Below are 57,671 nucleotides of genomic sequence, written 5' to 3' on the forward strand. Positions count from 1 at the left end.
GCTTATGCCGCGGGTGTTAATGGCCAATCGTGAAGAAGTCTTTCATCCAGAAATCATGACAGAGTTAGGCGAGCTTGGCTTACTAGGCGCAACTATTCCTGAAAAGTATGGCTGTGCTGGCGTCAATTATGTCGTGTATGGCCTTGTCGCAAGAGAAGTAGAGCGTGTAGACAGTGGCTACCGCAGTGCTATGAGTGTGCAGTCATCGTTGGTTATGCATCCGATCCATGCCTATGGCAGTGAAGAGCAGCGCATCAAATACTTGCCTAAATTAGCTACTGGCGAATATATTGGCTGTTTTGGCCTAACTGAGCCAGGCTCGGGCTCAGATCCTGCCAGCATGATTACAAGAGCAGTACCGGTAGACGGTGGCTATAAGCTAACAGGCGCTAAAATGTGGATCACTAACTCACCTATCGCCGATATCTTCATTGTGTGGGCCAAACTCGACGGCGTCATTCGAGGTTTCATTCTTGAAAAAGGCATGCCGGGGCTCAGTGCTCCAAAAATTGAAGGTAAGTTTTCTCTTCGCGCTTCTATTACCGGCGAGATCGTTATGGATAACGTGTTTGTGCCAAGTGAAAACATGCTACCTAATGCCAAGGGACTGTCTGGTCCTTTTGGTTGCTTAAACAAAGCACGTTACGGAATTTCTTGGGGGGCGTTAGGTGCCGCAGAGTTTTGTTGGCATGCTGCACGTCAATATACCCTCGACCGGGAGCAATTTGGTAAGCCTTTAGCATCTACCCAACTCATACAAAAAAAGCTGGCGGACATGCAAACGGAAATCACCACCGGTCTATTCGCTTGCTTACAAGTTGGACGCTTGATGGATGCTGGCACTTTGGCTCCAGAAGCTATCTCTTTAGTGAAGCGTAATTCGTGTGGGAAAGCATTGGATATTGCTCGTGTTGCGCGCGACATGCATGGGGGTAACGGTATCAGCGACGAATATCATGTCATTCGCCATGTAATGAACCTAGAAGCGGTGAATACTTACGAAGGTACTCACGATGTTCATGCCTTAATTTTAGGCAGGGCACAAACGGGTATTCAAGCATTTTTCTAAACAGTTCTGTTCCAACGACCTTCGCCCAAAAATAGGTCTTAGGGAATTTACCAGCAAGGCTGAAATCAACACTAGGGCTTGTGAAAGTAGCAAGCCCAATCGCGTCACCTATATGTGGAGCCAACATGTCTAATCGTAATCAATTGGTAAGAGATAACTTTATCAATTTTGTTCGCAGCGCAAAATTACCCACTTCGAGCGTTACGTTATCCCCCAGTGATGTTGGCTTAAGTCACAGTGAAATTGTCGATATTTTTGAGTCTCAGGTAATGAGTCGTCATTTGGATTTGCAGTCACGAATTATGCAAAAAAATGGACAGAGCTTTTATACTATTGGTAGCTCTGGCCATGAGGGTAACGCTGCTTATGCAAAAGCATTCAAGCCCACTGATATGGCGTTTTTGCACTATCGCAGTGGTGCGTTTGTGATCCAGAGAAGCAAGCAGGTTCCGGGTCAAACACCGCTATACGACATGTTGTTATCATTCGCCGCTTCTAAAGATGACCCAATGTCAGGTGGCCGTCATAAAGTTCTTGGTAGCAAAGCTTTATCCATACCGCCGCAAACCAGCACCATTGCCTCTCATCTGCCAAAAGCAATGGGCGCCGCTTACAGCATTCCCCTGGCTAAACGCTTAGCATTAGAAGGAAACATTCCTGAAAACAGCGTCATTATTTGTAACTTTGGCGATGCATCTTCCAATCATTCTACTACCCAAGGCGCATTGAACAGCACCGCATGGGCAGCGTATCAATCCATAAAGATGCCAATTGTGTATATTTGTGAAGACAATGGCATTGGCATATCTACTTCAACTCCTGAGGGGTGGATTGCTGCCAACTATCAAAATAGAGCGGGTTTGACTTACCTTTATTGCGACGGTCTCAATGTTTTAGATACTTACCTTAAAGCGAGACACGCTGAACATTTGGCTCGCCAATACGGTAAGCCAGTGTTTTTGCATATGCGCACAGTCAGAATTTTAGGCCATGCAGGATCTGATGCAGAGTTTGTATATCGGAAAGAGTCGGCAATCGAAGCAACAGAATTTCAAGATCCCTTGTTACACACTGCACGAATATTGCTTGAAAATGACATTTTAGGCGCTGAGCAAATTATCCGTATTTACGAAGAGATTGAACAACGAATAGCGCGTATTGCACTACAAGCCATCACAAAGCCGAAATTAGACAGTGCCGAAGCGGTGAAAGGCAGTATTGCGCCGGCCATCTCCTATTCAGCCAAGCATGCTAAATACCACAAGCCCTTAAGCGATGAACAAAGAGCACCACTGTTTGCCCATGAAAAACATAATATCAGCAAAAAACAACACATGGCTAAGTTGCTAAACTGGGCATTAATGGACCTGATGGCTGAGAATGAAAATATCGTGATGTGTGGCGAAGATATTGGCACCAAAGGCGGCGTATATAATGTTACCAGCAAACTCTGTGAACGTTTCGGTAAAAATAGGGTGATTAATACCTTGTTAGATGAGCAGTCTATTCTGGGTTTAGCCATCGGTATGGCGCACAACGGTTTTTTACCTATTCCTGAGATTCAATTTTTAGCGTATGTACACAATGCAGAAGACCAAATACGCGGTGAAGCCGCCACCTTACCGTTCTTCTCGAACGGGCAATTTAGCAATCCAATGGTCATTAGAATCGCTGGCTTGGCTTATCAGAAGGGCTTTGGTGGACACTTTCATAACGACAATTCCTTTGCAGTATTTCGAGATATTCCGGGGCTAATTCTGGCCTGCCCATCGAACGGTGCTGATGCCGTCGAAATGATGAGAGCAAGCGTGCGATTGGCACGAGAACAGCAGCGTTTAGTGGTTTTTTTAGAACCTATCGCGCTGTATATGACAAAAGACTTGCACGCTGAAGGGGACGGACTGTGGACCTCAGAATACGTAACGCCACTATCGGAAGCTGAATCTGCTAAAAGCATTACTGAGAGCCAAGGGGTAAGTGTGTATGGTAAAGGCAAACGTCTGTGCATCCTTTCTTATGGAAACGGTTACTACTTATCAAGACAAGCTGAAAAACTCCTCACTGAGCAGGGAGTAGAGTGTCGCGTGGTTGACCTGCGCTGGCTTGCTCCGCTTGATGAAAAAGGCATCATTGAGCAGGCAAACGAATGCGAAAATGTGTTGATTGTGGATGAGTGTCGAAAAACCGGGTCTATCAGTGAGGCGCTATTTACCCTGCTAGCAGAGTCAGCCCATACTCAAAGCAACGTAAACATAAGCCGTATTGCCGCTCACGACAGTTTTATTCCCTTAGGTAATGCGGCCTATCACGTTTTACCTTCAACTCAGCAAATCGTAGAGGAAGCATTGATATTAGTGGGCAAGCAAGCGAGCCCTATGCTTGATGTAATAACAGCAAAAGTAGGGAGCGCCTAATGAACGCGATTCAGCAAAAAAAGCGAGTGGTCGTGATTTGTCCTGGTCGCGGAACTTACAACAAGGAAGATTTAGGCTACCTGCAACGTTTACATCCTGACAAAGTCGAATTTGTTGCCAACATTGACGCCTATCGTAAGCAGCAGGGGCAAGTGAGCATTCAATCTTTGGACCAGGCTGATCAGTTCAATATGCGCACGCATACCGCCGGAGAAAACGCGTCTGCTTTGATTTACGCATGTGCGATTGCAGACTTTCAAGCAATTAATCGTGACAAATACGAGGTCGTGGCCGTTACTGGTAATTCTATGGGCTGGTATATTGCCCTAGCTGCAGCGGGTGCACTTGATGCGATGGCGGCTATTGAGCTTATCAATACCATGGGCTCGATGATGGTAAAGGGCGTTATTGGTGGTCAAATGATTTATCCGATAAGCGATGAAAACTGGCGCGTAGATCAGAAAATGCTAGACACAACAGAACGCGTGCTAATAGATATAAATAGTAAGTCAGGTTGTGAGGTTTATGTATCGATTAAACTCGGCGGGTACGTCGTGTTTGGGGGCAATAAAAAGGGCTTAAAGGCCTTAGAGCAAGCACTTGAGAAAGTACAGGACCGTTATCCGATGAATTTGTTTAATCATGCGGCGTTTCATACACCGTTGTTAAATGAGATTTCGGTAAAAGCAAAGGCCCTTTTAGCACCGAGCCTATTCAAGGCGCCCCATGTTCCGCTAATAGACGGTTTGGGACAAATATGGCAACCCTATAGCTGCGATCCACAATCACTTTACGACTATACTTTGGGTACTCAGGTTGTCGACACGTATAATTTTACCAAGGCAATTGAAGTCTCTATAAAGGAGTTCTCCCCTGACAAACTGATTGTTTTAGGCCCCGGCGCGACGCTAGGGGGCGCGGTTGCGCAAAGCTTAATTCAGCAAAAGTGGTTAGATTTAAATAACAAACAAGATTTTATCGCCCTACAAAAGACAGACCCATTCATTCTTGCAATGGGTCTTGAGGGGCAACGCAAATTGGTGATGTAGGTTGACGACAATCCTTGCTCTTAGAGATCGAGATCTAAGCCTGGATTCAAGGTTGCGGGCAAAGCCACTTTTTCAAGTTCTACAGAAGCAACAGGGTATGCGCAATAGTCTGCCGCATAGTAGGCACTCGCTCTATGATTACCGCTTTCGCCTATACCACCAAAAGGTGCCGCGCTAGAAGCGCCGGTAATTGGACGATTCCAGTTCACAATACCTGCCCGAATGCGAGGCAAAAAGTAGTCATAATCGGCTTGGCTATCAGCTAGAAGGCCCGCTGACAAACCAAACTTTGTGTTGTTGGCTAGGGTGATAGCTTGATCAATATCGGTATAGCGTATCACTTTTAAAAGTGGCCCAAAATGCTCTTCGTCTGGCATATCAGCTGCAATAGCCGTAACATCGATAATCCCAGGGCTTACAAATCCTGTGTTGATATCTTGGTGTACTAACTGAACCAACGAGGTCGCGCCTATATTGAGTAAGTGCTGCTGTGCCGCGGCCATCAATGATGCAGCTCGTGAAGATATCATAGCGCCCATAAACGGTTGCTCAGCATCATCATAGTGGCCAACTCGTATTTTTTTGGTGGCTTTGACCAGCATGGCAATTAGCGCATCACCGGCTTCAGTCTGGGGGACAAACAGTTTACGTGCACAGGTGCAGCGTTGACCTGATGTAACAAAAGCAGATTGAATGATATCGTGAACCGCGGCTTTAGTATCCGCTACATCGGTAACTATCAGCGGATTATTACCGCCCATTTCTAGCGCGAGAATTTTGCCGGGATTACCCGCAAACTGTTCGTGTAATAATTTACCGGTGTTTGAACTACCAGTAAAAAACAAGCCATCAATATGTGCATGACCCGCTAGTGCCTTACCGGTATCTACTTGACCTTGTACTAGATTCAACACACCGTTGGGCAAACCCGCTTGTTGCCATAGTTTAACCGTATACTCTGCTACCAAAGGTGTTAAATCGCTGGGTTTGAAAACCACCGTGTTGCCCGCTAACAGTGCGGGAATAATATGCCCATTCGGCAGATGCCCCGGGAAATTATAGGGCCCAAAAACCGCCACTACACCATGTGGTCGATGCCTTAATACTGCGCGCCCTGCTGGCATAGGGTTTTCGACGGTACCGGTTCGCTCATGGTATGCGCGTTCTGAGATACTTGCTTTACCAATCATAGCGCCCACTTCTGTGGCCGTTTCCCATTCAGGTTTGCCGGTTTCTTGAGCGATGAGTTTAGCCAAAATAGGTTTATGCTCTTCGAGTAATACTGCAAACTGCTTAATAATCCCTAAGCGCTCACTAAACTCTGCCAAAGACCATTTGATAAATGCATTGCGCGCTGCTTTAACAGCTTCGTTTATTTGTTCTGCACTGGCTGCTTTGCCTTGCCATATGCTTACATTTTTAGCTGGATCGATTGACTTAAAAAGTTCGTCATGACCACTTTGCCACTGTCCGTTAATAAAATGCGTTGCTTCACTGTTGATATCGGTCACAAGGGGACTCCCTATTGATTATGCGTAATTTAGCTGGTTTTCGCTGCGCAGGCAGTGAGGCGGACTATATTGTCGGTGTTAGGGTCTAGCAACAGCGCATCGGCGGTTTCTTGGCTCATAACGGCTTCGCCCGCTTCCGATATTTGCACCGGCGCTAAGCAGGCTCTAAAGTTAGCAATCTCATTATTGATGACAATATATTGTCTTGCATTTTCACTACTAAAATTAGCCTTGATGAGCACCTTACGCGCCTTGCTGTTGCGAACGGTAGTAATGTTCGCGACATCAGCTTCAATCGTCGGTCCAGCGTCAAAAATGTCAACGTAGCCTCGGTTCTTAAAACCTTCCTGTTGAAGCAATCTTAAAGCTGGCTTGGTTTTCTCATGCACCTTGCCAATCGCGGCTTGGGCCTCTTTGGAGAGTAAATTAATATATATGGGATATTTGGGCATTAACTCAGCAATAAACACTTTATTGCCGATACCGGTCAAGTAGTCTGCGGTAGGAAAATCTACTGAGAAAAAGTGTTTCTCAAGCCATTCCCAAAACGGGCTTTTTCCATTTTCATCAGAAATTCCGCGCATTTCTGCAAAAACGGTGTCTGAAAATCGATGCGGGTGCTGAGCCATAAACAAGAAGCGAAACTTTGACAACAGGCGGCCATTGAGGCCTTTGCGTGCTTTTTCGCGTAAAAATAAAGTGCATATTTCGCTTACGCCGGTGTAGTCGTTACCTAAACTTAAAATATCTACGGTATTGTGAACGCCTAACTCTCTTGAAGCATGTACCACTTTACTAACATGATAGTGATAAAACGCATCTTGTAATCCTACCGTGGCTTCGATACCCGAGGTACCCACCACTTCACCGGTTTCGCTGTCTTCCATGACAAATAAATAACTTTGCGCGCCGGGCTCTGATGGGTTGCTGGCAAATGCTAGCTGGGCATCTGTAATTTTCTTTCTAAGTAGCTTTTCATTTACTGGTAACGATGTAAAACCAATGCCTGATTCTTTAGCAATGGCGTAAAGCGCATCGTAATCACTTTCCCTGATAGGGCGGATAATCAACATATAGATTGCCCGCCTTATTCAGCGTTAGCAATGAATTTAGCAATACCGCGCTCGAAGCGTTCTAAACCTTCAATGATGTCTTCGTCAGGAATGATTAAAGATGGCGCAAAACGAACTACATCCATACCCGCGATTAAGCACATTAAGCCCTGCTCAGTTGCAGCAGTCATAATATCTTTTGCGTGACCCTTGTACTTGTCATTCAGGGCGCAGCCCAAGAGCATGCCCTTACCGCGTATTTCTGAGAAGACATGATGCTTTTCATTTATCGCATGTAGCTTTTCACGGAACAGCGCTTCTTTGTGAAGTACCCCTTCGAGTACTTCTGATGTATTGACGATATCGAAAACTTTCTCGGCAATTGCACAGGCCAATGGGTTGCCACCGTATGTGCTGCCATGAGTGCCCGGTTTTAAGCTGGCCGATACTTTGTCAGTTGTAAGCATAGCACCTACCGGAAAGCCGCCACCGAGTGACTTTGCAGAGGTAAGAATGTCTGGCGTGACGCCGGTATTCATGTAGTCGAATAACTTACCGGTACGGCCCATGCCGGATTGTACTTCATCGAAAATAAGCAAGGCATTATGTTCATCACATAGGGCTCGAACGCCTTTTATAAATGCTACATCAGGCACGATAATGCCGCCTTCACCCTGCATTGGCTCCATCATGATGGCGCATGTACGCTCAGAGACAAGCGCTTTAAGCGCGTCTAAATTATTGTACTCGCAGTGCACAATCGCTCCGGGCTTTGGTCCAAAGCCATCAGAGTATGCCGGCTGGCCGCCAACTGTTACGGTAAAAAAGGTGCGACCATGAAAGCCCTTAGCAAAAGCAATGATTTGATCTTTTTCTTGGCCGAAGTGGTCGAGTGCATATCTGCGGGCTAATTTTAATGCCGCTTCATTGGCTTCTGCGCCTGAGTTTGCGAAATAGACTTTATCGGCAAACGTCGCGTCAGTGAGTTTTTGCGCGAGTTGAAGTGCAGGTTCATTCGTGAATACGTTGCTTAAGTGCCAAAGTTTGCTGCCTTGTTCGGCTAGTGCTTTGACAAGCTCTGGGTGACAATGACCCAAGACATTTACCGCAATGCCACCGGCAAAATCAATATATTCAATACCCTCTTGATCCCACACGCGAGAGCCTTCTCCGCGCACCGGCACCATAGCCGCAGGATTGTAGTTAGGTACCATTACTTGATTGAAGGTGTCTCTGGTGACTTGCATGTAAATACCTCTGCTTTCTTTAAAAACGAATCTGGCGGCTTCTAACCATTAGAAAACGCTACAGGATTTGCCGATATAACGACAAATTGGCCGTCTAGTATGCCAGAATAATTATCGTTAGTCGCTAATAGTAAAGGCCCCGAGAGCTTGTTTTTATTAAGGATGCAGATATTTGCAGATGAAGTGAATAATTATATTTTAAGGGCAATAAAAAACAGAATGTAAACCGCCTGACTGAGCGAGGAGATATTTGAATTACGACCGCTGAGGACGCTATTTCGGTGTGTTATCAGTCAGTAAAATGAGTTTGCAGGTGCGCTAGCGCATATTCATGCAAAAATATTTTGCACCTTAATTTAGGCAAGGTCAGATTTCTTCAGATACTTCAGTGATCTTAAGCTCGATACCAGTCAAGTTTATCTTTGTTACTACCGCAACATCGTCTGATTTTATCCCAAAGTTTCGCAAATAAAGCATCGAAGCTTCTTTGCTCATTAATTTATGGGTTTGCATCATCTTAAACTGCATGTAGCCTTGCGCATTAAATAGCAGTTTAGTAAGTGGGTGTAAGTTGTGCTCTTCGAGAAACTTAAAGCTAATTGAGCGGATGGAAGTGTAGTCTTCAAATCCCATTCCTATTAAAAGCCACTTACATTTTAATTGATTAAAGACAGCAGAGTTAATGTTCACTGCATGCTTATTCCATAGTGTCATAATGTATTTATGAGAAGGCTTTAAAGATGCCAGCGCTTTGGCTTGATTGGGATTGTTTTTTCTACGTGCATCAATAATGCGCTCACGCAACTTATCATCGAATGAGCGTAAATACAGGGTAGCAATAATGGCACGACCCAAGGTCGAAAATAAGCCGAGGTTAAACCCAAAGTGAGGTCTTATCCCGCGTTTGTCAGCCAAGGACTTACCTATATTTCCCGTTCCTATGGTGTACAGCCAAAGGTTCTTTTGTAGATCAGGGGTAAACTCCGAATGTGGAGGCATACAATGCTTTGCGATAAGAACCGGCACCAGTGAGCGCAAACTTTCTACGCCTATAAAGCTCAGTGCACTGTGTAATGTCTTTAAAATCACAGGGTGCCCTTGAGAGTCTACTCTGCGATACTTCGGCTGGCGTACAAACTTCAGTAAAGAAATTTTTAGCCATTCGACTTTTTCAATACATTCTACCAATCTCGAAATAGAGCACGATTCGGTGTATAAAATATCGAGCAGTTTGCCAATCGCCAAGTCAAACTCAAGCACGTTATAAAGTAAATCTTCAGTATCGAGAAAGCGTTTTTCGAGGTCAGGTATAAATGTGCGATGAAAATCGGCTTCAATTTGATGAAGGAAATTATTCTCTTGGGTAGCGGCAATTTCACGCTGTTTATTTGCGAGCTCCTCAACCATCAAAAGTTTGCGTCGCGACTCTGCTTGTTCAGAGTCCTCCATCATCCTCATGGTTTCAGTTTTTTGGCCCGCCAGTAAAATAGCCTCATCCAGCGACAGAAGGAGTTGTTCAAATCGATTGTTATATATGGCAGCTAACTGTGAAACGCTCTTTTTCATTCACTATCCAAGTGTTAAAAAGTTCTGCAGTATTTGGTGTCCACAATCGGTAAGCAAAGATTCAGGGTGAAACTGCACGCCGTATAATCTAAGCTTGCGATCTTCAATTGCCATGACTTCGGTCATATTACAATCATCACACCAAGCACTCACATGAAACTGAGTCGGTAAACTAGATTTTTCCACTATCAAAGAATGATAACGCGTGGCGATAAACCTAGGTTTACAATCTGCAAACAAAATAGACTGATTGTCACATTGAATATTTGACGTTTTGCCATGACGAATATGTTTCGCCTGTGTCACTTTCGCGCCCATATGTTGGGCAATCGCCTGATGACCTAGACACACTCCTAAAATGGGGCACTTACCTTTAAATGCTGAAATAGCAGCTAGAGAAATGCCTGACTCGTTAGGAGTACATGGACCAGGTGAGATCACTAAGTGGTCAAAATTCAAGTGACGCAGCTCATCTATTGTTGTTGCATCATTTTTTACAACGGTCACCGAGTGCTGGAGTTCTTCAAAGTAACGGGCTAGGTTAAATGTAAATGAATCGTAGTTATCGATTATTAACACCACCTGCAATTACCTCTGCACAAAACCCAGCGTTTGGTATACCTTGCTTAATGTATCGGACGCAATGGCCTGAGCTTTAGCACTGCCGTTATGCATTACATTTTGCAGATACTGACTATCGCTGCGAATGCGCTGATATTCACTTTGAATGGGCGTTAGCATAGCCACCACAGCTTCAGCAACATCGCCTTTTAAATGCCCATACATTTTGTCTTCATACTCGGGTACTAGCTCCTCTACAGTTCGCCCAGTGGCACACGAGAGTAAAGACAACAAGTTAGATACGCCGGGCTTTTCAGCTGTGTCGAAGTAAATGCGAGCTTGTTCGTCAGAGTCAGTTACCGCCCGTTTGATTTTTTTGGTGAGTTTTTTTGGGTCTTCTAAAAGACCTATGACATTGTTAGGATTTTCGTCTGATTTTGACATCTTTTTGGTTGGGTCTTGTAGACTCATTACTCGTGCGCCAGACTTAGGAATAAATGGCTCGGGCATCGTAAATATATCGCCATGAATATTATTAAATCGTGTGGCAATATCGCGCGTCAATTCTAAGTGTTGTTTTTGATCCTCGCCAATGGGCACTTCATTTGCCTGATATAACAAAATATCGGCAGCTTGAAGCACAGGATAAGCATATAAACCGACATTAATGTTGTTGGCATTTTTTGCAGATTTATCTTTGAATTGGGTCATGCGATTAAGCTCACCCATTTGTGTAAAGCAGTTTAATACCCAAGCTAGCTGGGCGTGCTCGGGTACATGCGACTGCATAAAAATGGTGCTTTTGTCAGGATCAATACCGCAGGCTAAATAAAGCGCTAGACCGTCTAAGCAGGCCTGTTTAAGCTGCTCTGGCTCTTGTCTTACAGTAATGGCATGTAAATCGACAATCATATACAAACAATCGTGAGTAGTCTGCATATCAACCCATTGGCGCAATGCACCCATATAGTTGCCCATGGTGAGCTGGCCAGAGGGTTGGCAGCCGCTTAATACTACTGGTCTTGCAGGTTTCGTCACAGTTATTTCCTAGCTAATAAGTTGTTTTAATTGCGTAATGGTTTGCTGGTAATCATCGGTATTAAAGATAGCAGAGCCTGCTACAAACATATCAGCACCCGCCGCTCGGGCGCGCGCAATGTTTTTGCTGTTGATGCCGCCATCGACTTCTATGCGAACGTTTAAATTGGCGTCATCGATACGCGATTTTAAAGCCTTTATCTTTTCAATGCTATGCTCAATAAACACCTGACCACCAAAGCCAGGATTAACCGACATGATTAATACATAGTCAAGTTTGTGTAATACGTGATCTAAAAGGCTCAAAGAACTAGCCGGATTTAGCGCTAAGCCCACCTTGCAGCCATGGCTTTTGACTAACTCGATGCTGCGGTCAAGGTGTTGAGTCGCTTCTGGGTGAAAGCTAATCATACTGGCACCGGCTTCGGCAAAGCGTTCGATAAGATCATCTACCGGACTTACCATTAAATGCACATCAATATCAGCGCTAATGCCATATTTTCTTAATGCGCTGCAAATCATTGGGCCAAAGCTTAAGTTCGGCACATAGTGATTGTCCATTACATCAAAGTGCACGACATCGGCACCTGCATTTAGCACCGCTTCAACGTCTTCCCCGAGACGCGCAAAATCCGCTGATAATATAGACGGGGCGATTAGGGCTGGAAACATGAAAACCTCATAAAAGAGTAAATATAACGAATAGACAAAAGTGTAACGAACTTATGTAGTTAGGCAAAGGACAAAGATTGCCCCTTCTTGGTGATAGTGTAACAAAATGGTGCGACAAGCTCAGTTATCGCTAGCTATTTTTATAAATATTATTTTTAGTGTTCTAAATGATTTACAAAATAATAATTAAATTACAAAGACTTAAAATAAATCATCACATTTTTTTCAGTTTGGTGTTGGTTTTGCATAAAGAAATCTCATCGGCGCTAATAAAACTAAAATAAAAGACGCTTCGCTATCAACACACTTTATGAGAAAACACGGAGAATACACATGGTAAACATGAAAAAAACACTTATTGCGGCGTCATTGTTAGTAAGCACCCTGGCTAGCTCGAACGCTGTGGCAGAAACCGAGTGGTCTGCCAATGTCGGTCTGCTAAGCGAATATCATTTTCGTGGCATAGTCCAAAATACTACGGCAACTGCTAATGGTGGTATTGATGTCACTTCCGGCGGATTTTATGCCGGTGTTTGGGCCGCAGATGTTGAAGATGGATTGGAAATCGATTTATACGGCGGTTATGGTTTTGAGTTTGAAAGCGGCTTATCTTTAGGTGCAGGCCTTACAACGTATCAATATACGGGTAACTTTGACACCGAATATAACGAAATAAATTTGTCAGCGGGATATGATTTTATAAGCGTGGAATATACCATAGGTGAGCGTGATGGAGAGGGCGATCCTGATGATTCTTATACCTTTACCGGTATAACTGGCGAATACGAAAGTTTTTATGGCACGGTGGGTATTTTTGGTGGTGATTACGAAGGAAATTACCTTGAAATAGGCTACGGTGGCAGCTTTGAAGGATTTGATGTAGGTGTCGCATTTATTAAGAGCGACAGCGATTTAGATAATGATGAATCGGTCTATTTTTCAATTGCAAAAGCATTTAGTTTGTAGCTTTTCATTCGCCAAGTCTTGGCAATAGCAATAAATCCACAAACGCTGACTTTATAAGTTGGCGTTTTTTTATGATTTCGACTAAACTCCTAGCATTATCGGAGCGCGCACAATGTCAAAGTCAAAGCAAAACCTAAAAAAGCTTATTGCTACCCTTGCGGTTTCGGGCTGTGCTGTGTTTGCGAGTGTCTTTCTAATGTTAAGCTCGGCGAATGCGCCTTGCCATAACGCTTCTTTCAGCTTCGCATCATCTAATGCAGTATCAACTCATCAATTACAAAAGGGCAACGCAGATGTCGATGCCTTATGTAATCGCAATAGTCAGCAAATTAATTGGGTAACATGGCTATTTAAGCAGCCTGAATCTGCGCAATTTCACTTTGTTGACTTATTAGAGCTACTTGAACGTAACCCATAGGCGCGCAATGAATCTTTCTTCACTCTCCCTTTGGCAAATTGTTAAAAGTGTATTGGCCAGTTTTTTGGGTGTGCAAACCCAGCGTAATTATGAACAAGACTTTACTCAAGCCAATAGTATCGTGCCCTTCGTTTTGGTTGGCGTGGTGATGGTGGTTGTGTTGGTGTTATCAATATTGGCTGTAGCGATGCTGGTAACGTAAGTTTACTTACTTTTGTTCTCCATCATTATTTGTCTCTGTTTTACTTTAGGTTGTGCCTGCAAAAACACGACCAGTTCCTCATGACCAATAGGCCTTGATATCAAATAACCCTGGATATAATCACATCCTAACAAACGCAGCTGTTCAAAGTGTGCCTCTGTTTCAGCACCTTCAGCAACAATTGGCACTGAGAGACCATGCAACATCTGGGTTAATGAGCCCACAATTCTCTGCTGACGCTTATCTTTATCAATGTTGTTCAACAAAGAGCGATCAAGTTTTACGGTATCGTATGGAAATGCGGTGAGATAAGACAAAGAGGAGTAGCCGGCGCCAAAGTCATCAATTGCAATTTTAAAGCCTATGTCGGTGGCCTGTTGGATCCAAATTTTGGCTTGCTCAAAGCTCGTAATAACTGATGTTTCTGTAAGTTCTAGTTCGATTCTCTGAGCCGCGATATCGCGGTCTGCAATCATATTGCTTAATATTGAAAGCGCGGTGTCGTTAACTAACTGAGAGGGGCTCAGATTAACTGATACCACAACATTACTCAGACCAATCCCATCTAGATACAATATTTCTTCGAGTACATTGCCCACAATCCACTCAAACAGCGTGTTCATGTTCTCACTTTCTTCCACTACATCGATAAACACCGGTGGTGGAATATGCCCCAGTTCTGGGTGATGCCACCGGCATAATGCCTCGAGTTTGATCACTTCGCGCGTATTTGCGCATACCACCGGCTGAAAGACTACCCTGAGTTGATCGCTTGCAAGCGATGAAATGAAGTCATTTTTAATAGTAAAACGACGTTGTGCGCTTTGACGCATTTGGTCGTTAAAAAAGGCATAGCAGTTTTTACCGTCTTCTTTTGCCTGATACATCGCAATATCTGCGTAGCGCAGCAAACGGTCAGGCTCGATGGCCTGAGCATCTTGAAAAGCAATGCCAATACTTGCGCTAATGCTAATACTGGTGTCATAGATATGGAATGGCGCTGAAAACAATTCGACCACCACATCGGCCATTGATTTTAAAGCTTCATCGGAAGTATAGTTCGTGTAACAAATCACAAACTCATCGCCGCCAATTCGATATACCCGAATAAATTTATTTACAACGCCTTTGAGCCGGTAGCCAATTTTCTTTAGCATGATGTCGCCAGCTTCGTGTCCTAAGTTATCATTTACCGGTTTGAATCCGTCTAGGTCAAGAAAGAAAATAGCAACATTATTAATATGCTCTTCTCGATTCATATTACCTAAATCTTCAATCAACACATTGCGGGTAAACAGGCCTGTGATACTGTCGATGGTTGCTTGACGAACCAGCCGTTTTTGAGAATTACTGAGTTCTTGTTCATAAGATTCTAAGACATCAATCGCATGACGGAACTCGTCTTCTAGATCGTCTAACTCGTCAGGCAGCAACGCTCTACCTCTTTTGCCAAGACGATACCTAGCGATATTATATTCTTTGGCCCCAATTAACTTAATGGCACGTTTGAGCTGGTTAATTTTAGAAATAGGGATGATGGAAAACAGGATAAGAAAAAGCAGAATGCCAAATGTTAAGGTTACAAAAATAACGATAACTTGTTCTTTTTGGTCTTGCTGTTGAGCTAATAAATTGCCAGAAATATCTCTGATGAACATTAGCTTAAGATCGGGTCCAATCCCATTGAAAAGCTGAAACCAAACAAAATAATTTTTGTTTTCAACGTTGATCAACAAACCCTCTGATTCAAGTGAAATAAAATCTTCGTCGTTTAACTCTTTATTTCGCAATCCTCTACTTTTTTCAATGCCGGTCATTACCTCTGATATGTATCGCGTGAGAGTATTGTTGTCAGCCACGGCCGGCTCAAAAGGTGATATCACGCCAATGTCACTGCCCATAACCTGATTGAGCAGAATAATCGTGGGATCTAAACTGGCTAATAAAGACAGCGACCATGTTTCACCCTGAAAATTTACCGGAACCGTTGTCGCAAGCTCGCACATTAAATGGCACAAAATGCCGGATTGGGTGCGCAAGTTAGTACGAGAAAGTGTTTGCATATTATCCATTTTACTTTCTGGGAATTGACCGAACGTAAAGCTCTTGGCGCCATTTGTGAACGACATTGAAGAAAGAGAAAGACTCAGTTGCAGGCGTGGCCAGACTTTTGTAAAAAACTGATTGGCTTGTTCGGGGGTTTTGTCTACTAAGTTACTCAGCATGATCACTTCTTCAGCAGACAGCACTTGTTCGGCCATTTGATTGTTAAATAACAGGCTGCTGGTGCTAAAGTGACTGAGTTGTAAGGCCTCTATATTAGCTTGCAGGTTTTTTTCCTGTTGAATAGACACAAAGGTGTACGAAGCTGCGAGAGACATTACTGCCACTATCACAACCAGTATCAACATCTTTGATAATAACCCATGCAATATATTCATAGCTACTTGAGTGTGTTTGTCCTTTTTTCTTGTGAATACATTTCGCGTAAAACTCTGATTCTTAAAGTGTAACTCAATTTGACAATGAATCTACAAATACACGCCTTCCAATGTCTACAGTATCGGCAATCCAAGCAAACAAATTAGGAGAATAGCTAGAAATGGGAGAGTACGGACAATTTATAAGCAAAATAGGGTCTTAACGCAGGTATTTGGCTTAAAAAGCCTGTACTATTTCCTTATCATCATTGATGATAATTTTTATCGCAAATAAGTGTAAAACGACAATAAAAGTGGCTGTCCACGATAAGAATATTAAGAGAGTAATATGGTTCTGAAAAGTGCGTTAAATAAAGCTGACAGCAGAAAGCTCGGTTACATTGCTGCTGTGCCTCTCAGCGGTGAAGCTCCAGCAAGAGATTCAGACTCTTGGTTTACGCCAAAAAAGTATATTGAACTTGTTACGCAAAGTATTGGTGAAATTGATCTAGACCCATTTTCAAGTGAACAAGCAAATGAAATCATCTGCGCAAAACGTTTTTTCGATGAAGGCACTGATGCTTTTCAACAGAAGTGGTTTACGGGAAGTGGTACCGTATTTATGAATCCACCCTACAGCCGCCAATTGATTAACGCATCGGTAGATTTATTTTTAAAACACTGGCATGAGGGTTGTATTACTCAGGGCATAGTGCTGGTGAATAACGCCACAGAAACGAAATGGTTTCAACACTTACTGACACAGTCGTCGGCTATATGCTTGGTAAGTAAACGTATTGCTTTTGAGAATAGAGATGGTAAACACGTCTCTGGAAACACCCGAGGTCAGGTATTTTTGTATTTTGGTCCGAAGGTTGCCCATTTTAAAAAGACTTTTAGCAAAGTTGGAATGGTTTTAAAGTCTTGTTAAGACTTGCCAATTATCGCTGAAGTATCTCTTGTTGGATCTGCTGTACCCGCTTAGAGAAAGGCCCCGACTGCTGCACAGCTGGTGGTAGTTGTGCAATTGCCGCAGTAGCTTGTGCAATACTGTCAAATGCTTGCTTATAAACCACCACGAACCAATCCCCCCCATAGCGCTGTGTCTTGTAAACCCATGTAAGACTGGCTAAGTTATTCTCTGCTAGATATGTGGTAAGCACGTTCCGATTCTGAATGCCAGACAACTGCAGCAAAACTTGGTTTTGTGGAAGGCTTAGTAACAGGGCTTCATCAAATAAATATCCGGTAGTATCGACAGTAATAGCTTCGAGCTCGCCTTCTGAGGAAGTCGCGCTCGAGAGCTCTTGTTGCAATTGCTGATCGAGCTGGGCCACGCTTACAATATCATCTACCGCAAAATCTTGAGGATTGACTGTAGGTATTTGGCTGCGGTTAGGCATGGTGATATCGACATTCGATGCCTGGTCAAATTCTGCTTCGGTGGAAGCCTTTGGAGCTTCTATTTGCTGATTGTTTACGTCACTCGGCCCGAGCAAATCGTCAAGGGGTGTATTATTTTCTGATGGCCAGTTGCTCACGAATATAGAATCCGTTGTGTCGCTTTCAATCAGTTCTAAAGACGCTTCATAGGGCAATATTTGAGAGCTAGGCTCCGGCTCTGTATTCGTTTCATCGATGGTAATTGCGGGTTCGGCAATCGTTGAGTGTATTTCGGGTAGTTCACCGGTTTCAATAAAATATTTTGTTTGTTCTGGGTATTGTAGTGCGATTAAGGCAAGGAAAATGAGTAAAAATAGTGACAACACAGATACGATAAACCATTTTTTTTGAATGATATTGTGGGCGTCATCAACAGCAAAAAATGCGCGCTTTTGAGCCATCAAATTTTCTAAGGCAGAGACATCGAAGCCAACGGCGTCGATTGATTGAGAGCTAAGCAATACCGGTTTATTTATGTGATGAGATGGAAGCCAAGTTTGTGCTCGCTCCGTCCATATTTGCTCGGCAAACAAAATAATATTAATGTGCAGATCTTGTTGATGCTCGCGACAAGAAGTCACCCAATCCCAAAGTTCATTTAGGAAAGTCGCATCAAGCATCTCAGCTTGGGAGATACACACCAAATAATGACCTTTGTCATCATCAAGGTCTTGTAACAGTTCTCTTAAAGGCCGTACAAAGCTGCCAACAGTGTGGTTGGCTAATTGTCGACAAATAATTCGACGGTAGTCGCTGGCGTCCTGTGCTTTGCTGGCGCTGAAAAATGATACCTCGGTGCTTTCATGCTGTAGGGACAAAAACTCAGAAAGGGTCCGCTGTTGATCGGCAATAGAGTCACTGCTAACAAAAATTAGCTGCGAAGAATAATTCACCAAATGTTCTAAGCGTTTGTGCAGTTGTGACACTTAACCTTCCTGAATCCATTGTTAATGTCTAAGATTCATCTAATAGTGTAATAAGCTCTTGTTGGGTGACATTCGCCACGACATGAGCACTTCCGATGCCCTTGGGTAACACGAAGCGCATCTGATTGTTTACGGCCTTCTTGTCTCGCTGCATATGCGTAATGTAAGCATTCGCATTCATATTTTCAGGCCCTTTTGTGGGCAGGGAGAACGCTGTCAATAAACTTTCGATACGGGTAAGTTGCGCCAATTCCATGTCACCCCGCATGTTTGCAAGCTTCGCAGCAAGTACCATGCCAGTCGAGACCGCTTCGCCATGTAGCCAATTCCCATAACCTTGCTCGGCTTCAATCGCATGGCCAAAGGTATGTCCTAAGTTAAGCAAAGCTCGAACATTTTGTTCGCGCTCATCGAGTGCAACTATTGTGGCCTTTATTTCGCAGCAGCGAGCGATCATTTTGTTCAGTGTATTGGCATCTTTATTTTGGATCAGTGAAATATTAGACTCTAACCACCCGAAAAAGGCTTCGTCGTATATAATACCGTACTTAATTACCTCAGCCATGCCTGCTGAAAATTCGCGCTCTGGTAATGTCACCAGACTTGTCGTGTCGATATACACCGCTTGAGGTTGATAAAATGCACCAATCATATTTTTACCCAAAGGATGATTGACGGCAGTTTTGCCGCCAACAGAAGAGTCTACTTGGGAAAGCAGTGTTGTAGGCACTTGCACAAAATCGATGCCGCGTTGATAGCAGGCACTTACAAACCCTGCCAGATCGCCAATTACGCCGCCGCCTAATGCCACTATACAAGCGTCTCGAGAAGCCGGCATGGCTAACAGTTGGGATAACACATACTCAAAAGTTTGCAGTGTTTTTTCACTTTCTCCATCAGCTATAACGATACTGTCGACACGCTTATGTAGCCCTTTAAGTCGGCTTGCAAATGCTTCGAGATAGAGAGGAGCAACGAGATTATTGCTGATAATAATAACGTGATTAGCGCGTATCTCAGAAAACACAAAGCCGGCATCATTAAGAATGCCGGCTTCGATATATATTGGATAACTACGCTCGCCTAAATCAACATTTAAAGTAGGCATAAGTTAGCGTCCTTTTATTAGAGCCGGTTAAAGCCCTATTTTATTGATAATTTGATTAGCAACTGCACGTGCACTTTGCTCGTCAGTTTCGACGACATAATCGGCCACCTCTTCATACAGTGGATTACGTTCGTCGGCAAGGTTTCTTAATACCGTTTCAGGATCGTCATTTTGCAAAAGTGGTCTGCGTTTGTCGCGCTGCGTGCGAGCTACTTGCTTATCGATAGTCGTCTGCAGGTACACCACAATTCCACGAGCTGACAAACGATTGCGGACGGCTTTAGAGACAATTGAGCCTCCGCCAGTAGCGAGCACGATGCCTTGTTTGTCGGTTAAGTCATGGATAACGGTTTCTTCACGTTTTCTAAAACCTTCTTCACCTTCTAAATCAAATATCCATGCTATGTCAGCGCCGGTGCGACGTTCAATTTCTTGGTCTGAGTCAAAAAATTCTAGGTGAAGTTCATCTGCGAGGTGGCGGCCGATGGTGCTTTTACCTGCACCCATTGGTCCGACTAAGAATACATTACGTTTTTCAGCCATATTTTGCTAATTCACATCTTCAATTAATGGTTAATGTCGGCTCGGATTGCATGTGTTTATAGCCAACTTTGACCATAACAAGTGGGCTTGTTATGAACGAGTTTTGTCCTCGGGAAAAATCGAGAGGCGGGATTATCTCAATGATCGGCTTGTGTTTGCAAGCCTAGATGTAAAAATGCCAAGGTTTTCTTATGGAAACCTTGGCATAAAGCACTTAAGCTGTTGAAATTAATAGCCTTCTGTAATTATTTTAGGTGTAACAAAAATTAACAGTTCGCGCTTTTCTTCTATCTTTTGTGAGGTTTTGAACAAATTACCAATCAGTGGAAGATCTCCAAATAATGGGACTTTCGATACGTCATTGGCACTTGTTGATTGAAATATACCGCCTAAGACTATCGTTTCACCGTTTTCAACTAAAACCTGGGTACTGATTTCTTGAGTATCAATTGCCACCGCAGGACCAGTAGAAGTTGATACTGTCTCGCCACGGGTATCTTGGGTCACCACTAGGTTTAGAATAATGCGGTTATCCGGCGTTATCTGCGGCGTAACGCGCAAACTCAACACTGCTTTTTTAAATTCAACAGAGGTTGCGCCAGAAGATGTTGCTTGTACAAACGGAATTTCAGTTCCCTGCTCAATGTAGGCTTCTTGCTGGTTAGCAACGGTGATTCGTGGACTAGCAATAATCTCGCCTTTATTTTCAGATTCTAGGGCACTGAGTTCAAGATCCAAAATGTTGCCATCGACCAGACTCGCAATCTGAAATCCGATTCGACCAGCTGGGTTCGCTACCGGTAGATTCACATTTAAACGGTCCGTTATTGAGGGCACAAAACCCGCGCCGGCTGAATCTGACCCTTCAATTGAACCAGAGGAGCTGCTGTCGCTACCTGTGCCGGTGAATCCCCAACGCACGCCAAGTGACTCATTTGCATTTTCTCTTACCGTTACCATGCGTGACTCAATAAGGACTTGCCTCACCGGAATATCGAGAGTTTCAATAACCGCTCTTGCTTGGTCGATAGAGTCTTGTGTATCTCTGATCAAAAGCGTATTGGTACGTTCGTCGACGCTCACAGTGCCGCGCTCAGATAAAATACCACCCGCGTCAGTTTTTAAGATTTCGGCCAAGCCTGTTGCGGTCGCATAATTAATCGCTATATTCGCAGACTTTAATTCAGATAGGCTTTGAACCTGCTGTTTTGCTTGAAGTTCTTGGGTTTCTCTTGCGGTCAGCTCGTCGCGTGGTGCTATCAATAAAATATTGCCTTCTAGACGTTTATCTAAACCGCGAATTTTCAAAATCATGTCTAAGGCTTGGTCCCAAGGCACCGCTGTTAGGCTGATCGTGACGTTACCGTTGACAGTGTCTGTAGTAACTAAATTGAAACCATTTACTTGCGCAATGATTTGTAACACTTGGCGCACAGGTACATCCTGAAAATCGAGCGAAATTGGCGCGCCGGTGTATGCATCCTGTTTATTTTTTGCAAGTTGTTCTTCGGTTACTTTGGTGACCGTGAAAGTATAACCATTTTCGTTTTCTGCCTTAGTAACTTTTACTTTGCCGTCATAGCGCACTTCAATTCGGGCAGTCGCATCGCGCTGAAAGGTTTCAAGGTTTTTTACCATGGTGCCAAATTGGCTGACGTCAATTTCAACGTATTGGTCTTCGTGAAGCTCACTGTCTTCAAAGCTCAATGAGATGTTGCCTCGTGCCTCTACCATTGCAACCTCGGGCACGCCATTTTCAAAACTCACAGTAAGCTGCGCTTGATCACCCACTCTATTAAAGGCAATGTCATGCAGTGTGACGGTTTGCGCCATCACAGCTTCTCCAACTGGGTCGATAAGCACAACCGGATCTTCTTGAGCATTTGCGCTAGAAGTGACAATGCCCAATAGTGCTGCACACAGCCAAAGCCGATGAAGTGGGCGTCGGTTTAATTTCTTATTCAATGTATATTGCTCTGACATTAGTTATCTTCCCCTGTCGCAGACGACATGCTTATAGTGGCGGTTTTAGACTGCCAACAACCTGCTCCGTCTGGGAGCATCTCTTGTATTTTCACTTCGCGATCACTGATTTGTGTGACTTTTCCATGGAATAAACCGACGTAGTTTCCGTGTGTAACTCTGTGCAGACTTCCGTCGTTTGCTTTTATCAATGCAAAACGCTTGCCGTTAATTGCAATTACGCCACCCATTCGCAGTGCATCAAGACCAAACCGCTCTAATTTTTCTTTAGAACGTGACCTATCTGGCTGCGCGCAGTTTGGCGTTGTCTCTATTTGCGCTACCGCAGATTCACCTACAGCACGCATGAACGGGCTGCGAATATCGACGGCGGAATAGTTGACGCTCTCAAATTCCTTAAATTCTGGATACGGTTCGATGCTGACTTGCGTGTTTGCCTTGACCTGTTCAGTGTATGCCACTAAATCATCTATGCTTGCGCCACAAGCACTCAACAGCAATATACTGCTTACACCCATAACAATGTGTTTCATTGCATCCCCTCCGTCTGCTCAGAACGGTAAGTTTTTGCCTGCATCTGCAACGATAATTCGCCGTTTGCGCGGCTTATTTCAAAATCATGCAGGGTGACGATTCGGGGCAGGTTTGCGACATTTGATGTAAACTGACCAAACTCGTGATAACCACCCACGACTTCAATCTGTATCGGCAGTTCTGTGTAAAACTCTTTAGGAATCTCTTGTTGCCAGTTTAATAGCTTAAATGACAGACCTGCGTCGGTGCCAACAAAGGTTACGTCGTCCAGCAAGCCTGGCGTCTCATTTGACGTGGGTAATGATTTGAGCATCGAAGAAAAATCATCTTCTATCCGGGCTAGCTGGTCTTTGTAAGCTTCTAGATTGACGGCAATACGAAACTTAGCCTCAAATTCACCACGATATTCTTGCTCTTGTTTTTTTACTGCTTCAATTTGCGGCAACTTGCTGCTGATAATCGCGTAGTAACAAATCGCACCTATGATGATACTGCAGACTACCGCCACTAGCATCTTCACTTCTTTAGGCCAAATGGCAACTTGTTCAAAGTCTAAATCATTGACTTCTTTTAATTTATTAAAATCAAACGCCATGATTATTGACCTCCCGTTGTGGTATCTGTCGGCCTATCTTCTCGCGCGTATTTGCTGCTGAGTGACAGTGTTAATTCAAAATCACTGATCGCGTTGGACGTCGAGGCGTCAGCAACGATAGATGATAATACTGGGTTGACAAATACCTCGGAGCTTTCTAAACCGCGCACGAAAGCTGAAAGTCTGTTGTTAGACTCACTGGTGCCCACCAGTTTAAGGTTGTTTTTCTCTCGAGATAAACTGTTGAAAGAGACACCTGCAGGAACTAAGCGTGCCAGCTCTTCAAATACAATCGGCGTCACATTCCGGCTTACTTGCAACTGTTCAATCAGTGCCATCCGTAACACGATCTCTTCTTTAGCCTCTTTGATGCGTTTTATCTCATCAATTTGCATATTAAGCACGTCAATTTCTTGCTTAAGATAATCGTTTCTTGCAGTTTGATTACGTATTTGTTGATCCAATACTTCTCCGGCTAGCCAGAATAAAGCAAATACAATCACCGCTAGCAGACCCAGCGAAGTCAGGTATTGTTGTTTTTGTCTCTGCCTTAACGATTCACGCCAAGGCAGCAGGTTTATTTTTGCCATGCGCTAAGACTCCTGGTAGCAAGCCCTGCGGCTAGGGTTAACTGAGGTGCAATACTTAGCAACTTATCTTTGTTGACCTTGCCGTCCACTTCCATAGAAGAAAAGGGGTTAAATAAGCTAACGTCCATCGCCATGTCTCTGCTGAGTTCTTCACAGATATTGGGTAAATTCGCGCCTCCTCCACATAATGTGAACGCAACGGGCATTTGTTTATGAGTGGTGGCGACAAACATTTGCAAGGCACGCTGTATTTGCTGCTGCAAAGTCGATAAAAATGTCGGTAAATTTTCTGTAAACCAGCTCTCTGGAGCGGTGTTGCTCGCCAGCTGTGATTCTACTTCTTGCGTGTCAATGTTATACAACATGGCCAAGTCTTGGACAAAACTATTCACGCCAAAGGTATGTTCTTTGCTGTAAATGACCCGTTGATTTTCAACCACTGAAATCTGCATTAATGAAGCGCCGATATTAATACACACAGCCAATTCGTTATCTTTTTGATTTGGAGAGAATTTGACAAAGGAATCGGCTAACACATTCGATTCTATGTCTACGATCACTGGGTCAAAAGGGGCTTCTCTTACCAGCGTAATCCGTCCATCTATCATATCCCGATGTGCGGCACTCAACAGCACTTCGACTTTACCTACGTGGGTTTTTGATACTGCGACTTCTTGAAAATCTAAGTAGACTTCATCGAGTGGATAGGGAATAAGGCTGTCTGCTTCTAGCTCGATTTGAGTTTCCAGCTCAAAGTCGCTTTGGTCCGGCTCCATAAATACAAGCTTGCTAATGACCGATGAACCAGCAACGGCAATCGCACATTCTTTACCCTGAGCCTTCATCGCAATTTGCACCTTTTTCAAGGCTTTGCTTATCGAGTCAAAGTCTTTTATCTCTCGCTCTGCAAACGCTAAACCTATAATAGGTTCGCACGCAAACGCCAGAACTTTGCATTGCTTGCCAGACACGTCTAGACTGATCGCCTTCACGAACTTTGTACCTATGTCTAAACCGATAATTGTCTTAGCTTTTTTTTGAAAAAGCGTTTTCATTCAATGGCGGCCTGTAGTTAGTTGCAGTATCATACCGTGGCATAATACTTATTTTTGTAAAATGTATGTAGTTGTTAACGACACATACGTATAATCTTTGAGTGCTTATTTTAAATTATTTGAGTAACTATACAGTTGTGAAGTATATAAAAGTCTTTCTAGTCTTTATCCTGCTTGGTATTTTCCTAAGTGTCGCTTCTGTCTTAGGGATGTATTTATATCTCAAAAACGACCTTCCGAGCGTGGATGTGCTGCGTGATGTAGAGTTGCAAACTCCGATGCGTATTTTTACCCAAGACGGTTTGTTAATTTCGCAGTACGGCGTTAAACGCCGCATTCCGGTTGCCCTTGAAGAAGTTCCCCAAGACCTTATAAATGCCATCATTGCCACTGAAGACAGCCGTTTTTATGACCACATGGGTGTAGACCCGATTGGAGTGGCTAGAGCGGCTCTGAGTTTGGCGGTAACCGGAGAAAAGAGACAAGGCGCTAGTACCTTAACGATGCAACTGGCCCGTGGTTTTTTCTTGAACCGGCGTAAGGAATTTTCGCGCAAAATTAAAGAAGTGTTTATTGCCTACCATATGGAACAAGAATTAAGTAAGGACGAAATTCTTGAGCTGTATATGAACAAAGTTGAGCTGGGTCATCGTTCCTTTGGTATGGGCGCCGCTGCGCAGGTCTATTATGGTAAAGAGTTAAAAGACCTTACCTTGGCACAAATCGCCACGTTGGCTGGTCTTCCTCAAGCGCCATCTGCTTTAAACCCAATTAGTCAACCAGAACGCTCTAAAGAGCGCCGTCGAATCGTTTTACTGCGCATGCTAGACGAAGGATATATTACTCGAGAGCAGTTTGACCAAGCATCTAATGCCCCGGTGACGGCACGCAAACACGGTGCTGAAATTGAATTGGATGCGCCATATCTTGCCGATATTATTTATAATGAAATGGTCGCTATTTATGGTAAAGATATTGCCGAAACGAGTGGTTTGAATGTATTTGCTACCGCGCACTCTAATTATCAAGCAGCCGCGCAAAAAGCGGTTATTCAAAACCTTCATGACTACGATGAACGACACGGTTATCGCGGTCCACTAGCGGTTTTATGGAAGCCGATTAATACTGAAACCCTCGAGAAATTTGGTTTTGTTGAGCCATTGAGTTCGGCTGCTGCAGAGCAGATTAGGCGTGAGTACGGTGAATTTACCCCGCTTTCAGAAGAAGATATGTTAATTGAGCTTGAGCAGTACAAAAAGATTGGGATGTTAATACCGGCAGTGGTAACTCTGGTAGAGGGGCAGGCAGTCAGTGTACTAACCAAAGATGCTGAACGTATTTCGATTGATTGGGACGGTTTAGATTGGGCAAGGTCCTATATCTCAGATAGTGCGCAAGGCAATGAACCTGTTCAAGCGTCAGATATTTTGCATGCAGGTATGGTGATTTATGTTCGCCAACGAATCAATGACCAACATTGGCAACTTGCACAAATGCCAGACGCTACGGGCGCATTTGTTGCGCTCAACCCCTATGACGGCGCAGTTGAAGCGGTTGTTGGTGGATATGATTTTTACGATAGCCAATTCAACCGTGCAACCCAAGCTAAACGTCAAGTGGGTTCAAACATCAAACCATTCATTTATGCAGCTGCCCTCGACAACGGCTACACGCTAGCTTCAGTTATCAATGATGCACCTATTAATCAATGGGATGCATCGTCTGGTGTGGCATGGCGGCCACAAAATTCACCCGCGGTTTACGATGGCCCAATTCGTATGCGCAAGGCGCTTGGAAAATCTAAAAATGTCGTGTCGGTAAGGCTTTTGCGAGGCGTGGGTTTAGATAAAACCAGAGACTATATTACTAGATTTGGCTTTTTGCGCGATGAGGTGCCTCGTGATGAAACATTGTCATTAGGATCTGGATCGCACACTCCTCTTGAGGTTGCCACAGCTCTTGCGGTGATTAGTAACGGCGGTTTCGCGGTTCAGCCTTATTTTATTCAGCGAATCGAAAGCAGCAACGGTGAAATTATTTGGCAAGCAGATCCGGCCTTAGCGTGTGATCCCTGTGGCAAGAATACAGCCGATCTTGTCATGGATGATAGCTCGCTGTCTGCGGTGCTCAGCCCAGAAGAGATGGAGGCGCAATTGGCACAGCAGTTCAGTTTTGAAAATGCCCAAGTTCAAGACAGCACGATGCCAGAAAGTACCGAGTTGCCTGAATTAGTAAGCAAATCTGCTCCTAGGGTGATCAGTGAGCAAACCGCATTTTTAGTATCAGAAATGATGCGCACTGCGGTGCGTGCAAATGGTAGTTGGAATACCGGTACCTATTGGATCGGCACTGGTTGGCGCGCTCGAAATATTCTACAAAGAGAAGATATAGGGGGTAAAACTGGAACCACCAACGATGCTAAAGATACATGGTTTACCGGATTTGCTCCCAATTTGGCAGCCGCTTCTTGGATTGGGTTTGACAATCCCGCAAGGGAGCTTGGTAGAGCTACTCGCAATCAAAACCTAATCAATAAAGACCCAGAAAGGTTTAATTGGATAGGTAATGCACTTATCGGTGCTGAGGATGGTGCGAAGGCGGCACAGCCTGCTTGGATTAGGTTTATGCAGGAAGTATTAGTTAACGTACCTGAGCAAACAAAAATGATCCCAGAGGGCATTGTGCGGGTGCGCATCGACAGAGCAACCGGCAAGCTTACCGAGAAAACTGACGCCTCATCAATGTTTGAGTATTTTGCAAAAGGCACTGAGCCTACATCATTTGCACAAGATACTGATTTGTCTTTACCGGTTGAAAATGATCCAGAAGAAGAAGAGACCGCGCTTGACGATATTTTTTAGCCAAGTCCACACACAACAAACATTAGGTGATGATTGATTATGTCGACACCAGACAATAGTAACTTTTTATACATTCCGTACGCGGGTCCAGCCTTACTTGAAACGCCGCTTTTAAACAAAGGTAGCGCCTTTACGGAGCGAGAGCGTAAATCATTTAACATTCTGGGCTTGTTGCCACCACGATATGAATCAATTGAAGAGCAAGTCGACCGCGCCTATAAGCAATACAGCAGTTTTTCTGCGCCTTTGAATAAGCATATTTATCTTCGAGCGATTCAAGATAACAATGAAACACTTTTTTATCGACTAGTGCAGCAGCATATCGAAGAAATGATGCCGATTATTTACACCCCAACCGTGGGTGAGGCCTGTGAACGATTTTCTGATATCTACCGCTCTTCAAGAGGCTTATTTATTAGCTATGAAGAGCGCCATATGATGCAGGATATTTTGCGCAACGCCACAAAGCGCAAGGTAAAAGTCATTGTAGTAACCGACGGTGAACGCATCTTAGGGCTTGGCGACCAAGGTATTGGGGGTATGGGAATCCCTATCGGTAAGCTATCTCTCTACACTGCCTGTGGCGGTATTAGCCCTGCTTATACACTGCCGGTGATGCTCGATGTTGGCACAAATAACCCTAAATTGCTCGACGACCCCATGTATATGGGAGCACGTCATCCGCGTATACCGCAAGAACAGTACGACGAGTTTTTAGATATTTTTATTAAAGAAGTTCAACGTCGCTGGCCTGAAGCAATGATCCAATTTGAAGACTTTGCGCAGCCTAATGCTATGCCGTTATTGAAACGCTATCGAGATACCGTTTGTTGTTTTAATGACGATATTCAGGGTACAGCAGCAGTGGCGCTAGGCACAATATTGGCAGCTTGTAAGGCTAGAAACGTCAAGCTTTCTGAAAAACGAGTGGTATTTGTAGGTGCGGGATCGGCTGGCTGCGGCATCGCTGAAATGTTGGTGCAACAAATGTTGTTTGAAGGTCTGAGCGAAGTGGATGCGCGTGCCCGCGTCTTTATGGTCGACAGATTTGGCTTGCTGACCGAAGGAATGGAAGGTTTAAGAGACTTTCAACAAGTTTTGCAACAGCCATTAGCGAATTTATCTGACTGGCAGTATAGCGGTGAGTATCCATCACTTTTAGACGTAGTAAACTGCGCAAAACCCGATTTATTGATTGGAGTGTCTGGTCAACCGGGCTTATTCACCGAGCAAGTTATTCGAGCAATGCAGCAACACTGCGACATTCCGATTATCTTTCCACTGAGTAATCCGTCTAGGCAGGTTGAGGCGCGCCCAGAGCAAGTCATTGAATGGACTGATGGTAAAGTGGTTATTGCAACCGGTAGCCCATTTGCACCGGTTCAATATCAAGGTCGTACCTATCCGATTGCACAGTGCAACAACAGTTATATCTTCCCAGGAATCGGCTTAGGCGTGCTAGCGTCTAAAGCGCGCTTAATATCAGATGAAATGTTGATGGCCGCCAGCAATGCTCTCGCTGAAGCTTCACCTTTAGCTCGCGGTGATTCTGAGGACTTACTGCCGCCCTTAACGAAAATAACGCAATTGAGTAAGGCAATTGCGTTTGCTGTAGCCAAAGTGGCTATGGAGCAAGGTTTAGCCCTTACCCTTACGGATGAAGCATTGCTTGAGCGTATCGATAAAAACTACTGGAAAGCGGAATATCGCGCATTTAAACGAATCAGTCCATAAACCTAACTTAGGGTTAGGGGTTTAAATTTATTCATGTTAGCGTGAGTAAGCAGGCGTACAGACTTTATGCGCTGCTCTTAAATAAGCAAGTCGCACAGGGTTGGATCTTAGTGAAACATTCATTGTTATTGATGTTGGTGTCTTTACTCCTAGTTTTGAGTAGTTTTCCTGCAAACGCGCAAGCGTCATATGCACAGGACAGTTGTCAGCTTTTCTTTGTTTATGATCTACAATCAGAACCATTTGCAACCTTTACTTTAGGTAAACAAGAAAGACTCGAGATACCGTCTGGCGAGAATGTATTGCGCCTCAGTTGTCACTTAAGTAAACAAAGTGTTTTTAGTTTTGACCAAGGAGAAGTGATTGGGCTTGAAGCTAATGGTTTGGGATTCACACTACAAAGGTTGACGGCCACTTCACCAGCTTTTTTGTTGCCCAGCGGTGCGTTTAGCGCAGAATTTACGCTCTCGATGCACAATAGTGATAGCAAAGTGTTTATTTGGCAAAGCCTTGAGCGCTTCTTAGACCAAAGCTTGTTAAATAGCATTACGATGGGCGGTTTTTATGGGCTGTGCCTTGTGCTTATATTGTATGTGTCGTTTATGGGTAAAATGCTCGGCGATAAATCCTTTCAACTGTATAGTTTTTATGTGTTTTGTGCGTCTACCTTCTTTTTACTCCAAGAAGGTCAATTACACATATTTTTTCCCGAAAAATCCTTTTTGTTTGACCATCAACTGTATGTTTTATTTGCTGGTTTAACAGTGCTCTCGGCTACTCTGTTTATCGTTCGAATTACTGAAATACACCACAGTTGGCCGAAAATAACGCAAGGTGCTTTGTATCCCTCTGCGAGTATCGTGTTGCTGATTGCGACCTATGTTTTATTTGCCGGACATAATGGTTTGGCCAATATCATTGGCTCGTTTATGGCTCCCTTGACCCTGCTGATCATGTTCACTATTTTGGTACTCGTGATGATACAGAGTTATCGTGGTGTAAACATGGCTTGGTTGGTTTGTGTGAGCTTGATACTGATGTTTGTGGCCATGGTAGTTCGCGTTTTACCTATTGATGTTGGCGAGTTTCTTGAGCGATATGGTCTGATTGTTGCGTTTGCCATTGAGGCTTTCATTTTTGCGATTGTCGTATCTTCGAGAATTGAGCATATTAAAAACGGCAAACTGCTTGCAGAAAATCAAGCCAACACAGACGTGCTTTGTAATGTTTTAAATCGTCGAGGTTGGTTGGCACAAGCAGAAGAATTATTGAGCTTACAAAAAAAGCAAGGGGGAGTGATTGGCCTTCTTTATATCGACCTCAATGATTTTAAAGCAACCAACGATAGCTATGGTCATCATGCTGGCGATAAAGTACTCAGTATCATCGCCAACATAATCCGCAGCGAAGCTAGAGAAACAGATGTCGTTGGTAGAGTGGGAGGAGACGAATTCGTAGTGGCAGGATATTTCAAAGAGTCGGTAGAGTCGTATGGTATTGCCAAACGTTTGCGGACTCGCCTAAACGATATGACCTTGCAGCTCGATGAGGGACTGCAAGTGCCCGCGAGCGCAAGTGTTGGGCATGTGTTATTTGACTCACCGCCTTTGGGAGTGACCCAAATGTTGCATATGGCGGATAAGTCTATGTATGAAAATAAGCGCGATAAAATGCGAGGGAATAGTCCTCTCGCTCAGCCTTAGTATCTCTAAAACTTCATGCAAGGGTTCACCTAGATATTGATTTCACATTAGAATAATAAGGCAATTAAAATGCATTTTATAGCTATGTTGCCTAAATTTTTAACATGCCATAGTTAGATTTCACCTCATATATTCAGCATATATACTTTCGAATTACGCGTGTAGTTATACATCTGTTGTTTGCTGGAGGGCAGCGTTTCAATACTTCGTTCTTCAAAACCGTGCTCTAAAAACCAATGGCCAGTGACCGTAGTTAATACAAAAATACGGCTTAAACGATTTAAGATAGCTTTGTCTTTTAGAGCAGCAAGCAGTCTTTCACCGCGATTTTTACCTCGGTAATCACGGTGTGTAGCAACGCATGCGATTTCACCACTGGCGTCATCTGGATAAATATAAAGTGCGGCGCAGGCGATGATCATGCCGTCTCTCTCAATGACTGTAAATTGACTAATTTCGGCTTCTAACAACTCTCTCGAACGCTTCACTAAGGCGCCACTTTCTTCAAGAGGACGTATTAAGTTAATAATCCCGCCAACGTCATCGATTACGGCTCCTCTTAGTCGCTCGTAATGGTTTTGCATTACAAGTGTGCCTTCACCATCTCGAGTAAAGAGCTCTTTAAGCAGTGTTCCGTTTTCTTTGTAGCTTACGCAGTGACAGCGCTCTATGCCAGCTGCAACACCCGCCATCATTGCGCTAAGACAGGTGCTCTCTGCGATAATTTGCTGATTATCTAATAAGTTTTGCAAGGCGTTAAGTTCGATGGTGCGGATAAACTTATCTTCTTTACTTTCATCGGTCCGATAAACTCCGTCAAATTCAGAAAGGGTAATGATTTTATCTGCGTTTAAGGCAATCGCTGCCTGAGTCGCAACATCTTCATGCGACAAATTAAACACTTCTCCAGTAGGCGAGTAACCCATTGGCGAGAGTAAGACAATTGATCCGTCATCAAGCTGATCTTTAATCCCTTCAATATCTATCCTACGCACCAGACCGGTGTGTTCAAAATCTATCCCATTGCGCACGCCGATGGGTTTGGCAATCACCAAATTGCCCGAGCATACCCGAATACGAGCGCCATGCATGGGGGAGTTTGGTAAACCTAGTGTGAGCAGGGCTTCAATTTGACTGCGCAAAGAGCCCGCAGCATCTTTCACACACTCAAGGGTATCTTTATTGGTCACTCGCAGACCATCAACAAAGCGGCCTTTTAGACCTCTAAGCTGCAGCCTTTCTTCAATCTGCGGGCGTGCACCATGGGTAATAATAATTCGCATACCCAAGCTGTGCAGTAGGGCGATATCTTGAATCAGAAGCGGGAAGTTTGGGTCAAGCACCGCTTCGCCCCCAAACATGATCACAAAGGTTTTACCTCGATGCGCGTTGATATAGGGAAGGGAGTTTCGAAATAAACGTATGCTTTGTTCGTGTGATAAGGTCATTGGTCGTTGCTCAAACTGGCTTTTAGTTTGTCTAAATTTTCGTGTTCAAGATATAAGGCTTGTGTCACCATTTTGTGACTCGTTCCACCGAGTTGGTCGCGCTTACTAATCACCGCTTCGAGCGCTAGCCATGGATAAACATCATCTTCAATACTAGCGTGAAGTTGTGTTAATTCTGTTATTTCTAAGTCTTCTAAGGCCACACCTTTATGAATAGCTTTGACCACTGCCTGACCGGCAATATCGTGTGCAGTTCTAAAAGGTATGCCTTTACCTACTAAATAATCAGCTAGCTCGGTGGCGTTCGCATAACCCTGTTGTGCAGCTTTGCGGGTAGCCTCTTGGTTTAGGGTCAGGCCATCAAGCACCTCGACGCCGATACACAAACAAATATGGTATTGATTAACCGCATCAATGGCGCCTTCTTTGTCTTCCTGCATATCTTTATTATAGGCAAGAGGTAAACCCTTCATAGTTACCAACAAACCCTGTAAATGTCCAAATACCCGTCCACACTTACCTCGCATTAGTTCTAGGGCATCAGGGTTTTTCTTTTGAGGCATTAGTGATGATCCTGAGGTCACTGCATCGCTCAATTGCAAAAAGCCTGCCTCGCCGGAGTTATAAAAGATCAAATCCTCACTCATGCGCGACAGGTGCATCATTCCGGTACTTGCGGTAAACAATAGCTCGAGCACAAAATCACGATCTGACACAGCATCTAAGCTATTCAAACACGGGCCATCAAATCCTAATTCTGACGCCAATGCAGTTCTGTCTACCGCAAAGGTTGTTCCGGCTAATGCACCGCAGCCTAGGGGAGATTGGTTTAAGCGTTTTACGCAGTCTTCTATTCGGCTGATGTCGCGTTTGAGCATTTCCACATAGGCTAAACACCAGTGTGCAAAATGCACCGGTTGGGCTCGTTGTAAGTGGGTATAGCCGGGTAAAATTGCTTGTTCGTGGCGTGAGGCGCAGCGAAGCAGTGCCTCTAATAAGTTCACTAAATCGAGTTTCAATCCTGCAAGATGGCGTTTGCACCACAGCCTAAAATCAGTCGCTACCTGGTCGTTACGACTGCGGCCGGTGTGCAGTTTACGACCTAGATCGCCAAGCTTATCAGTGAGGTAGGCTTCAACAAAGCTATGGATATCTTCTTCCTGGGAGGCGGCAAAATTTATCTCTCCGGCCTCAACAGCATCTTTCAGTTCGCATAAGCTGTGCTCAAGCTCGGTTTGCTCTTGCACAGACAATACACCAGCGCGGACTAAGCCTTTTGACCACGCGATTGAACCAATTATATCCTCTGTGGCCATCACATAATCAAACGGTAGTGAATCATTTACTTGCTTAAACATCGCGCTGGCATCACCAGCAAACCTTCCACCCCATAACGCCATTTTTTCATTTTCCTTTTTACTTATCAGTTACGTGTTGCTGTGCCAGAGGGCAGCCAATGCAAACAAAAAAGTGTGCCTAACACTATCTAGACACTATTTCTGTCAATCAATGTGACCTAGTTTGCACCGCCCTGAGCTTTTAATGCTTTGATTCGGCTTGATAAACTAAATAATCGGATAAATCCTTCTGCATGCGATTGGTCGTATACGTCATCAGCACCAAAAGTCGCGAAATCTTCAGAATATAGGCTGTTTGGTGACTTGCGTTGAGTAACGCTGGCAGTACCTTTGTAAAGCTTTACCACAATTTCACCGGTGACTATGTCTGCGAAGCTGGCGGCGCCTGCAAGCAAGGCATCGTTTAGTGCAGTGAACCAACGCCCGTCATACATCACGTGCGCGAACTCTAATCCAATCTGCTCGCGATACTTTAGGGCAGATTTATCTAATACGAGCGTTTCTAAGGCTTTGTATGCCTTGACCAGCACTGTGCCTCCCGGTGTTTCATAGCATCCGCGAGATTTCATACCGACTAAGCGATTCTCGACAATATCAATGCGTCCAACTCCGTGGGCGGCGGCAATCGTATTGAGTTTTACTAGGGCTTGGTAAGGCGATAATGCCTCGCCGTTCACATGAGTCAATTTGCCCTGAGCAAAGCGCAAATTGACAGATTCTGGTGTATTGGGCGCATCCATTGGGTCAACCGTCATGGTCCAAACTTGTTTGCTAGGCTCACACCATGGGTCTTCGAGCTCGCCGCCTTCGTGTGAAATATGCCATGCATTCGCATCTCTACTGTATATTTTAGTCGCCGAGGCAGAGGTTTTGATATCACGGCTGGCTAAATAATTCAGTAAGTCTTCTCTTGAAACCATGTCCCATTCGCGCCAAGGAGCGATCACTTTTAGCTCTGGGGCGAGGGCCGCAAACGCTCCTTCAAATCTGACCTGGTCGTTGCCTTTGCCGGTACACCCATGGCTCAGTGCGTCCGCGCCTACTTTGCGGGCCACCTCAACTTGCGCTTTTGCAATTACGGGGCGCGCCATTGATGTACCAAGTAGGTACTCACCTTCATATACCGCACCGGTGGTGACGGTTGGGTAAATAAAATCCCTTACAAATTCTTCTTTTAAATCGACGATGTGGCATTCACTAGCGCCGCTCGCCAAAGCTTTCGCTTCTAAACCTTCCAGTTCTTCTGCACCTTGACCAACATCTGCAGCAAAGGCTATTACCTCGCAGCCATAGTTTTCTATTAACCATGGCACAATTGCTGAGGTGTCTAAGCCACCAGAATAGGCCAATACTACTTTTTTGATATCTGACATGATTGTTCCTTTAAATGGGGTTTAAAGATCGAACTCTATGAGCGCAGAGCTGGCGCGCTTATAGTTCTCGATCGGTCATTAAATAGCTTAAGATCGCGTTTTGAGCATGCATACGGTTATTGGCCTGAGCCATCAACAGTGATTGCTCTGAATCCATCAATTCGCCGGTGATCTCTAGATCCCTATGTGCTGGTTGGCAGTGCATAACGAAACTCGCCTGAACTGCTTCAACTAAACCGCGATTAACCTGATACGGCATAAACGCGTCTTTGATAGTTTGTAAGGGCGTTTCGTCGCCCATTGACAACCACGTGTCGGTATATATCACGTCGCAGCGCTTAAGGTCTTGCATATCGTTACTAAAGATAAGATTAACATTCTGGGCCTTTGCTAGAGCTTGAATGTCGCCAAGCAGTTTAGGGTCAATATCATGGCCGGCAGGGGTGATCACAACTTGATGACAACCCAACAATATGCCTAAGATTAGCAGCGAATGTGTGACATTGTTGCCATCGCCAACGTACGCCATTGTTTTACCAGCCACGGCACCTAAATGCTCATGCATAGTTATGTAGTCAGCTAAGGCCTGGCAAGGGTGATATTTGTCGCATAAGGCGTTGATAACCGGTATGTCGGCGCCATCAGCTAAACCATTTAAGGTTTCATGAGAATATACGCGGGCGACAATGGCATCGGCCCATTGGGAAATGTTCGCACCTACATCTACTGGGTCTTCGCGTTTCTTAAGCTCGGCGCCTTGACTGTCAACATACACCATGTGGCCACCAAGTTTATTGATGCCAATATCAAAACTCACGCGAGTTCGAAGGGAAGGTTTCTCAAAAATAGCCACCACCGACTGTCCCTCGAGGAGCTTGCCATACTTTTGAGGATGCTGCTTTAAATCTAGCGCAAATTGGAGCAATTTGTTTGCGTCTTCTTTGGTCCAATTAAGAAACGTGAGTAAGTCCTGATGCATGAAATATCCTGTTTTATTGCATGTGAGGGTTTGCGCCCGCTTCGGCGCGAGGAAAAATTTGTGTTCCAAAAACAGTATCGTTTTCAGTCATGGCACTTAAGTCATTCCAACTGCCAATCGTCACTGCAGAGCCAAGTAAGTCGGCTGAGTCTTGAGCAGCTAGCACTTTAACAATCATGCCGTCGGTGATGATTTTATCGTCAATCATTTGTTGAGCTTGCTTAGCGTTAAGTTGCGCGAGTTTGATTTTATCTGAATTAAGGACGCCACTAACATCAGACAATAGCAGTAACTTGGCATTTAACAACTGCGCAATACAAATAGCGGCATGGTCGGCATTCACATTGTACAAATTTCCGGTTTTGTCTGTGCCAATTGAGGCAACAATAGGCAGCATATTGTTGTTGAATAGTTGTTTCAACAGGGCAGCATCTTTTGCAATAGGTCTGCCAACAGCACCTAAGTGTTGACTCACCTGCACGCATTCGGCAATGTTGCCGTCGGCAAGGCTAATGCCGACCGACTTTAAGCCAATCGATGCGCTTCGTGCAACTAAGGTTTTGTTTAAATATCCACAAAGCACACCGGCAACCACTGGCATGTGACTAAATGGGGTGACTCGCAATCCATCTATTTTCTCGCTATGCATATTCAGTGCTTTTAGTTGAGCTTGAACTTGGTCTCCGCCGCCATGCACTAAAACCACCTGTTTACCACGTGATTGAAGGGCCTTAATCGCCGATAAAAGCGGGTGCTTATTACCGTCTACTGCCAATAATTCATCAAAAAAACGCCCACCGACTTTAATCACGATGATTGAGGTTTGTTCGCTCATGAAAACACCAATCCTGCAGTTTCTGGCAGCCCAAAGCGAATATTTGCGCATTGCACAGCCTGACTGGCAGCACCTTTCAATAAGTTATCGATGGCTGATGTCACCACAACACATTGTTTAGATGGATCGAACGCCCAATGTATATCGCAAAATGGAGTATGTGCCACCTGATCGACTTTTGGCCAATGCCCGCATAATCTGACGAGGGGTTTATCGGCATAGGCTTTTTCAAACGCTTGGTCTATATCAGACTTGCTAACATGTGTTTTGGCGAAGGCCGTAAGCGTAGCAAGAATGCCTCTTTTATAGGCACCTAGATGTGGGGTGAAAATAACGTTAGTACCCGCAAACTCCTCAATTTCTGGAGTATGCCGGTGGCCTAGCACGCCATAAGCCTGTAAGCTTACTTCATAAAAACTGGTGGTCATGGAGGCTTTTCGACCAGCACCGCTGACGCCGCTAACGGCATTTATGATTGGCATATGCTCTAGATTCAAAAGCTGCGCATTGAGCAGCGGTTTCAATGCGAGTAAGGAAGCAGTCGGATAGCAGCCCGGCACAGCAATAAGATTGCCTGCTTTGGCGATTTCGTCTGCATACCATTCGGCAAGACCGTATACACGCTTATTAAGCAAAGCCGGATACTCATGAGTAAAACCATAGTGCTCAGCAAACTCACCAGCATGGCTAAGCCTAAATGCGCCCGATAAATCAAATACAACGGTATTTGTAGTGCTCAGTGCCTGAGCCCAGTGATGGCTGACTTCATGGGGCAAGGCCATAAATATCACATCGTGCTGTTCGCCAATACTTTTCACCTGATCGTCTGACAATGTTTGCATCGTCAAACCGCCTATATGTGAAAGAGCGGGATGCACTTGCCCGATAGATTTGTTGGCATCATTGCTATTTGCCGAAACAAAGCAGCTTTTGAGTTCAAAATCAGGATGCGAGTATAGAATATTTAAAAGTTCAGCGCCGGTGTAGCCACTGGCACCCATTACACAAGTAGTAAGCATAAATTTCTTTAATTCAATATAAAAAAAGGAGTCTGACAACAGCCGACTTCGTGATGCTGACTGCTATCAAACTTTCTAGGCGTTACATAAGGGACTTTGCATATTTGCAAAGGTTAAACCTATCGTCGATAGGTGACTATGTAACATGTCTTGGGAGAGACCAATACCATTATTTTTCCTTTGTTGACTTTCGGTGTTTAAGCGCAAATCATCACTGTTTTTGACGTGTTATAAAGAATAATACACATAAAATAGATATGCAAATAAAATATATAAGTATTCATTAATTGTTTTAAAATTAGCATTTGAACTCAAGGAAGTGAAATAATATGCACTATCTTTTGCTTTCCAATTTTTTGGTATACCTCAAATTCTTTTCATGATTGCCGATAGATTAATTATTGACCTCATGTTTAGAAAAGAATATGGCTAACATAGACAATATTAAAGAGCATCAACAAACCCATGCGATGTTTCGGTATTTACTCATAGCACAACTGCTGCTCAGCGGTATTATTGGCTATATTACAGACACACTTGGTGTGGGTATGGCCTTAGGTCTATTGATTGTAGTTCCGGCTATCCTCTACGGAATCACTTCACCAAGCACAGCGATATCAAGGCATATTGTTGCGATGTCAACGCAATTAATGGCCGCTCTGCATATCCAACAGACGATGGGCATGACCGAAATGCACTTCCAAGTATTCGTTATTTTGGCATTCCTATCTTTCTTCCGAGATTGGAAGGTCATCATTACGGGTACCGTGGTCATTGCTGCACACCACATAGGTGGTTTTGCTGTGCAGCATATGGGTGGAGGGATAATAGTATTTGAAGACAGTGCGCCAAGTTTTACCATTTTATTGATTCATGCAACGTTTGCTATAGTGGAGTGCGCGGTGTTGACGTTTGTCGCGCACAAATCTCGTAAAGAAGCGGATGCGGCCGCACAATTAAAAATGACAATTGAAAATATGATTGGTCGAGATGGCCAAATTAATTTAAGTAACACGAATTTGCTCAATGAAGGACATCTTGCTAATTTCAATCAAATGATTGCTGCAGTTCAAGCGCTTGTACGTAAGGCGCATCATATAGGTGCTGAGCTAATATCTTTTGCTGACAAAGTTAAAAAATCATCTATCGATTTGGACGACACGGTAGATGCCCAGTATGAGCAAGTTAGCTCGATCTCCGCTGCGATGCGGGATATGACTCAAAGAATTCAGGAGGTTGCAGATTTATCTTTTGATGCGAATGAACATGCAGGTAGCGCAAGAGGCAAAACAGAAGATACGCGGACGGCGATAGTTGACAGCAAAAATAATATTAGTCAATTAAAGTCTACTTTGCAGACGACGTCTGAAGCAATCAGTGATTTGAGTCACAAATGCCAAAACATTTCACAAGTGATGCAGTCGATTAAAAGTGTTGCGGAGCAAACTAATTTACTTGCACTTAATGCCGCTATTGAATCTGCCCGTGCTGGCGAGCATGGCAGAGGTTTCGCGGTCGTGGCCGACGAAGTGCGTAATTTGGCGATAAAGTCTAAAGAAAGCGCCGAAGAAATTGAAAAGATAACCAGCTTGTTGACCGATAGCGCCAACCACTCTGTAGACAATATGCAAAATTGTGTAGAGATGGTTAATATCGCGGTTGAGTCCTCTGAGCTTGCAACTAACAACATGCAAGAGGTCTTAAATGGCATAGCGGTGGTTAATAACAACGTAACGAATGTCGCCGGCTCTGCCTCAGCTCAGGCAAATACTTCCGCCTCCATTAGTCAATCTGCTGAGCATTTAAACGGCTTATTCTCAGATGAAAAAGCTCAAGTTGAAGGACTTAAACATAACGTTATTGCGCTCAATCGTCTCACTGAAGAGTTAGATCAACAGCTTGGCAAGTTTCAGATAAATTAGTCAGGCACTTAAAAGTGAACTGCGGAATAAAAAAATCACTTCAATGGGCCTTTATTTTGCTTTGGTTTGGCGTCGCTTCAGGCTTTGTCATTGCTATGGGTAGCAGCACTTCTAAGACATTTGATCATGATAATCGATTAGCTATGCAGCTTATGTCGTTAGATTTTGAGCGTGATTTTGTTTCAGCTTTAAGCCTCGCAAAAGCAACTGAGGGAAACAGGATTGTGCATTTAACCTCGCCCAACGACTGCTTCTGTCAAACCTTAGCTAGATCTCATATTAAAAAGTTGAATTTGCTCGTCGAAAATACTAACACTAATGTCGTCACTTTAGATATTGAACAGCATATAGCGCTGCAAAAATTTATCCCTTCAACTCCAGCCATTGCTGTAATCAACGACAAAGAACAACTTCTATATTTTGGTCCATACTCTCAGGGTAGCGGCTGTTTTAGTCGCTCAGGAAAAGTAGACAGTATCGTCAGTCGTAAGCTTCTCAGTATGCCCCAGCACAATCAAAGCACTAAGCCAGAGAGTGTTATCAACGCTGAGGCAAAAGGGTGTTATTGTCATCAGCCAGTGGCTATCTGAGGTCTTAGCTAGAGCAAGGGCATAAGAGTTTATTCAATATCTTCATATCCCCAAGGCGCAGCCGGAGGGTCAATTGGCTTAGTAAGGTCAAAATCTACTCTAAAATCACGTCCTTCTCTTGTTAACCGGTAGGTGAATTTATCTTCGTAGATAAACATTTGCCAGGTGTTGCCAAGCGATTGTGGAATGCCTGTATTAACAAATAGCTCTTTGGAATACTGATCCGCCGGAAATGATTGTGCCTGGGCATAACCCGCATCAACGGTATGACCGCCGTACATAGTCAGTGGATCGTTGCTACCGTCTGGTTTGCGATGATCATGCTTCAAACTCAAACCGCTGCCGGTTTTAGTAATGATCCAAGTGCGCGATGCATCGTCGCCCAAATGAAAGGGTATCTGCAACTGTGAGTCTGTGCACTTTCGCACATGCATCACTAACTCTTGGGCGAACGCTGGGCTGGGGTCGTTATCAAAGACTACCTCGCCTTTATATGCTTTTGAGCAATGCTTGGCGATGTTGTCAAAAAAAGCGTCATGAGTGGGAATAGACACTAAGGGTGCCTCTTGTGATTGCGCTAAAAACGGCATCAGCATTAGAAAAAGTATGGCTATAGAGTTGCGTGGCATAGAGAGTCTTCTTTGTATGGTTTGAACATAAAAAAGCAGCGATGGTTTAGCCGTCGCTACTTTTTGAAACATTACCAAAGCATACTTGCTAGGCTAGCAAACGCAACCTAATTTACTGCTGAGCAGGCTATCTAGGCTTGGTCTGTATTTTGTCTACTGCTTTTGCCTTTGTTGCCTTTGTTGCCTCGTTTGCCTTTTGCGGCTCTGTTAAGCATTTTTTCAAATTTTGCCTTTTGTTCATCGTCTAGCACGCTTAGCATTTGATAGTGTGCGTAAGACCTTGTTAATGCAAATTCAACGCGGCTTGCTTGGGCTTCATTCTGCAGGTTTAGCCAAGCATCTTGGTCAAACGTCGATGCAAAGATAATCGCTTTTTCTGCCTCTCTAGCGCTTTTTAAGTCAGCGTTTAATGTTTTGCTCTGCAGTTTATGAGTTTCTTGAATTTGCTCAATCGCAGTGACTTGCTCAGCGGAAAGACCGAGTCGCTTTTCGAGCCTTTTAATGTTGAAGGATTCACGCTTATTATCTTTACTTTGGCGTTTACTCTGTTTATCCAATAAGGCCGCTTGCTGTGTTTCGTCAAGTAAGTTGTACGCTTGATGTTGTGCCGTAGCTTTGTTCAATTTCATTTGACCGGCGTGGGCGACTCGCTGAGACACTATATCTTCGGCTAAGCTTTGATCCCAAGTAGGCATATCCATCAGGTTTCGCATTTGCGCTACTATCGCCTGTCTTTCTCCTTTGTATACAGCATTGTTTTGTTTGCTTTGTTTGAGTATTTCGCCGATATCTTGTTTTTGTGATTCGCTCAAATTTAATGAAGCAAACAATTTGTGTTCACCTCGCTGCCCGTTTTCAGGTCCATGCGCATAGGCTGATGGAAGTTGTGATGCGGCTAACGAAAATACTAAGGTAACGGCTAAAAGTGTAGGTTTCATAATCTCTCCATAAAGAGGGTTGCTGAGTTCGAAAATTATAATAACCAATCTAATGCAAAGAAACGCCAAGACCATGTAAAGGTTGTGTAAAGATGGTGTCGGTGTAATATTGAGGCCATAAAATATCGCTACCATTCAAGGCATTATTTACAACAGCAGGGCATCTAATTATGCACAAAGTACTCCTCATCGATGATGACATGGCGCTCACCGATTTATTGTCTGATTATTTGCTTCAGCAGCAGTTTGATGTGGCAGTAGCAAACAGCCCAGAGCGCGGCTTAAAGATGCTCAAGCAACTTGATTATGACTTACTTTTATTAGACGTCATGATGCCCATAATGGATGGATTTGAGGCCCTTAGGCAACTTCGTCAATTCTCAAATATCCCTGTGATAATGCTTACCGCCAAGGGAGACGACTACGATAAAATATTGGGTCTTGAACTAGGTGCAGATGATTACCTATCTAAGCCTTTTAATCACCGTGAACTACTGGCAAGAATGAAGGCATTAATAAGGCGCCTTGATAGCAACACGGGATTCGCTGCTGCCAAAAAATTTAGTTTACATGGCATACAATTAGACGAAGCAAGTCATCTGGTTTCAGTAAACGGAACCTCAATAGTATTGACTGGTACAGAGTTTCATATGTTGTTGCAATTAATGAAGCACGCAGGACAGCTTTTGACCAAAGACCAACTCAGTGAACAAGTGCTTGGCAGAAAATTAGCTCCCTTTGACCGCAGCTTAGATATGCACGTAAGTAATATTCGTAAAAAACTTGCGCATCACGGGGCAACCGAGATCATTCGAACTGTGCGAGGCAATGGATATATGATGGCGGCGCCAAGCGAATGACGCGCTTGCTTGGCATTTTGCATAAACTTAAACCCACCAATAGCTTATTTGGAAAAATCTTTATTTGGTTTTGGTTGTCAGTAAGTTTATTGCTTATTGTTGCATTTTTGTTGGCAAGACTGTCTCGTCTGCCAGTTGATGTGTCGCAGCCAAATGCTGAGCAACTTGCCAAAGCAGAAAGAATATCTGAATCGGTGCAAAATGCATTGGATAGAGGTTTATCACCAGAGCGAGCCTTAAGACGAGCCGCCAACAGAGGCCGTTGGCAATTAATGATTGTTGATATTCCTCGCAAAGATCTCATTTTGGGTTTTCCGGCGCCGATGTTGCCATCAAAACAACCGATACTTGAGCTAGCTGAGTCAAGTCAAACACTGATGGTCACCACTCCTAGTATAGAATTTATTGGCCCATTTACGGTGCCGTCAGGCACTTATGAGTACAAACTGTTTGTCGGTAGATTGCTGCGGCGGGATGAGCGCCCACCTGCTTCATGGGGAATTTCTCTTGTGGTGGTGCTTACTCTCGGCTCCTTACTTTGTTTGCTTTTAGCTTGGCGTTTGAGCAAGCCGCTAGGTGAGCTTGGTGCCGTCAGTCGGGCTTTTGCCGATGGAGATTTAACTGCCCGAGTACCGAATCAAAGTACTCGTCAAGACGAAATCGGACAGTTAGCCGCCGATTTCAACCTAATGGCAGACAAACTAAACGCAAGTATGCTGCAGCAGCATTTATTGATGGCAAATGTTTCTCATGAGCTACGTACTCCGCTTACTCGCTTGCAGCTTTCAGTAGCTATGTTGCAAGACAAATACAGTGACGACGAATACCTGTCTCGAATTGAGCACGAAATTATCATCATGGATAAGCTGATTGGACAAATACTGCGGTTAACGCGCATGCAAAATGCTAGTAATGGCCTGTTCCTTGCTGAAGGGCCGCAATTTGAGGAAATTACATTTGACGAACTTTTCTCTGATACTCTAGAGAGTTTGCAATTTGAGGCACAGGCTATGGGCAAGCATTTAACTAGCTCTGCTTTACCCTCTGTTCAATTACGTGCGGACCCTGCAGCCCTAATAAGTGCATTTGAGAATATTACCCGCAATGCTATCAAGTTTTCAAAATCCGAGATTTGGATTCAAATATCAGTGAGCAAAGAGCAGATAATTGTGCACGTTGATGATAATGGGGGAGGTCTTCCTGATGAGCAACTTGGTAAATTATTTGAACCATTTTATCAATCACAACATACTTCCAATATTACTTTAAAAGGCGTAGGTTTAGGTTTAGCGATTGCAAAAGCTGCCGTGAATCTGCATGATGGAAACCTCTTGGTTACGCACTCCCAGCACGGTGGGTTGCGATTTACCATTAGTCTGCCAAGGTAGGCATAATAGGCGCTATCTTTCTATTAATATGGTCACTTATAAACATGGTCAATCTGCAAACTTGTGTATTTGAGTAATGAACAACAGCTGGCAAGTTATTATCAAGTAGCACTGCCTAAATTTATCAGCGAAAAAATGCAGGTGGGCGATTGGCAGCGCTCCGACACCTATCACCTGCATTATCGCTACGTGATTAAGCCCTCAGCAAAAGCTTGGGTGGTGATCATGCAGGGACGGGCTGAATCGGTGGTGAAATATGCCGAATTAATGGATGAACTGCATCAAAATGGTTTCTCAGTGTTTGCTTTTGATCATATTGGACAAGGGCAGTCTGGGCGCTTAACCGAAAACCCTTTACACGGGTTTGTTGAGGATTTTGACGCTTATGTTGAGGATTCAGCCGCACTAATAAGCGGCGTAATGCAGGATTTAAAATCTCAATACCAACAGCGAGATTTACCCCAATATCTATTGTCGCACTCCATGGGTGGGGCAATTGCAACTTTGCTGCTAGAAAAATATCCGCAGCTGTTTAATAAGGCGGTTCTCAGTTCGCCAATGTATGGTATTCAAGCGCCAATCCCTGACAGACTTGCGAGGTTGCTGGTGACAGTAGGCGCAGCAGTGCACCGGATCTTGGGCATTAGCTCTGGATATTTTCTCGGTCAGGGTGATTACAAAGCGGTCGATTTTACCGAAAACAAACTGACCAGTAGTAAGCTTCGCTACGATTGGTTCAAGCAGTACTATAACGATAATGTGGATGCTCGTTTAGGTGGCGTTACTTTTCAATGGTTAGCGGCAGCTTTACATGCAATGGACCACATCGTTATGCATGCGAATAGGATTGACACACCGGTATTAGGCTTTAAAGCTGGCAGTGATGAAATTGTGAATAACGAGGTCATTGACCAAGTGTTTGCTAGTTTGCCAAACGCTGAGCTAGTAGAAATAGTTGGTGCAAGGCATGAAATTTTGTTTGAGCAAGACCGCTTTCGACAACAGGCCGTTATTCGGATTTTGCAGTTCTTTTTAAGCTAAGCTCTGTTAGAATCCCCGCATCTTCGCGAGAGTATCGAGAATCATGTTAGACGTTGTACTTTACGAACCTGAAATTCCCCCCAATACTGGAAACATCATTCGTCTGTGCGCCAATACTGGCTTTAATTTGCACCTAATCGAACCATTGGGATTTGATTGGGAGGAAAAAAAGGTTCGGCGCGCGGGCCTCGATTATCATGAGTTCGCTCGCGTTGCACGCCACGCATCTTTGCAAGACTACTTAGATTTAGTAAAGCCGAAACGTGTATTTGCCTGCACCACAAAAGGCCAAACCTTTCATTCAGATGTTAGTTATGCCGCTGGCGATGCCTTGCTATTTGGTCCAGAAACAAGAGGCCTTCCAAAGGATGTTATTTTTGCCTTGCCACCAGAGTGTAGAGTCCGGATCCCGATGTCACCGGACAGTCGCAGTATGAATTTATCGAATGCGGTGGCGGTGTTTGTATATGAAAGCTGGCGTCAACTTGGTTATTCCAACGCAAGGTAATTAGTATTGCTATGGTTTGTTTCAATTTAAATAAAATCTACTGGTTGAGTATTATTGCATTTGTAATAGTGCCTTTTATCACTAAAGCCCAAGATTCTGAAAGTGCTTTGAAGACAGGTATACCGCAAGTTTATGAGCATAGTGGCAAAAATACAGCGCCTGAAGATGCAAAGCGGCAATCAGACTACCCATTAGATCACGCAGGTGCCGCTGCTAATGAGCAAGGCGATGACAAACATGAGGATAATCACGAACATGAGCATGATAGTCATCATGAACACGGCGACGAGTTTGAATCTATTCTCGTGGTGTCTACGCGTTTAGGTCGCTCTGCAAATGATGAGCCTATTCGGGTAGAGGTCATTAATCGCGAAGAGCTGGAAGAAAAAGCCATTATGCGTCCGGGAAATATCTCTATGCTGGTGGCAGAAACCGGTGGTGTACGAGTTCAAACTACCTCTCCAGCCTTAGGCAGCGCAAACATCCGTCTGCAAGGATTATACGGTCGCTATACCCAATTATTAAACGATGGCTTAGCGCTGTATGGCGGGCAGGCATCATCGATTGGTTTGTTACAAATCCCACCGACTGATCTTGCCAGCGTTGAAATAATTAAGGGCTCGGCGTCCTCTTTGTATGGTGGCTCAGCCATGGGTGGTGTGATCAATTTAATTTCACGTCGGCCTGGCGATCAAGCTGAGGGCGAGGTACTGTTAAATGCGACGAGTCAAGATGGACAAGACATTACTACTTATCTCGCAGCGCCGCTTAGTGAAGCACTGGCAGTATCTATAACCGGCGGTGCGCATCATCAAAGTGTTCAAGACTTTGACAACGACGGCTGGATAGATATGGCGGGTTACGAGCGATTTACCGCTCGGCCCCGATTGTTTTATGAAAGTGAAAGCGGCACTAGCCTATATGTTACAGCAGGCTTGATGACTGAGAAGCGAGAAGGCGGCACCAGAGCTGGGCAAATAGTGCCTGACGGTAACCCTTTTGCTCAAACACAAGACAGCGAACGCTTTGATGGTGGTTTTATTGCTAATGGTCCATTGGGCGATACCTTGAGCTGGACAGCACGTGGCTCTGCAATGTTGCAAAATCATGATAAACATTTTGGCGATGCAGTTGATAATGATCGCCATGAAAGTTACTTATTTGAAAGCACTTTGTCGGGCTATACCTTGAACGGGCAATGGGTAATAGGTGCAGCAATACAGTCTGAGCGCTTTGAATCTGAAGATTTTCCTGACTTTAATTATGGATATGACGTGCCTGGATTGTTTGCACAGGCCGATTATGAATTTAGCGAAGAACTGTCTACTTCATTGAGCGCCAGAGTGGATGATCACAGCCAGTTTGGCACTCAGTTCAGCCCTCGTATTTCTTTGTTGTATCGTCCCAACGATCTTACAGTTAGGGCGTCCTATGGTCGTGGCTACTTTGCGCCGACGCCTTTTGTTGAAGAGATTGAGGCTGCTGGCTTGTCGCGCCTTGCACCTTTAGAGAATGTTCAAGAAGAAACAGCAGTGACCTCGTCTATTGATGTTGGGTATCAATTCGACAGCTTTGAAACGAATGTGACCTTGTTTTCGTCAAGAGTTGAGGGGGTTACGGAGCTAGAGGCGTTTGCTTCACAAAGTGGTGGGTCATTGGATCGCGTGCGTTTAGTCAATGCTGCAGGTGAATCACGAATTTATGGTACTGAACTTATGTTGCGCTACAAATGGCAAGATATAAAGCTCACCGCCAGTTACTTGTATTTGGATGCTACAGAGCTTAATGATGCCGGCGATCGTCGCCAGCGTCTTGCCCTCACTCCTGAGCATTCAGCAGGGATTGTAGCTATGTGGGAGCAGCATGGCAGTTTCAGGGTGGGTTTTGAAGCTTATTACACCGGTATTCAGAGATTAAACGCAAATCCTTATCGACAACAAAGTCAGCCTTATTGGCACTTAGGTTTACTAGGTGAAATTACGCTTGGTCAGTTTAGCTGGTTTATTAACGCAGAGAATCTTTTAAATATACGCCAAACAAAAGAAGATTCCTTAGTATTGCCGATGCGCGCACCGAGTGGCCAATGGACTACCGATATATGGTCGCGTAACGATGGCTTTATCGTAAATGCAGGTGTGAGGCTGCGCTTTTGAACAGCATTTTTTAAACTAAATTAAGCATGTCAAATGCTAGTCAACCCAGAAAAGTCGTGGGGTAGAATCCTGCCATAAGTCAGTATGAGTTGTATATTCATTGGCAATTAGTGTAGACAAAGACCTCACAATGGTAGGGTTCTAGCCTGTTTTGTTTGTGCTCAAACCGCCCAAAACCGAGTGCGCGCGAAGATTCAAGCGCAAACAAACCCTGGCCGCCTAGACGCTCGAGATATATAAAGTAATATTAAACAATAGCTAGTACCTTAGAACTTGCACGCTAAGTCAATTGATAGATGAAATATCGATGTGCTTATTCGCTTTTCTGTTCGCGACTGAGCAAATCTACAGCGGCTTCTTTGGCCGGTTTATTGTGATATAAGACTTGATATATTTGTTCGCAAATCGGCATTTCTACTGCTTGTCTGTTGGCAAGGATATGCACTTCGTCGGTGTTACGATAGCCTTCAACTACTTGGCCAATGCTATCAATGGCGTCTTCCACGCTTAGACCTTGGCCTAAGGCTAGTCCGAAGCGCCGGTTGCGAGATTGATTATCTGTGCAGGTTAATACTAAGTCCCCTAAACCCGACATACCCATAAAAGACTCAGGACTTGCGCCTAGACTAACGCCCAAGCGAGTCATTTCAGCTAAGCCACGAGTAATCAATGCGGTACGCGCGTTCGCTCCAAAACCCAGCCCATCGGCCAAGCCAGCGCCTATGGCAATAACATTTTTAACTGCACCACCCAACTGCACGCCAATCAAATCATCGTTCAAATAAACTCGAAAGCTCTTAGGGTTATGTATCATCTGGCTAAAGCGAGTGGCTAATTCAAAATCGGTACTGGACAGTGTGATTGCCGTGGGTAAGCCGGCAGCCATCTCTTTAGCAAAAGTAGGGCCCGACAATACCGCTTTTGGAATGGTATCCCCTAATACATCAGTAACGACGTCTTGCAAAAATCGACCGGTATTAGGTTCGAGTCCTTTGGAGGCCCAAATCAATTTATGGTGGGGCATAACATATGGCGCTATGGCTTCTAGCATGTTTTTAAAAGCGTGGCTTGGCACGACAATAAGCAAAAAGTCACTGCTTTGCACTGCGGTCTGTAGATCGGATGTGGGATGCAGGGAATCAGGAAATCGGAAGCCGTCTAAATATTTTTCGTTACTTCGACTTTGCTGCATTGCGAGCATGTCATCACTATTGCGCCCCCAAAGGTAAGTAGGGTGCATATTGCGACTCAAACAAAACGCTAGGGCAGTGCCATAAGAACCGGCACCAAATACGCTGACAGGTGTTTGAGCATTTGACATAACTCGCCTTATTTAAGCGACTAAAAAGCGGCTTAGTTTATGAATCTAGTTTTGGTGCGTCGTCTTTAATACCCTGCTGTTCACGATGTTTTTGAACGTAAGCAGCAAAAATAGCATCAAAATTCACCGGTTGTAAGTTAAGCGCTGGGAAGGTGCCGCGATTAACTAAATTAGATATCGCTTCACGTGCATAAGGGAACAGCATATTTGGACAATAAGAACCAAGCATGTGCGCTTTATTATTGTCTGGCATATCACTGATAGCAAAAATACCCGCCTGTTGTACTTCGCATAAAAACCCAACGTCTTCACCCACAGTCGCGGTCACGGTAACCGATAGGACTACTTCGTATAAGTTTTTATCAAGCTCAGTAGTGCGCGTATCAATATCTAACTTCACTTCCGGTTTCCACTCTTTTTGAAAGATGGCGGGAGAGTTAGGAGATTCAAATGAGATATCTTTTGTATAAATACGCTGAAGATTAAATTGCACTTCTTGTTTAGCTTCTGCTTGTGTATTGTTTGCTTCATCTGCCATGAACGTTACCTGCTTTTTAAATGTTTAAAAAATCGCCGTAATATAATTTATTGTCGACGAACTACTTTTACTAATTTATATATTTTGTAGACTAGTTGGCTAACAGCGCATCGAGTTTGTTCGCTGCTTCTAAAGCGAATAAATCGTCACATCCACCTACGTGGATATCGCCAATAAATATTTGAGGAACGGTTGTGCGACCGTTTGCGAGCTTCACCATTTCAGCTTTCAAATCTGGTTTCTGAACCAAATCAAACTCGGTAAATTCGACGCCTTTTTGACTGAGCAGCATTTTTGCGCGTTTGCAGTATGGGCAATAATCTTTGGTATAAATCACTACATTTTGCATGTTGTTACCTTGTTTATGTGGTTGCGCGAGAGCTATTTTTCTACAGGAAGCCCGGCAGACTGCCAAGCACCCATGCCGCCGCTAAGTACGTTCACGTTGGTAAATCCTTGCTTAGACATTTTACTTGCGGTGCCTGCGGCTAGATTCCCCATTGCGCAAACAACAACAATGGGTGTGTTTTTGAACTTTTCAAGTTTTGTAAAGTTTGCTTCGCGGACTTCTTCAGGTTTCACATGACGTGCACCTACAATATGACCAGCTTTGAAGTCTTTTAATGGCCGTATATCTAGTAAAACAGCATCACTTTTATTGATCAGCAGTGTCGCGCCATGATTATCAACACGTTTAACGTTAGATAATAAAGGGCTAATGAAGGAATATGCCAACATTGCCACTAAGGCTATCCAGATTCCGGATAAAATTAGGTTATCTCTGGCAAATTCAATAATTTGGTCCATGTTGATCAGTTCCTATTGGCGTCATCTAAAATTTAAGAACGCGAATTATATAGAAAGCAGTCATAAAAAACACGTGCTAACTTGTTTACTATGCCTAATAACTTGCGCTTATATTGTTTTGTTGTTTATACCCGCCTTAAATACTGGTAAATTATTGCTTTAACGTCGATTCCGACTAATGAGTATAACGCCCACTAAGGAAAGTAATGACTTCTCAAAAAACGCCGCTTGCGCTAATCATTCTTGATGGTTGGGGCTACCGCGAAGAAACCAAAAATAATGCGATTGCTGCAGCTAACACGCCAAATTTAGACAGTTTATCTAAAGAGTATACAAGCACCCTGATTTCAGGCTCTGGACTCGATGTTGGATTGCCCGATGGGCAGATGGGGAATTCTGAAGTTGGTCATGTCAATCTTGGCGCGGGCCGCGTCGTTTATCAAGATTTTACAAAAATCACCAAAGCGATAGAAGACGGCGAATTTGCTCACAATCCTGCCATTGTTGAAGCTATCGAACAGGCTGCAAAACATAACAAAGCGGTGCATGTTTTAGGTTTGTTATCTGACGGTGGCGTTCATTCTCATCAAGACCATATTTTTGCTGCGCTCAGTCTGGCTCAGCAAAAAGGTGTAAAAAAAGTCTATTTACATGCATTTTTAGACGGCCGAGATACTCCGCCGCGCAGCGCTCAAAAGTATTTGGCAGAAACTCAGCAGGTGTGCGATGGTTTAGACGGCGTCTCAATCGCTTCGATAGTAGGTCGTTATTATGCAATGGATAGAGACAATCGCTGGGAACGTATTTCTAAAGCGTATAACTTAATGGTGGATGCTGAGGGCGAATATTCTGCTGCAGACGCTCAAAGTGGATTGCTAGAAGCCTATTCACGAGGCGAGAACGATGAATTTGTCAAAGCCACTGTGATAGGCGATTACCCGGGGATCGCAGATGGCGATACGCTGATTTTTATGAACTTTAGGGCAGACCGAGCAAGAGCCATGTCACATGCTTTAGTTGACAAAGATTTTACTGGATTTACTCGGAATCGATTTGCCAGTACTCATTTTGTTATGCTAACTGAATACGAAAGTACATTGAAAGTGCCTTGTGCTTTTGCTCAGGAGAACCTAGTCAATGTGATGGGAGAGTGGTTGTCAAAACATGATAAAACGCAACTGAGGATATCTGAAACCGAAAAATTTGCCCATGTGACGTTTTTCTACAGCGGTGGCAAAGAAGATGAATATCCTGGTGAAGATCGCATTTTGATTCAATCACCTGATGTTGCGACTTATGATTTGCAACCAGAAATGAACTCCGCTGAACTTACAGATAAACTGGTCGAGGCTATCCTAGCGAGAAAGTACGATGCGATTATTTGTAATTTTCCAAATGGCGATATGGTCGGTCACACTGGTAATTTTGACGCTGCAGTGAAAGCTTGTGAAGCGGTAGATAGATGTATTGGCAGGATTATAGACGCATTAAAGGAAGTAGGTGGAGAATGCTTGATTACTGCAGACCATGGTAATGCAGAACAAATGGTTGACCCATCGACCGGAGTGGAACATACCGCACATACCAGTGAGCCGGTGCCATTTATTTACTTCGGCAGAGAGGCGGTTGCGCGGGCAAATGGCACGCTCAGTGATGTTGCACCAACTATGTTACATTTAATGGGGATGCAGCAACCCAGCGAAATGACAGGTACGCCAATTGTTACGCTCACAACTTAAAGGTTAAGCTTGAATGCAATTTTTGCTGCGTGCTAAAGACAGTGTCTTGGTAGCACAACTTTATCAACTTATAAAAATAGGTGCTTTGAGCGCTGTCATTTTTATTTGTTTATTGTTCACGGCCGCAGCGCAAGATCAACGAAGTGACTTAGAAAATATTCAGTCTTTAATCGAACAAACGAAAGAGCAGCTAGAGGAAAAGTTAGAAGATTCTGATCGTTTGCAGCAAGAACTAAAGCTAGCTGAGTTACAAATTGCTGAAGCTGCCACCATGCTCAATCAAACCGACAGATCGCTCAGCAGCACACGCCGCGAAATAGGCAAACTGGTCAAAGAAAAAGCACAAATTCAGACTAAAATGTTGGAGCAGCAGAAGTATTTGTCGAATCAAATTAAAAGTGCGTATATGGCAGGAAACTATGATTTTGCCAAGATGATTTTTAATCAAGATGATGCCGGTAAATTTGAACGAATTTTGACTTACTATCAATATCTAAATAATGCTCGCCTTGATCAGATTACCCAGTTTCGGGAGCTTATTACCAGCTTTGAAAACATACAGGCTCAACTCAGTGAAAAGGAAAATCGGCAAATCGTATTAATTGCTCAGCAGCGCAATCAGGCCGAAAACCTGCGAAATCGTCAGCAGTCGAGGTTAATTACACTTAAAAATCTAGATGCTGAAATAAAGTCAGACCAAGCTAGGGTGGCTCAATTGAGTCAACAAGAACAAAGCTTGATGCGCGCTATAGAGCAGGCAGAAATTGCGGCAAGAAGTGCAGCCCAGCGGGGCGATAAGAGCACTATAGAGTTGCTAGGTTTAAGCGCACTCAAAGGTAGATTGATAGTGCCTACTTCTGGTGGCATAGACCGATTATTTGGTAAGCGTCGACAGGGGCAAGTGCGTTGGCAAGGGATTGTGATCAATTCTCCCTCTGGCACGCCAGTGAATTCTGTTGCCGATGGCAAAGTACTTTATGCAGATTGGTTAAAGGGCTTTGGTTTAGTCACGATTGTTGACCATGGTGATGGCTATATGACGGTTTATGGTCGCAATCAAGCCTTATTAAAAAACGTAGGTGATGTCGTCATGGCCGGTGATACCATAAGCTTAGTTGGTAATAGCGGTGGTCAAGCCCAGCCAGGTTTATACTTTGAAATTAGGCACAAGGGAAAAGCGCTAAACCCAAGTTTATGGTTAGTGAGAGCGTAGATTCTTATCGCCTGCAAAATGCCGAACTAAGAGACAACATTGACGCTGCGGTGCAGGGTATTGCAGATGAAAACAGCTTAGGCAAGTCAATGCGTATTATGCGATTCAGTTTTGCTGCAACCCAAATATTTCCCGAAAGACATCGAAATTGAGTCCTTAGTTTTAATCGGGTATCAGGCATATGAACGAAAAACTCGGAATGATTTTGCACACTCAACTCAACTAAGTTAAGAGTGATTGGTCCATATGGTTATAGCGGTAATCCACAGTTTCATGGCGCATCTGTCATAGGAGAGGATGAACAACCAAGGCTAAAAAAATAATAGCTTGGCGCAGAATAAGGACTGCTAAAAAATGATTCAACAGAGATGCCTAGTTCATGTTCGTTCGTTCGTTCGCTCGACTCGACTGTCGGTATGCACCATTGCTGGGCGCTAGGTTCTTTATGAGTTCGGTCAAAAATCGAGTGATAGCATGGGTGTATATCTATTGGGTATCGTTGACCATGCTCTTGAATGCAACGATGGTTGTTTTTCTCACCAATACTTATTCATATTCTTCGGTGTTTTCCGATGCATTATTAGGGGCCATATTTGCGACCGCTCAATTGGCTTTTCATAAATTAGGCGGGAGAAGGGAAATGCCATTTTATGCACAGTATCTAACAGCATTCGTTTGTTTTTTAGTTTTTTGGAGTATTGTATTTAGTACAAGCGGTGACTTTTTATCATCTATAGAAATTATTTTTTTATTAAGCTTGGTCAGCTCTATTCCGGTTTCTTGTATAGCTTACTTTGTAAAGGTGAGGTTGCTAAAATATGACACCAAAAGCTAACAATTAACTCAAGCAAGCACTCACTGTCGTTCTCGCAGACATCCACACGGTGCGCCTTCGAAGATTATGCGAGCCGTTTCTATATATTGTCTGGGAATACCAGTTTGGTTATCAGCGTTATGAAGTTTTAGCTATTTTATCTGCCGTATTATTAGGTGACGGGTGCCTGTATATGACTACTCATGGACTATTAACGCTACCTTTCATGAATGCAGTTATTTATGTCACCGACAACAAGATAGAAATCAGAAGAAATAATAAAGTTGATGTTCGGAGCTGGGAATTCATTTCAAGAGTAGATCACGTGGCTAGTGCTCAAGTTCAGACCTAGACTCGAAAAATTTATCAACATTAGTAGTTGTCGTCAGATTAAGCACTATTTTTGTTTTTTAGGCATAGTACGGTCGAGTTTCTCTATTATATTTATCCAGAGTTCAGGTTATTTAGCCCATTTGAAATTGGGTTTTTAAGTTCCAATGTGTTGTTAGTCTCGATTTTTATTCTGCTAATCACATTACGACTGCGGTTTCGGTATCGGACACTTTTGAAGAAAGCTATAGGATAAAAGTCGAAAACGGACGTTCGAAAGCGGCAAATGACAGATAGTAAAAAAAGTAAGAATGGTTGTTTCGCAAATGGAGTTTCATTATCAACTTTTGAATGGCAGTAGAGCTATACCAGGCTTAATAGTTTGTACCCCGCAAGCACTAACACAGTTATAACAACAAGGGCCGCGGCGATGTTATTCAGCAGCGTATTTCGTGCCTCTTTCATCATTTGTTTATTATTACAGACCACCAATAACAACACCGCCGATACTGGCAATAAGACCGCATTTGAAGCTTGCGCAAGCACGATAATGGCGAAAGGCTTTGCTCCTGATACCGACACTAAAACACCCACAGCAATAATCGCTAGACTAACGGCTTTAAAACGCCAATCACTGAGTTCAGCTTGCCAATTAAACAAGCCAGCAATCGCATAACTAGCGGCTAAGGGGGCAGTAATTGCGCTGGTTAAGCCCGCTGAAAACAAACCAAGGGCAAAGAATAAACCAGCATACTCTCCTAATAGAGGCTCTAACTGGCTCGCAATATTACCTCTGTCCATCACTATACCGGTTGCAAAAAAGGCCGTGGCTGCCGATGACATAACCGCAAAGGTGACTAAACCGCCCAGCCCGATAGAGGCAAACAAGCCTGTCTTTGCACCTTTCTCTTTAAGACCCTGACGCGCATCTTTCGCGCTCATAGAAGCGTGCAGAAATAAATTATAAGGCACAATAGTGGTGCCTATGATGGCTAGCAATAGTGCGTAGTCGCTAAATAGTCCGATGTCTAGGCGTAGCCCTGAAAAGAAGTTATCAGGGTTGACACCAGCGACTACCATTAAACTTAAAAATACAAAGCTCATGATGGCAACTAAGCTTATTAATATGCGTTCGATGATGCGATATTGATTGCTCATTAATAATAGTGCCGCTAAAGCTCCTAAACTTAATGACCAGATAGCAATGCTGCCACCAAAACTTGCACTGAGACCCAGCGCGGCGCCAGTAAGATTACCACCCTCATAAGCTGCATTACCTACGCCAATAGCGGTACAAATTAAGATTGTTACTAACAGTTTCCAGGCTTTATGTTGATGTTGAGACAATATGGCTTGTGATAGCCCTAATTGCGTAACCGTACCTAGGCGTGAAGCCATTTCTTGTAGGACGCACGTTGCAAAAAGTGCAAAAACTAAAGCCCATACTAGTTGATAACCAAGTTGAGCGCCCACCAATGATGCAGTGGTGACTGTGCCAGGACCAATGAACGCTGCAGTGACGATAATTCCCTTAACGGCTGAACGCAAATGCTATCTCCTTTGGTGTTCTGAATCTGTTGAGTTATGATGGCATGCCTATTTCATGCTTGCCAACTTTTATATTTATGAATTTACAAGCGCTCTATGAGCAGCCACAACATGTCCAATTTTTGCGCTCACGCTATTTTGTTGAGGGTGCGATCACCGGCGCCTGCGCTAGCCCAGAGATCCCAATGCCTGATACTTGGTTACCATGGACAGTTTCTGCTCGGCCGCAGTTAAGCGAGAGTGCTCAGAGCGCAGAGCAAACCGAACTTATTTTTGATCAGCTGTTTGGTTTTTTTAAAGAAACGCTAGCCAGTATGAATAACCAACGCTTGAAGTTGCCAAGCTATGCAGAATACCGCTCTTTAAATGATACTCATGAACTTAGTGAGTATTGCTCGGGTTTGATGTTAGCACATCAATCAAGTGAAAAACTTTGGGCTTCGGCATGGAAGCAGATGCAAGCAAAACGTCCCGAGGATGCGCCGGCCTTGGCAAAGGATTTAAAGCACTGCCTATTGGTATTTACTACCTTTGCGGACCCTCAAACGGCAATCGAGCAGGCCGAGGAACGCGGCGAACATCACCTTCAAGAAAAGCTGCCGATAATTGCTCAGTCTTTGCATATCACACTGCAGCAATATGTATATATTTCGGGAAAGTTAGCGGGGTTTCTACCAAACCAATTTGAGACCTTTGTGCAACAAGCAGACTAAAAGGGCTTTAAAATAGCAAGCAACACAATGGCTAATAATGCTAGTACTGGCGCTTCGTTCAAAAAACGATAGAACAAAGGGCTATGAGTGTTCTGATCTTTTGCAAAGACCTTCACCAAATGCCATAAATAGATGTGATAGACATAAAAAAGCGCAACGATTACTAATTTTGCATGGATCCAAGCACTGACTTTTAGCCAATCGCTACCATATAAATACATAATGATAAGGCCAAAAACTAACGTCAGTAATGCAAAGGGCGTTATAAACAGCCATAACCTACGTTCCATTATTTTAAATTGGTCTTTAACGACTTGTTCGTTCGTTTGTGCGTGATAAACGAACAG

General features: G+C 44.0%; 52 protein-coding genes (2 of these 52 cut by a window edge). 22 read left to right on the top strand and 30 right to left on the bottom strand.

What is annotated here, in order from left to right:
- From AB9H30_RS05190 to AB9H30_RS05200, 3 genes are all read left to right on the top strand, one after another.
- On the top strand, nt 1-1,069 hold the 3' portion of the coding sequence (locus tag AB9H30_RS05190) for an acyl-CoA dehydrogenase (protein ID WP_371193580.1). It extends 122 nt beyond the left edge of the window; the window shows 1,069 of its 1,191 coding nt (coding positions 123-1,191); its start codon lies off the left edge, out of view; its stop codon occupies nt 1,067-1,069.
- Nucleotides 1,070-1,194: 125 nt separating this feature from the next.
- Complete coding sequence (locus AB9H30_RS05195; RefSeq protein WP_371193581.1) at nt 1,195-3,483, top strand: thiamine pyrophosphate-dependent enzyme; 2,289 nt, start codon at nt 1,195-1,197, stop codon at nt 3,481-3,483.
- The gene (locus AB9H30_RS05200; RefSeq protein WP_371193582.1) at nt 3,483-4,532 is read left to right on the top strand and encodes an ACP S-malonyltransferase; all 1,050 of its coding nucleotides are present in this window, start codon (nt 3,483-3,485) and stop codon (nt 4,530-4,532) included. The genes AB9H30_RS05195 and AB9H30_RS05200 overlap by 1 nt, the downstream gene beginning before the upstream one ends.
- A 20-nt stretch (nt 4,533-4,552) precedes the next feature.
- Here the strand turns inward: AB9H30_RS05200 and astD are convergent, their stop codons facing one another.
- The 7 genes from astD to rpe form a co-directional block, all read right to left on the bottom strand.
- Nucleotides 4,553-6,034: a succinylglutamate-semialdehyde dehydrogenase gene (gene astD / locus AB9H30_RS05205; protein WP_371193751.1), complete on the bottom strand. Its 1,482-nt coding sequence runs from the start codon at nt 6,032-6,034 to the stop codon at nt 4,553-4,555.
- A gap of 38 nt (nt 6,035-6,072) precedes the next feature.
- Nucleotides 6,073-7,116, bottom strand: a complete 1,044-nt coding sequence (astA, locus tag AB9H30_RS05210; protein ID WP_371193583.1) for an arginine N-succinyltransferase — start codon at nt 7,114-7,116, stop codon at nt 6,073-6,075.
- A 14-nt stretch (nt 7,117-7,130) separates the two neighbouring features.
- Nucleotides 7,131-8,342, bottom strand: coding sequence for an aspartate aminotransferase family protein (locus AB9H30_RS05215; protein WP_371193584.1), 1,212 nt, complete (start codon nt 8,340-8,342; stop codon nt 7,131-7,133).
- A gap of 366 nt (nt 8,343-8,708) precedes the next feature.
- A complete protein-coding gene (locus tag AB9H30_RS05220) occupies nt 8,709-9,908 on the bottom strand; it encodes an HDOD domain-containing protein (RefSeq protein WP_371193585.1) in 1,200 nt (399 codons plus the stop codon).
- Nucleotides 9,909-9,911: 3 nt separating this feature from the next.
- A complete protein-coding gene (locus tag AB9H30_RS05225; RefSeq protein WP_371193586.1) occupies nt 9,912-10,490 on the bottom strand; it encodes an aminodeoxychorismate/anthranilate synthase component II in 579 nt (192 codons plus the stop codon).
- Nucleotides 10,491-10,496: 6 nt separating this feature from the next.
- The gene (gene trpS / locus AB9H30_RS05230) at nt 10,497-11,507 is read right to left on the bottom strand and encodes a tryptophan--tRNA ligase (RefSeq protein ID WP_371193587.1); all 1,011 of its coding nucleotides are present in this window, start codon (nt 11,505-11,507) and stop codon (nt 10,497-10,499) included.
- A 9-nt stretch (nt 11,508-11,516) separates the two neighbouring features.
- A complete protein-coding gene (gene rpe / locus AB9H30_RS05235) occupies nt 11,517-12,179 on the bottom strand; it encodes a ribulose-phosphate 3-epimerase (protein ID WP_371193588.1) in 663 nt (220 codons plus the stop codon).
- 342 nt (nt 12,180-12,521) lie between these two features.
- Here rpe and AB9H30_RS05240 point away from each other — a divergent pair, with 342 nt between their 5' ends.
- The 3 genes from AB9H30_RS05240 to AB9H30_RS05250 all read left to right on the top strand — a co-directional run bounded on the left by AB9H30_RS05240 (nt 12,522) and on the right by AB9H30_RS05250 (nt 13,765).
- Nucleotides 12,522-13,145, top strand: coding sequence for a TorF family putative porin (locus tag AB9H30_RS05240; RefSeq protein ID WP_371193589.1), 624 nt, complete (start codon nt 12,522-12,524; stop codon nt 13,143-13,145).
- A gap of 112 nt (nt 13,146-13,257) precedes the next feature.
- Nucleotides 13,258-13,563, top strand: a complete 306-nt coding sequence (locus AB9H30_RS05245) for a hypothetical protein (protein WP_371193590.1) — start codon at nt 13,258-13,260, stop codon at nt 13,561-13,563.
- A gap of 7 nt (nt 13,564-13,570) precedes the next feature.
- A complete protein-coding gene (locus AB9H30_RS05250; protein WP_371193591.1) occupies nt 13,571-13,765 on the top strand; it encodes a DUF2970 domain-containing protein in 195 nt (64 codons plus the stop codon).
- 2 nt (nt 13,766-13,767) lie between these two features.
- Here AB9H30_RS05250 and AB9H30_RS05255 read toward each other — a convergent pair whose 3' ends face one another.
- Nucleotides 13,768-16,146, bottom strand: a complete 2,379-nt coding sequence (locus AB9H30_RS05255) for a putative bifunctional diguanylate cyclase/phosphodiesterase (protein WP_371193592.1) — start codon at nt 16,144-16,146, stop codon at nt 13,768-13,770.
- Nucleotides 16,147-16,534: 388 nt separating this feature from the next.
- Between AB9H30_RS05255 and AB9H30_RS05260 the strand changes: the two genes are divergently transcribed.
- Entirely contained in the window at nt 16,535-17,116 is a 582-nt protein-coding gene (locus AB9H30_RS05260) for a DNA N-6-adenine-methyltransferase (protein WP_371193593.1), read from the top strand.
- Nucleotides 17,117-17,126: 10 nt separating this feature from the next.
- On the opposite strand, the gene AB9H30_RS05265 is transcribed toward AB9H30_RS05260, so the two are convergent.
- The 8 genes from AB9H30_RS05265 to pilM form a co-directional block, all read right to left on the bottom strand.
- Nucleotides 17,127-18,554 (bottom strand): SPOR domain-containing protein, encoded by a 1,428-nt coding sequence (locus AB9H30_RS05265; RefSeq protein ID WP_371193594.1) that lies wholly within the window; start codon nt 18,552-18,554, stop codon nt 17,127-17,129.
- 28 nt (nt 18,555-18,582) lie between these two features.
- Nucleotides 18,583-19,662 (bottom strand): 3-dehydroquinate synthase, encoded by a 1,080-nt coding sequence (aroB, locus tag AB9H30_RS05270; protein ID WP_371193595.1) that lies wholly within the window; start codon nt 19,660-19,662, stop codon nt 18,583-18,585.
- A 27-nt stretch (nt 19,663-19,689) separates the two neighbouring features.
- Nucleotides 19,690-20,205: a shikimate kinase AroK gene (gene aroK / locus AB9H30_RS05275; protein ID WP_371193596.1), complete on the bottom strand. Its 516-nt coding sequence runs from the start codon at nt 20,203-20,205 to the stop codon at nt 19,690-19,692.
- Nucleotides 20,206-20,433: 228 nt separating this feature from the next.
- Complete coding sequence (locus AB9H30_RS05280) at nt 20,434-22,188, bottom strand: type IV pilus secretin PilQ (RefSeq protein ID WP_371193597.1); 1,755 nt, start codon at nt 22,186-22,188, stop codon at nt 20,434-20,436.
- Nucleotides 22,188-22,721, bottom strand: coding sequence for a pilus assembly protein PilP (locus AB9H30_RS05285; RefSeq protein ID WP_371193598.1), 534 nt, complete (start codon nt 22,719-22,721; stop codon nt 22,188-22,190). Before AB9H30_RS05285 ends, AB9H30_RS05280 begins: the two co-directional genes overlap by 1 nt.
- Nucleotides 22,718-23,317 carry a type 4a pilus biogenesis protein PilO gene (locus AB9H30_RS05290; RefSeq protein WP_371193599.1) on the bottom strand — a complete coding sequence of 200 codons (600 nt, stop codon included), beginning with the start codon at nt 23,315-23,317 and terminating at the stop codon, nt 22,718-22,720. The genes AB9H30_RS05285 and AB9H30_RS05290 overlap by 4 nt, the downstream gene beginning before the upstream one ends.
- A gap of 2 nt (nt 23,318-23,319) precedes the next feature.
- Nucleotides 23,320-23,907, bottom strand: a complete 588-nt coding sequence (locus AB9H30_RS05295) for a PilN domain-containing protein (RefSeq protein ID WP_371193600.1) — start codon at nt 23,905-23,907, stop codon at nt 23,320-23,322.
- Nucleotides 23,895-24,962 carry a type IV pilus assembly protein PilM gene (gene pilM / locus AB9H30_RS05300; RefSeq protein ID WP_371193601.1) on the bottom strand — a complete coding sequence of 356 codons (1,068 nt, stop codon included), beginning with the start codon at nt 24,960-24,962 and terminating at the stop codon, nt 23,895-23,897. Before pilM ends, AB9H30_RS05295 begins: the two co-directional genes overlap by 13 nt.
- A 137-nt stretch (nt 24,963-25,099) precedes the next feature.
- On the opposite strand from pilM, the gene AB9H30_RS05305 reads away from it, so the two are divergent.
- The 3 genes from AB9H30_RS05305 to AB9H30_RS05315 all read left to right on the top strand — a co-directional run bounded on the left by AB9H30_RS05305 (nt 25,100) and on the right by AB9H30_RS05315 (nt 31,260).
- Nucleotides 25,100-27,823 carry a penicillin-binding protein 1A gene (locus AB9H30_RS05305; RefSeq protein ID WP_371193602.1) on the top strand — a complete coding sequence of 908 codons (2,724 nt, stop codon included), beginning with the start codon at nt 25,100-25,102 and terminating at the stop codon, nt 27,821-27,823.
- A gap of 39 nt (nt 27,824-27,862) precedes the next feature.
- The gene (locus AB9H30_RS05310) at nt 27,863-29,557 is read left to right on the top strand and encodes an NAD-dependent malic enzyme (protein ID WP_371193603.1); all 1,695 of its coding nucleotides are present in this window, start codon (nt 27,863-27,865) and stop codon (nt 29,555-29,557) included.
- Between the two features lie 110 nt (nt 29,558-29,667).
- Nucleotides 29,668-31,260 (top strand): diguanylate cyclase, encoded by a 1,593-nt coding sequence (locus tag AB9H30_RS05315; protein WP_371193604.1) that lies wholly within the window; start codon nt 29,668-29,670, stop codon nt 31,258-31,260.
- 125 nt (nt 31,261-31,385) lie between these two features.
- Here AB9H30_RS05315 and argA read toward each other — a convergent pair whose 3' ends face one another.
- From argA to argC, 6 genes are all read right to left on the bottom strand, one after another.
- A complete protein-coding gene (gene argA, locus AB9H30_RS05320) occupies nt 31,386-32,708 on the bottom strand; it encodes an amino-acid N-acetyltransferase (protein ID WP_371193605.1) in 1,323 nt (440 codons plus the stop codon).
- On the bottom strand, nt 32,705-34,108 hold the full coding sequence (gene argH / locus AB9H30_RS05325; RefSeq protein WP_371193606.1) for an argininosuccinate lyase: 1,404 nt from the start codon (nt 34,106-34,108) through the stop codon (nt 32,705-32,707). The genes argA and argH overlap by 4 nt, the downstream gene beginning before the upstream one ends.
- A gap of 116 nt (nt 34,109-34,224) precedes the next feature.
- Nucleotides 34,225-35,439 (bottom strand): argininosuccinate synthase, encoded by a 1,215-nt coding sequence (locus AB9H30_RS05330; RefSeq protein ID WP_371193607.1) that lies wholly within the window; start codon nt 35,437-35,439, stop codon nt 34,225-34,227.
- 58 nt (nt 35,440-35,497) lie between these two features.
- Nucleotides 35,498-36,418 (bottom strand): ornithine carbamoyltransferase, encoded by a 921-nt coding sequence (locus AB9H30_RS05335; RefSeq protein WP_371193608.1) that lies wholly within the window; start codon nt 36,416-36,418, stop codon nt 35,498-35,500.
- Nucleotides 36,419-36,431: 13 nt separating this feature from the next.
- Nucleotides 36,432-37,253, bottom strand: coding sequence for an acetylglutamate kinase (argB, locus tag AB9H30_RS05340; RefSeq protein ID WP_371193609.1), 822 nt, complete (start codon nt 37,251-37,253; stop codon nt 36,432-36,434).
- The gene (argC, locus tag AB9H30_RS05345) at nt 37,250-38,272 is read right to left on the bottom strand and encodes an N-acetyl-gamma-glutamyl-phosphate reductase (RefSeq protein WP_371193610.1); all 1,023 of its coding nucleotides are present in this window, start codon (nt 38,270-38,272) and stop codon (nt 37,250-37,252) included. The genes argB and argC overlap by 4 nt, the downstream gene beginning before the upstream one ends.
- A gap of 425 nt (nt 38,273-38,697) precedes the next feature.
- Between argC and AB9H30_RS05350 the strand changes: the two genes are divergently transcribed.
- Nucleotides 38,698-40,194: a methyl-accepting chemotaxis protein gene (locus tag AB9H30_RS05350; protein ID WP_371193611.1), complete on the top strand. Its 1,497-nt coding sequence runs from the start codon at nt 38,698-38,700 to the stop codon at nt 40,192-40,194.
- A 14-nt stretch (nt 40,195-40,208) separates the two neighbouring features.
- Nucleotides 40,209-40,784 (top strand): DUF6436 domain-containing protein, encoded by a 576-nt coding sequence (locus AB9H30_RS05355; protein ID WP_371193612.1) that lies wholly within the window; start codon nt 40,209-40,211, stop codon nt 40,782-40,784.
- Nucleotides 40,785-40,813: 29 nt separating this feature from the next.
- On the opposite strand, the gene AB9H30_RS05360 is transcribed toward AB9H30_RS05355, so the two are convergent.
- Together AB9H30_RS05360 and AB9H30_RS05365 are read right to left on the bottom strand one after the other, a co-directional pair.
- Nucleotides 40,814-41,413 (bottom strand): hypothetical protein, encoded by a 600-nt coding sequence (locus AB9H30_RS05360; protein ID WP_371193613.1) that lies wholly within the window; start codon nt 41,411-41,413, stop codon nt 40,814-40,816.
- Between the two features lie 131 nt (nt 41,414-41,544).
- A complete protein-coding gene (locus AB9H30_RS05365) occupies nt 41,545-42,351 on the bottom strand; it encodes a Spy/CpxP family protein refolding chaperone (RefSeq protein ID WP_371193614.1) in 807 nt (268 codons plus the stop codon).
- Between the two features lie 170 nt (nt 42,352-42,521).
- Here AB9H30_RS05365 and AB9H30_RS05370 point away from each other — a divergent pair, with 170 nt between their 5' ends.
- The 5 genes from AB9H30_RS05370 (at nt 42,522) to AB9H30_RS05390 (ending at nt 48,301) form a co-directional block, all read left to right on the top strand.
- The gene (locus tag AB9H30_RS05370; RefSeq protein WP_371193615.1) at nt 42,522-43,211 is read left to right on the top strand and encodes a response regulator; all 690 of its coding nucleotides are present in this window, start codon (nt 42,522-42,524) and stop codon (nt 43,209-43,211) included.
- Nucleotides 43,208-44,599 carry an ATP-binding protein gene (locus AB9H30_RS05375; RefSeq protein ID WP_371193616.1) on the top strand — a complete coding sequence of 464 codons (1,392 nt, stop codon included), beginning with the start codon at nt 43,208-43,210 and terminating at the stop codon, nt 44,597-44,599. Before AB9H30_RS05370 ends, AB9H30_RS05375 begins: the two co-directional genes overlap by 4 nt.
- Nucleotides 44,600-44,662: 63 nt before the next feature.
- Nucleotides 44,663-45,640 carry an alpha/beta fold hydrolase gene (locus AB9H30_RS05380; RefSeq protein WP_371193617.1) on the top strand — a complete coding sequence of 326 codons (978 nt, stop codon included), beginning with the start codon at nt 44,663-44,665 and terminating at the stop codon, nt 45,638-45,640.
- A gap of 43 nt (nt 45,641-45,683) precedes the next feature.
- On the top strand, nt 45,684-46,148 hold the full coding sequence (gene trmL / locus AB9H30_RS05385) for a tRNA (uridine(34)/cytosine(34)/5-carboxymethylaminomethyluridine(34)-2'-O)-methyltransferase TrmL (protein ID WP_371193618.1): 465 nt from the start codon (nt 45,684-45,686) through the stop codon (nt 46,146-46,148).
- A gap of 11 nt (nt 46,149-46,159) precedes the next feature.
- The gene (locus tag AB9H30_RS05390; protein WP_371193619.1) at nt 46,160-48,301 is read left to right on the top strand and encodes a TonB-dependent receptor plug domain-containing protein; all 2,142 of its coding nucleotides are present in this window, start codon (nt 46,160-46,162) and stop codon (nt 48,299-48,301) included.
- A gap of 313 nt (nt 48,302-48,614) precedes the next feature.
- On the opposite strand, the gene gpsA is transcribed toward AB9H30_RS05390, so the two are convergent.
- From gpsA to AB9H30_RS05410, 4 genes are all read right to left on the bottom strand, one after another.
- The gene (gpsA, locus tag AB9H30_RS05395) at nt 48,615-49,622 is read right to left on the bottom strand and encodes an NAD(P)H-dependent glycerol-3-phosphate dehydrogenase (protein ID WP_371193620.1); all 1,008 of its coding nucleotides are present in this window, start codon (nt 49,620-49,622) and stop codon (nt 48,615-48,617) included.
- 37 nt (nt 49,623-49,659) lie between these two features.
- Nucleotides 49,660-50,160, bottom strand: a complete 501-nt coding sequence (secB, locus tag AB9H30_RS05400; protein ID WP_371193621.1) for a protein-export chaperone SecB — start codon at nt 50,158-50,160, stop codon at nt 49,660-49,662.
- A gap of 91 nt (nt 50,161-50,251) precedes the next feature.
- Nucleotides 50,252-50,509: a glutaredoxin 3 gene (gene grxC / locus AB9H30_RS05405; protein ID WP_371193622.1), complete on the bottom strand. Its 258-nt coding sequence runs from the start codon at nt 50,507-50,509 to the stop codon at nt 50,252-50,254.
- A gap of 32 nt (nt 50,510-50,541) precedes the next feature.
- Nucleotides 50,542-50,967: a rhodanese-like domain-containing protein gene (locus AB9H30_RS05410; RefSeq protein ID WP_371193623.1), complete on the bottom strand. Its 426-nt coding sequence runs from the start codon at nt 50,965-50,967 to the stop codon at nt 50,542-50,544.
- A gap of 206 nt (nt 50,968-51,173) precedes the next feature.
- Here AB9H30_RS05410 and gpmI point away from each other — a divergent pair, with 206 nt between their 5' ends.
- The 4 genes from gpmI (at nt 51,174) to AB9H30_RS05430 (ending at nt 54,754) form a co-directional block, all read left to right on the top strand.
- A complete protein-coding gene (gpmI, locus tag AB9H30_RS05415) occupies nt 51,174-52,706 on the top strand; it encodes a 2,3-bisphosphoglycerate-independent phosphoglycerate mutase (RefSeq protein WP_371193624.1) in 1,533 nt (510 codons plus the stop codon).
- Nucleotides 52,707-52,719: 13 nt separating this feature from the next.
- The gene (locus tag AB9H30_RS05420) at nt 52,720-53,919 is read left to right on the top strand and encodes a murein hydrolase activator EnvC (RefSeq protein WP_371193625.1); all 1,200 of its coding nucleotides are present in this window, start codon (nt 52,720-52,722) and stop codon (nt 53,917-53,919) included.
- Nucleotides 53,901-54,071 carry a hypothetical protein gene (locus AB9H30_RS05425; RefSeq protein WP_371193626.1) on the top strand — a complete coding sequence of 57 codons (171 nt, stop codon included), beginning with the start codon at nt 53,901-53,903 and terminating at the stop codon, nt 54,069-54,071. Before AB9H30_RS05420 ends, AB9H30_RS05425 begins: the two co-directional genes overlap by 19 nt.
- 293 nt (nt 54,072-54,364) lie before the next feature.
- Nucleotides 54,365-54,754 (top strand): hypothetical protein, encoded by a 390-nt coding sequence (locus tag AB9H30_RS05430; protein ID WP_371193627.1) that lies wholly within the window; start codon nt 54,365-54,367, stop codon nt 54,752-54,754.
- Between the two features lie 672 nt (nt 54,755-55,426).
- On the opposite strand, the gene AB9H30_RS05435 is transcribed toward AB9H30_RS05430, so the two are convergent.
- Nucleotides 55,427-56,611, bottom strand: coding sequence for an Nramp family divalent metal transporter (locus AB9H30_RS05435; RefSeq protein ID WP_371193628.1), 1,185 nt, complete (start codon nt 56,609-56,611; stop codon nt 55,427-55,429).
- A 44-nt stretch (nt 56,612-56,655) separates the two neighbouring features.
- Here AB9H30_RS05435 and AB9H30_RS05440 point away from each other — a divergent pair, with 44 nt between their 5' ends.
- Entirely contained in the window at nt 56,656-57,324 is a 669-nt protein-coding gene (locus tag AB9H30_RS05440) for a UPF0149 family protein (RefSeq protein ID WP_371193629.1), read from the top strand.
- On the opposite strand, the gene AB9H30_RS05445 is transcribed toward AB9H30_RS05440, so the two are convergent.
- On the bottom strand, nt 57,321-57,671 hold the 3' portion of the coding sequence (locus AB9H30_RS05445; RefSeq protein WP_371193630.1) for a CopD family protein. 78 nt of this gene lie beyond the right edge of the window; 351 of the gene's 429 nt are visible here — the last part of the coding sequence; its start codon lies beyond the right edge, outside the window — the gene reads right to left on this strand; it ends in the stop codon at nt 57,321-57,323. The two genes, AB9H30_RS05440 and AB9H30_RS05445, sit on opposite strands and share 4 nt — an antisense overlap.

This window comes from Glaciecola sp. SC05 (assembly GCF_041380235.1).
GTDB lineage: Bacteria > Pseudomonadota > Gammaproteobacteria > Enterobacterales > Alteromonadaceae > Glaciecola.

Excerpts from the sequence above, each read along its gene's own strand:
- AB9H30_RS05195 (WP_371193581.1), top strand. The coding sequence starts at position 1,195 with ATGTCTAATCGTAATCAATTGGTAAGAGATAACTTTATCAATTTTGTT.
- AB9H30_RS05200 (WP_371193582.1), top strand. The coding sequence starts at position 3,483 with ATGAACGCGATTCAGCAAAAAAAGCGAGTGGTCGTGATTTGTCCTGGT.
- astA (WP_371193583.1), bottom strand. The coding sequence starts at position 7,116 with ATGTTGATTATCCGCCCTATCAGGGAAAGTGATTACGATGCGCTTTAC.
- AB9H30_RS05215 (WP_371193584.1), bottom strand. The coding sequence starts at position 8,342 with ATGCAAGTCACCAGAGACACCTTCAATCAAGTAATGGTACCTAACTAC.
- AB9H30_RS05220 (WP_371193585.1), bottom strand. The coding sequence starts at position 9,908 with ATGAAAAAGAGCGTTTCACAGTTAGCTGCCATATATAACAATCGATTT.
- rpe (WP_371193588.1), bottom strand. The coding sequence starts at position 12,179 with ATGTTTCCAGCCCTAATCGCCCCGTCTATATTATCAGCGGATTTTGCG.
- AB9H30_RS05240 (WP_371193589.1), top strand. The coding sequence starts at position 12,522 with ATGAAAAAAACACTTATTGCGGCGTCATTGTTAGTAAGCACCCTGGCT.
- AB9H30_RS05245 (WP_371193590.1), top strand. The coding sequence starts at position 13,258 with ATGTCAAAGTCAAAGCAAAACCTAAAAAAGCTTATTGCTACCCTTGCG.
- AB9H30_RS05250 (WP_371193591.1), top strand. The coding sequence starts at position 13,571 with ATGAATCTTTCTTCACTCTCCCTTTGGCAAATTGTTAAAAGTGTATTG.
- AB9H30_RS05255 (WP_371193592.1), bottom strand. The coding sequence starts at position 16,146 with ATGTCTCTCGCAGCTTCGTACACCTTTGTGTCTATTCAACAGGAAAAA.
- AB9H30_RS05260 (WP_371193593.1), top strand. The coding sequence starts at position 16,535 with ATGGTTCTGAAAAGTGCGTTAAATAAAGCTGACAGCAGAAAGCTCGGT.
- aroB (WP_371193595.1), bottom strand. The coding sequence starts at position 19,662 with ATGCCTACTTTAAATGTTGATTTAGGCGAGCGTAGTTATCCAATATAT.
- aroK (WP_371193596.1), bottom strand. The coding sequence starts at position 20,205 with ATGGCTGAAAAACGTAATGTATTCTTAGTCGGACCAATGGGTGCAGGT.
- AB9H30_RS05280 (WP_371193597.1), bottom strand. The coding sequence starts at position 22,188 with ATGTCAGAGCAATATACATTGAATAAGAAATTAAACCGACGCCCACTT.
- AB9H30_RS05285 (WP_371193598.1), bottom strand. The coding sequence starts at position 22,721 with ATGAAACACATTGTTATGGGTGTAAGCAGTATATTGCTGTTGAGTGCT.
- AB9H30_RS05290 (WP_371193599.1), bottom strand. The coding sequence starts at position 23,317 with ATGGCGTTTGATTTTAATAAATTAAAAGAAGTCAATGATTTAGACTTT.
- AB9H30_RS05295 (WP_371193600.1), bottom strand. The coding sequence starts at position 23,907 with ATGGCAAAAATAAACCTGCTGCCTTGGCGTGAATCGTTAAGGCAGAGA.
- pilM (WP_371193601.1), bottom strand. The coding sequence starts at position 24,962 with ATGAAAACGCTTTTTCAAAAAAAAGCTAAGACAATTATCGGTTTAGAC.
- AB9H30_RS05310 (WP_371193603.1), top strand. The coding sequence starts at position 27,863 with ATGTCGACACCAGACAATAGTAACTTTTTATACATTCCGTACGCGGGT.
- argA (WP_371193605.1), bottom strand. The coding sequence starts at position 32,708 with ATGACCTTATCACACGAACAAAGCATACGTTTATTTCGAAACTCCCTT.
- argH (WP_371193606.1), bottom strand. The coding sequence starts at position 34,108 with ATGGCGTTATGGGGTGGAAGGTTTGCTGGTGATGCCAGCGCGATGTTT.
- AB9H30_RS05330 (WP_371193607.1), bottom strand. The coding sequence starts at position 35,439 with ATGTCAGATATCAAAAAAGTAGTATTGGCCTATTCTGGTGGCTTAGAC.
- AB9H30_RS05335 (WP_371193608.1), bottom strand. The coding sequence starts at position 36,418 with ATGCATCAGGACTTACTCACGTTTCTTAATTGGACCAAAGAAGACGCA.
- argB (WP_371193609.1), bottom strand. The coding sequence starts at position 37,253 with ATGAGCGAACAAACCTCAATCATCGTGATTAAAGTCGGTGGGCGTTTT.
- argC (WP_371193610.1), bottom strand. The coding sequence starts at position 38,272 with ATGCTTACTACTTGTGTAATGGGTGCCAGTGGCTACACCGGCGCTGAA.
- AB9H30_RS05350 (WP_371193611.1), top strand. The coding sequence starts at position 38,698 with ATGGCTAACATAGACAATATTAAAGAGCATCAACAAACCCATGCGATG.
- AB9H30_RS05360 (WP_371193613.1), bottom strand. The coding sequence starts at position 41,413 with ATGCCACGCAACTCTATAGCCATACTTTTTCTAATGCTGATGCCGTTT.
- AB9H30_RS05365 (WP_371193614.1), bottom strand. The coding sequence starts at position 42,351 with ATGAAACCTACACTTTTAGCCGTTACCTTAGTATTTTCGTTAGCCGCA.
- AB9H30_RS05370 (WP_371193615.1), top strand. The coding sequence starts at position 42,522 with ATGCACAAAGTACTCCTCATCGATGATGACATGGCGCTCACCGATTTA.
- AB9H30_RS05375 (WP_371193616.1), top strand. The coding sequence starts at position 43,208 with ATGACGCGCTTGCTTGGCATTTTGCATAAACTTAAACCCACCAATAGC.
- trmL (WP_371193618.1), top strand. The coding sequence starts at position 45,684 with ATGTTAGACGTTGTACTTTACGAACCTGAAATTCCCCCCAATACTGGA.
- AB9H30_RS05390 (WP_371193619.1), top strand. The coding sequence starts at position 46,160 with ATGGTTTGTTTCAATTTAAATAAAATCTACTGGTTGAGTATTATTGCA.
- gpsA (WP_371193620.1), bottom strand. The coding sequence starts at position 49,622 with ATGTCAAATGCTCAAACACCTGTCAGCGTATTTGGTGCCGGTTCTTAT.
- secB (WP_371193621.1), bottom strand. The coding sequence starts at position 50,160 with ATGGCAGATGAAGCAAACAATACACAAGCAGAAGCTAAACAAGAAGTG.
- grxC (WP_371193622.1), bottom strand. The coding sequence starts at position 50,509 with ATGCAAAATGTAGTGATTTATACCAAAGATTATTGCCCATACTGCAAA.
- AB9H30_RS05410 (WP_371193623.1), bottom strand. The coding sequence starts at position 50,967 with ATGGACCAAATTATTGAATTTGCCAGAGATAACCTAATTTTATCCGGA.
- gpmI (WP_371193624.1), top strand. The coding sequence starts at position 51,174 with ATGACTTCTCAAAAAACGCCGCTTGCGCTAATCATTCTTGATGGTTGG.
- AB9H30_RS05420 (WP_371193625.1), top strand. The coding sequence starts at position 52,720 with ATGCAATTTTTGCTGCGTGCTAAAGACAGTGTCTTGGTAGCACAACTT.
- AB9H30_RS05425 (WP_371193626.1), top strand. The coding sequence starts at position 53,901 with ATGGTTAGTGAGAGCGTAGATTCTTATCGCCTGCAAAATGCCGAACTA.
- AB9H30_RS05430 (WP_371193627.1), top strand. The coding sequence starts at position 54,365 with ATGAGTTCGGTCAAAAATCGAGTGATAGCATGGGTGTATATCTATTGG.
- AB9H30_RS05440 (WP_371193629.1), top strand. The coding sequence starts at position 56,656 with ATGCCTATTTCATGCTTGCCAACTTTTATATTTATGAATTTACAAGCG.